Origin of the sequence: Coleofasciculus sp. FACHB-1120 (assembly GCF_014698845.1) — a bacterium.
In the GTDB taxonomy this organism is placed as follows: Bacteria; Cyanobacteriota; Cyanobacteriia; order Cyanobacteriales; family FACHB-T130; genus FACHB-T130.
Map to the genome: position 1 here is coordinate 1 of NZ_JACJTV010000024.1, position 57,671 is coordinate 57,671.

Annotated in this window: 47 protein-coding genes and 1 pseudogene (1 of these 48 running past the window's edge); 23 read left to right on the forward strand and 25 right to left on the reverse strand. The window is 45.6% G+C overall.

The features are described 5' to 3' along the window. Nucleotides 1–588 precede the first annotated feature (588 nt). From cas8a1 (H6H02_RS27260) to H6H02_RS19000, 5 genes and pseudogenes are all read right to left on the reverse strand, one after another. Nucleotides 589–1,263 (reverse strand): CRISPR-associated protein Cas8a1/Csx13, encoded by a 675-nt coding sequence (gene cas8a1 / locus H6H02_RS27260; RefSeq protein WP_242040784.1) that lies wholly within the window; start codon nucleotides 1,261–1,263, stop codon nucleotides 589–591. Continuing rightward, nucleotides 1,237–1,704: pseudogene (gene cas8a1, locus H6H02_RS27265) on the reverse strand (type I-MYXAN CRISPR-associated Cas8a1/Cmx1); the annotation flags it as partial. The gene cas8a1 (H6H02_RS27260) and the pseudogene cas8a1 (H6H02_RS27265), both read right to left, overlap by 27 nt. Before the next feature lie 32 nt (nucleotides 1,705–1,736). Then, the gene (cas8a1, locus tag H6H02_RS26755; protein WP_199329346.1) at nucleotides 1,737–2,165 is read right to left on the reverse strand and encodes a type I-MYXAN CRISPR-associated Cas8a1/Cmx1; all 429 of its coding nucleotides are present in this window, start codon (nucleotides 2,163–2,165) and stop codon (nucleotides 1,737–1,739) included. Between the two features lie 2 nt (nucleotides 2,166–2,167). After that, the gene (gene cas6, locus H6H02_RS18995; protein WP_190820608.1) at nucleotides 2,168–2,830 is read right to left on the reverse strand and encodes a type I-MYXAN CRISPR-associated protein Cas6/Cmx6; all 663 of its coding nucleotides are present in this window, start codon (nucleotides 2,828–2,830) and stop codon (nucleotides 2,168–2,170) included. 1,117 nt (nucleotides 2,831–3,947) lie between these two features. Continuing rightward, complete coding sequence (locus H6H02_RS19000; protein WP_190820610.1) at nucleotides 3,948–5,099, reverse strand: PDDEXK nuclease domain-containing protein; 1,152 nt, start codon at nucleotides 5,097–5,099, stop codon at nucleotides 3,948–3,950. A gap of 251 nt (nucleotides 5,100–5,350) precedes the next feature. Here H6H02_RS19000 and H6H02_RS19005 point away from each other — a divergent pair, with 251 nt between their 5' ends. From H6H02_RS19005 to H6H02_RS19020, 4 genes are all read left to right on the forward strand, one after another. Beyond that, complete coding sequence (locus H6H02_RS19005) at nucleotides 5,351–6,670, forward strand: Fis family transcriptional regulator (protein ID WP_190820612.1); 1,320 nt, start codon at nucleotides 5,351–5,353, stop codon at nucleotides 6,668–6,670. Beyond that, nucleotides 6,663–10,166, forward strand: coding sequence for a hypothetical protein (locus tag H6H02_RS19010; protein WP_190820614.1), 3,504 nt, complete (start codon nucleotides 6,663–6,665; stop codon nucleotides 10,164–10,166). The genes H6H02_RS19005 and H6H02_RS19010 overlap by 8 nt, the downstream gene beginning before the upstream one ends. Then, entirely contained in the window at nucleotides 10,156–12,801 is a 2,646-nt protein-coding gene (locus tag H6H02_RS19015) for a DUF3962 domain-containing protein (protein WP_190820616.1), read from the forward strand. Before H6H02_RS19010 ends, H6H02_RS19015 begins: the two co-directional genes overlap by 11 nt. Before the next feature lie 80 nt (nucleotides 12,802–12,881). Then, nucleotides 12,882–13,094 carry a DUF6602 domain-containing protein gene (locus H6H02_RS19020; protein WP_190820618.1) on the forward strand — a complete coding sequence of 71 codons (213 nt, stop codon included), beginning with the start codon at nucleotides 12,882–12,884 and terminating at the stop codon, nucleotides 13,092–13,094. A gap of 357 nt (nucleotides 13,095–13,451) precedes the next feature. Here H6H02_RS19020 and H6H02_RS19025 read toward each other — a convergent pair whose 3' ends face one another. Continuing rightward, on the reverse strand, nucleotides 13,452–13,592 hold the full coding sequence (locus H6H02_RS19025; protein ID WP_190820620.1) for a hypothetical protein: 141 nt from the start codon (nucleotides 13,590–13,592) through the stop codon (nucleotides 13,452–13,454). A gap of 178 nt (nucleotides 13,593–13,770) precedes the next feature. Here H6H02_RS19025 and H6H02_RS19030 point away from each other — a divergent pair, with 178 nt between their 5' ends. The 4 genes from H6H02_RS19030 to H6H02_RS19045 all read left to right on the forward strand — a co-directional run bounded on the left by H6H02_RS19030 (nucleotide 13,771) and on the right by H6H02_RS19045 (nucleotide 19,249). Next, nucleotides 13,771–16,692 carry a tetratricopeptide repeat protein gene (locus tag H6H02_RS19030; RefSeq protein ID WP_190820622.1) on the forward strand — a complete coding sequence of 974 codons (2,922 nt, stop codon included), beginning with the start codon at nucleotides 13,771–13,773 and terminating at the stop codon, nucleotides 16,690–16,692. 175 nt (nucleotides 16,693–16,867) lie between these two features. Continuing rightward, on the forward strand, nucleotides 16,868–17,137 hold the full coding sequence (locus H6H02_RS19035; protein WP_190820624.1) for a hypothetical protein: 270 nt from the start codon (nucleotides 16,868–16,870) through the stop codon (nucleotides 17,135–17,137). After that, nucleotides 17,062–18,213, forward strand: coding sequence for a glycine cleavage system aminomethyltransferase GcvT (gene gcvT, locus H6H02_RS19040; protein ID WP_190820626.1), 1,152 nt, complete (start codon nucleotides 17,062–17,064; stop codon nucleotides 18,211–18,213). The genes H6H02_RS19035 and gcvT overlap by 76 nt, the downstream gene beginning before the upstream one ends. A gap of 4 nt (nucleotides 18,214–18,217) precedes the next feature. Beyond that, nucleotides 18,218–19,249, forward strand: coding sequence for a M28 family peptidase (locus tag H6H02_RS19045; protein ID WP_190820629.1), 1,032 nt, complete (start codon nucleotides 18,218–18,220; stop codon nucleotides 19,247–19,249). A gap of 81 nt (nucleotides 19,250–19,330) precedes the next feature. On the opposite strand, the gene H6H02_RS19050 is transcribed toward H6H02_RS19045, so the two are convergent. After that, nucleotides 19,331–20,173 carry an alpha/beta hydrolase gene (locus H6H02_RS19050; RefSeq protein WP_190820631.1) on the reverse strand — a complete coding sequence of 281 codons (843 nt, stop codon included), beginning with the start codon at nucleotides 20,171–20,173 and terminating at the stop codon, nucleotides 19,331–19,333. Between the two features lie 84 nt (nucleotides 20,174–20,257). Between H6H02_RS19050 and gcvH the strand changes: the two genes are divergently transcribed. Together gcvH and gcvP are read left to right on the forward strand one after the other, a co-directional pair. Further along, nucleotides 20,258–20,647: a glycine cleavage system protein GcvH gene (gene gcvH, locus H6H02_RS19055; protein ID WP_190820633.1), complete on the forward strand. Its 390-nt coding sequence runs from the start codon at nucleotides 20,258–20,260 to the stop codon at nucleotides 20,645–20,647. Between the two features lie 248 nt (nucleotides 20,648–20,895). After that, on the forward strand, nucleotides 20,896–23,868 hold the full coding sequence (gene gcvP / locus H6H02_RS19060) for an aminomethyl-transferring glycine dehydrogenase (protein WP_190820635.1): 2,973 nt from the start codon (nucleotides 20,896–20,898) through the stop codon (nucleotides 23,866–23,868). Between the two features lie 82 nt (nucleotides 23,869–23,950). Here the strand turns inward: gcvP and H6H02_RS19065 are convergent, their stop codons facing one another. Both H6H02_RS19065 and H6H02_RS19070 read right to left on the reverse strand, forming a co-directional pair. Continuing rightward, nucleotides 23,951–26,308: a tetratricopeptide repeat protein gene (locus tag H6H02_RS19065; protein WP_190820637.1), complete on the reverse strand. Its 2,358-nt coding sequence runs from the start codon at nucleotides 26,306–26,308 to the stop codon at nucleotides 23,951–23,953. Between the two features lie 63 nt (nucleotides 26,309–26,371). Continuing rightward, nucleotides 26,372–26,776 (reverse strand): hypothetical protein, encoded by a 405-nt coding sequence (locus tag H6H02_RS19070; protein WP_199329347.1) that lies wholly within the window; start codon nucleotides 26,774–26,776, stop codon nucleotides 26,372–26,374. A 164-nt stretch (nucleotides 26,777–26,940) separates the two neighbouring features. Between H6H02_RS19070 and H6H02_RS19075 the strand changes: the two genes are divergently transcribed. Together H6H02_RS19075 and H6H02_RS19080 are read left to right on the forward strand one after the other, a co-directional pair. Next, nucleotides 26,941–27,453 (forward strand): DUF1648 domain-containing protein, encoded by a 513-nt coding sequence (locus tag H6H02_RS19075; protein WP_190820639.1) that lies wholly within the window; start codon nucleotides 26,941–26,943, stop codon nucleotides 27,451–27,453. A 355-nt stretch (nucleotides 27,454–27,808) separates the two neighbouring features. Next, nucleotides 27,809–29,773: a hypothetical protein gene (locus tag H6H02_RS19080; protein ID WP_190820641.1), complete on the forward strand. Its 1,965-nt coding sequence runs from the start codon at nucleotides 27,809–27,811 to the stop codon at nucleotides 29,771–29,773. Nucleotides 29,774–29,863: 90 nt separating this feature from the next. Here H6H02_RS19080 and H6H02_RS19085 read toward each other — a convergent pair whose 3' ends face one another. Both H6H02_RS19085 and H6H02_RS19090 read right to left on the reverse strand, forming a co-directional pair. Next, complete coding sequence (locus H6H02_RS19085; RefSeq protein ID WP_190820643.1) at nucleotides 29,864–30,682, reverse strand: DUF3598 family protein; 819 nt, start codon at nucleotides 30,680–30,682, stop codon at nucleotides 29,864–29,866. 33 nt (nucleotides 30,683–30,715) lie between these two features. Continuing rightward, nucleotides 30,716–31,618: a permease-like cell division protein FtsX gene (locus H6H02_RS19090; protein WP_190820645.1), complete on the reverse strand. Its 903-nt coding sequence runs from the start codon at nucleotides 31,616–31,618 to the stop codon at nucleotides 30,716–30,718. 179 nt (nucleotides 31,619–31,797) lie between these two features. Here H6H02_RS19090 and H6H02_RS19095 point away from each other — a divergent pair, with 179 nt between their 5' ends. From H6H02_RS19095 to H6H02_RS19110, 4 genes are all read left to right on the forward strand, one after another. Continuing rightward, entirely contained in the window at nucleotides 31,798–32,673 is an 876-nt protein-coding gene (locus H6H02_RS19095; protein WP_190820647.1) for a GNAT family N-acetyltransferase, read from the forward strand. Nucleotides 32,674–32,798: 125 nt separating this feature from the next. After that, nucleotides 32,799–33,362 (forward strand): peptide deformylase, encoded by a 564-nt coding sequence (gene def, locus H6H02_RS19100; RefSeq protein ID WP_190410870.1) that lies wholly within the window; start codon nucleotides 32,799–32,801, stop codon nucleotides 33,360–33,362. 17 nt (nucleotides 33,363–33,379) lie between these two features. Continuing rightward, nucleotides 33,380–33,574 carry a hypothetical protein gene (locus tag H6H02_RS19105; RefSeq protein WP_190410931.1) on the forward strand — a complete coding sequence of 65 codons (195 nt, stop codon included), beginning with the start codon at nucleotides 33,380–33,382 and terminating at the stop codon, nucleotides 33,572–33,574. Between the two features lie 215 nt (nucleotides 33,575–33,789). After that, nucleotides 33,790–35,148: a PrsW family glutamic-type intramembrane protease gene (locus tag H6H02_RS19110; protein ID WP_190820649.1), complete on the forward strand. Its 1,359-nt coding sequence runs from the start codon at nucleotides 33,790–33,792 to the stop codon at nucleotides 35,146–35,148. Between the two features lie 57 nt (nucleotides 35,149–35,205). Here H6H02_RS19110 and H6H02_RS19115 read toward each other — a convergent pair whose 3' ends face one another. The 6 genes from H6H02_RS19115 to H6H02_RS19140 form a co-directional block, all read right to left on the reverse strand. Further along, a complete protein-coding gene (locus tag H6H02_RS19115) occupies nucleotides 35,206–36,264 on the reverse strand; it encodes an alpha/beta fold hydrolase (RefSeq protein WP_190820777.1) in 1,059 nt (352 codons plus the stop codon). A 191-nt stretch (nucleotides 36,265–36,455) separates the two neighbouring features. Beyond that, nucleotides 36,456–37,061 (reverse strand): exopolysaccharide biosynthesis protein, encoded by a 606-nt coding sequence (locus H6H02_RS19120; protein WP_190820651.1) that lies wholly within the window; start codon nucleotides 37,059–37,061, stop codon nucleotides 36,456–36,458. 928 nt (nucleotides 37,062–37,989) lie between these two features. Next, nucleotides 37,990–38,619 carry a hypothetical protein gene (locus H6H02_RS19125; protein WP_190820653.1) on the reverse strand — a complete coding sequence of 210 codons (630 nt, stop codon included), beginning with the start codon at nucleotides 38,617–38,619 and terminating at the stop codon, nucleotides 37,990–37,992. A 97-nt stretch (nucleotides 38,620–38,716) separates the two neighbouring features. Next, nucleotides 38,717–40,339 (reverse strand): CHAT domain-containing protein, encoded by a 1,623-nt coding sequence (locus tag H6H02_RS19130; protein ID WP_190820655.1) that lies wholly within the window; start codon nucleotides 40,337–40,339, stop codon nucleotides 38,717–38,719. A 354-nt stretch (nucleotides 40,340–40,693) separates the two neighbouring features. Then, nucleotides 40,694–43,066 (reverse strand): protein phosphatase 2C domain-containing protein, encoded by a 2,373-nt coding sequence (locus tag H6H02_RS19135; RefSeq protein WP_190820657.1) that lies wholly within the window; start codon nucleotides 43,064–43,066, stop codon nucleotides 40,694–40,696. A 153-nt stretch (nucleotides 43,067–43,219) separates the two neighbouring features. Further along, nucleotides 43,220–43,459, reverse strand: coding sequence for a DUF6737 family protein (locus H6H02_RS19140; RefSeq protein ID WP_190820660.1), 240 nt, complete (start codon nucleotides 43,457–43,459; stop codon nucleotides 43,220–43,222). A gap of 245 nt (nucleotides 43,460–43,704) precedes the next feature. Between H6H02_RS19140 and H6H02_RS19145 the strand changes: the two genes are divergently transcribed. Beyond that, nucleotides 43,705–44,163 carry a hypothetical protein gene (locus H6H02_RS19145; protein WP_190820662.1) on the forward strand — a complete coding sequence of 153 codons (459 nt, stop codon included), beginning with the start codon at nucleotides 43,705–43,707 and terminating at the stop codon, nucleotides 44,161–44,163. 85 nt (nucleotides 44,164–44,248) lie between these two features. Further along, nucleotides 44,249–44,521, forward strand: coding sequence for a hypothetical protein (locus H6H02_RS19150; protein WP_190820664.1), 273 nt, complete (start codon nucleotides 44,249–44,251; stop codon nucleotides 44,519–44,521). 73 nt (nucleotides 44,522–44,594) lie between these two features. Here H6H02_RS19150 and H6H02_RS19155 read toward each other — a convergent pair whose 3' ends face one another. Together H6H02_RS19155 and H6H02_RS19160 are read right to left on the reverse strand one after the other, a co-directional pair. Further along, the gene (locus H6H02_RS19155; protein ID WP_190820666.1) at nucleotides 44,595–44,939 is read right to left on the reverse strand and encodes an NAD(P)H-quinone oxidoreductase subunit M; all 345 of its coding nucleotides are present in this window, start codon (nucleotides 44,937–44,939) and stop codon (nucleotides 44,595–44,597) included. 159 nt (nucleotides 44,940–45,098) lie between these two features. Further along, nucleotides 45,099–45,644 carry a 3-isopropylmalate dehydratase gene (locus H6H02_RS19160; RefSeq protein WP_190820668.1) on the reverse strand — a complete coding sequence of 182 codons (546 nt, stop codon included), beginning with the start codon at nucleotides 45,642–45,644 and terminating at the stop codon, nucleotides 45,099–45,101. Between the two features lie 400 nt (nucleotides 45,645–46,044). On the opposite strand from H6H02_RS19160, the gene H6H02_RS19165 reads away from it, so the two are divergent. The 4 genes from H6H02_RS19165 (at nucleotide 46,045) to H6H02_RS19180 (ending at nucleotide 52,057) form a co-directional block, all read left to right on the forward strand. Then, nucleotides 46,045–46,941, forward strand: a complete 897-nt coding sequence (locus tag H6H02_RS19165) for a hypothetical protein (RefSeq protein WP_190820670.1) — start codon at nucleotides 46,045–46,047, stop codon at nucleotides 46,939–46,941. A gap of 484 nt (nucleotides 46,942–47,425) precedes the next feature. Continuing rightward, nucleotides 47,426–47,677: a hypothetical protein gene (locus H6H02_RS19170; RefSeq protein WP_190820672.1), complete on the forward strand. Its 252-nt coding sequence runs from the start codon at nucleotides 47,426–47,428 to the stop codon at nucleotides 47,675–47,677. A gap of 228 nt (nucleotides 47,678–47,905) precedes the next feature. Next, nucleotides 47,906–50,152 (forward strand): GAF domain-containing protein, encoded by a 2,247-nt coding sequence (locus H6H02_RS19175; protein ID WP_190820680.1) that lies wholly within the window; start codon nucleotides 47,906–47,908, stop codon nucleotides 50,150–50,152. Between the two features lie 222 nt (nucleotides 50,153–50,374). Continuing rightward, nucleotides 50,375–52,057 carry an AarF/ABC1/UbiB kinase family protein gene (locus H6H02_RS19180; protein WP_190820682.1) on the forward strand — a complete coding sequence of 561 codons (1,683 nt, stop codon included), beginning with the start codon at nucleotides 50,375–50,377 and terminating at the stop codon, nucleotides 52,055–52,057. 261 nt (nucleotides 52,058–52,318) lie between these two features. Here H6H02_RS19180 and H6H02_RS19185 read toward each other — a convergent pair whose 3' ends face one another. Genes H6H02_RS19185 through H6H02_RS19210 form a run of 6 tightly spaced genes read right to left on the reverse strand, consistent with a single transcriptional unit; the run spans nucleotide 52,319 to nucleotide 57,040 of the window. Next, nucleotides 52,319–53,233: a hypothetical protein gene (locus H6H02_RS19185; protein ID WP_190820684.1), complete on the reverse strand. Its 915-nt coding sequence runs from the start codon at nucleotides 53,231–53,233 to the stop codon at nucleotides 52,319–52,321. Between the two features lie 2 nt (nucleotides 53,234–53,235). Next, complete coding sequence (locus H6H02_RS19190; protein ID WP_190820686.1) at nucleotides 53,236–53,493, reverse strand: hypothetical protein; 258 nt, start codon at nucleotides 53,491–53,493, stop codon at nucleotides 53,236–53,238. A 2-nt stretch (nucleotides 53,494–53,495) separates the two neighbouring features. Continuing rightward, nucleotides 53,496–55,220, reverse strand: coding sequence for a hypothetical protein (locus H6H02_RS19195; RefSeq protein WP_190820689.1), 1,725 nt, complete (start codon nucleotides 55,218–55,220; stop codon nucleotides 53,496–53,498). Continuing rightward, on the reverse strand, nucleotides 55,220–55,468 hold the full coding sequence (locus tag H6H02_RS19200) for a hypothetical protein (RefSeq protein ID WP_190820691.1): 249 nt from the start codon (nucleotides 55,466–55,468) through the stop codon (nucleotides 55,220–55,222). Before H6H02_RS19200 ends, H6H02_RS19195 begins: the two co-directional genes overlap by 1 nt. Next, entirely contained in the window at nucleotides 55,465–56,535 is a 1,071-nt protein-coding gene (locus H6H02_RS19205) for a hypothetical protein (protein ID WP_190820693.1), read from the reverse strand. Before H6H02_RS19205 ends, H6H02_RS19200 begins: the two co-directional genes overlap by 4 nt. Before the next feature lies 1 nt (nucleotide 56,536). Then, the gene (locus H6H02_RS19210) at nucleotides 56,537–57,040 is read right to left on the reverse strand and encodes a hypothetical protein (RefSeq protein ID WP_190820695.1); all 504 of its coding nucleotides are present in this window, start codon (nucleotides 57,038–57,040) and stop codon (nucleotides 56,537–56,539) included. 12 nt (nucleotides 57,041–57,052) lie between these two features. Between H6H02_RS19210 and H6H02_RS19215 the strand changes: the two genes are divergently transcribed. Continuing rightward, nucleotides 57,053–57,671: the 5' portion of a hypothetical protein gene (locus H6H02_RS19215; protein ID WP_190820697.1), read on the forward strand. The gene runs 59 nt beyond the window's last position; 619 of the gene's 678 nt are visible here — the first part of the coding sequence; the start codon lies at nucleotides 57,053–57,055; its stop codon lies off the right edge, out of view.

A 57,671-nucleotide genomic window follows, 5' to 3' on the forward strand; every position in this document is an offset into this window, starting at 1 on the left:
TTGATCCAAATTTGGGCATGAGCGCGCAACTTTGCACTCAACTTATACCGCGACAAGGGTTTTCAGAATATTGCTCAAGCCCAACGACGTGCTGGCTTTAGTCTTAACACGCTCAAAGACTTATTCAGAATGAAATAACCCTGTAACTTGACTGCACCATCATAAGGCGTTAACGAAACAGCCATATTCATCCCTAAAGCACCCATTCGCTGATTAGGACCGCTGACTTTTTTTTGTTTCTTTTTTCTTTTTGTTGTTGAAGTATCCTCCTCTGTTTCAGCAGACTCTAATAAAGCAAACCCAAAAACATCATTATCATAAAATTGGTTTGGATCAAAATCTTCACTTTTTAATCGATTAATATTCTCGTCCTCATCCCAAACCCGATTAACTAAATAACCTTGCTTTTGAAGATAAAAACGTAACGCCCAACGAATCGCCCTTGAACCTACAAAAGAATGAATATTACCATTCCAATAGCCTTTTTACAAAGTAGTCTTATTTCCTCGTCCAATGTCATGACTTAAGGATGCTAAACCATAACGAGTCAGGACCGTTCCGTAAAGGTAATAATTGGGGACATTATTGTTATTCTTCTTCTGACTCATCATTCATTTCTCCTAGTTTTTGATTGTTTGGGAATGAACTATCATCCCCATTTGCGGGGTTATCTTTAGGTTTATAACTGGCAGTCGCTAACAATGACCAAATTTTTAGTTTTTGCAAAGGTAATTTTTTAATTAGTAGTAAAATCTCTTCTTGATGCTCATTAAAATACTTATTTAATCCTCCTCTTACTAAAAAATCGGGCAAATATTCCTGAAACGACAATTCATCATAACAATAGTTTATCTCTGCCCTTAATCGTTCAACTTTCTTCTTAATTGGAGACTCTTTTCCTTCCTCTGTTTTGGCATAAATTTTAGCAAAATTGCCCTTCATAGCTTGCTGAAATACCTTAACAAAAATAAGATACTGCTTGTCTTCTTCACTCTTTTCTGCCATTATTGTGAATCCTTCTCGATTGAAAAATAACTGGTTAAATAAATATCCTTTTGAATCCTCTATCACCAATTTTTCCCAAAAATTAGACCACCAATGGATTCCTTTTACTAAATTATCAGCAATTAGGGAGCGAATCGAATTCACCTTAATAAAAATTTGCTTAGGTTTAATCTTCTGATAATTAGGGTGAAAGTATTTTTGTAAGTGTTGATAAGTGATTAAAGTATTCCGATCAATTTTAATTTCTTCTATACTCATTAATGTCCTTTGACGAGAAGTTTGATTCATTTTTTCATATAACCAAACTTGACAAGCTTGATAGTAGTCTCCTTCAGGCTGAATATCGTCTAAGCTGTAATAAAGTAATCCTGCTTCACCAAGGCTACTAACATGAAGCTGTTTAGCTTCTAATTGCTGTAATCGCCATCTTCTTTGAGAAGCATCTTCAAAATCCTTGATTTCTGGGATCACCACTAGGTAGCGATGGGGTTTCTTTTCCTTCAAGTCTTCTGATGGAATATGAAGTAAGCAATAATGGCAAACTACTGGTACAAATAATAATGCTAAGGCGTATTCAGGTTTCTCTTCCAGTTTTGTAGTATTCTGCGTCCTAGCATGGCGAACAATTCCCCCTAAATACAACCAACTGGTTATTTGAACATAATCATGTCTAAGTTGTTGGGTATGTGCTTCACATAACTTCTCTGCAAAAGTTTGATGTGCGTACCAATTTAGGGATTTGTATTGATACTCAACTTTTTTTCTTCAACCTTTAGTTCAGTGTTAACTATCTCTCCCGCTTGATAAAACTGATTATGACACAGAAAAACAGCGCATATTCCCTCATGAATATGGATTTTCTGCCTTAAATATATTCCATCATTGTCTAATCCTGTTAAATTAATTAAACCTGTATCATCTAATTGAAAAGACTCCTTAATTAACCAAGATAGGGCGATAAAATCACTTCCTTGCCAGAATAATTCAATCGTATCAGCAGTCAAAAACCATGATATGCGCCCTCCACGTTGATGAGATGAGGGATATTGCTTTTCTAATCGCTTTAAAGTCATGTAAAGTCCCGTCATTCCAGCGCAGTGAATTATTGTCGTATCCGCAGCTTCGAGAGATAGGGAAATTTTGGGTTGGGTAGTAACCACGATCAGGTTTCCTCTTCTTCCTTGCTGCGAGTCGCTGGAACAAATATTCCACACATCATCTTTCGTTTCCCGCCAATGCCCTGTTCTTGCAACGTTAAGGAATCTTCTGGATTGAGTTCGCTGATTTTTACGCCAAATCCTCTAACTTTAAACTGTTTCCCTTCTTTATTGATGGTTAATTGCCTTCGTTGAGGTGTTCCATCTTGTCGGGTAAGAAGTTCAATTTTCCCTTGTATTTCTAAATTATCCAGTTGCCGTTGAACAGCTTCAATAAAGTTAGTAGGGTCTTGAAACCCTTTAATTATCACTAATCTGGAATAAACGCTTTCTGAAGAAGTTAACAGTTTGTAGTCGGGAATATTTAGTTGATAAGAATGTTGACCTAGTTGAAAAGCTTGACCAGCTAAATAAGGATAAATCAAAGGAATTTGTTGATGATGAATCCGAATTTTTAGACGAGATTGAGCAGTGAGTTCAAGGAAATTTTTGCTCGTCGGTATTCCGGCAATTGGATGAATTCCAATAGAGTCTAGTTCATGAAGGGGAGGACAAATACGGGACAAAGCAGAATAGATAGGATAACCATTATCAAGAGGGATAGGTGAGCCTCTTAGTTTAAACGTTAGGTCTACATATTCCTCACTTTGAATTAATATGGCTGCCATAGATGGAAATTTTGAGACAAATTTAAAGATTTTAGAGGTTATTTAATACATCAACATCCTCTTGTGCAAAATTGCCCTCATTGCCATCGCAAACTACTTTGGCTAGACTGGCAATCTAATTAAGGCTATTGTTCGCAATGTTCTCACTGGTTAGGAGGAGCTTCTAATACTCCAGTAGTTACTCAGAACATCTTGAGAGCCGAAAGTCTCTATCCCATACCAGCATGAACCGCTTCTGCTCCATTTTAAAAAATCCAGCGCTTTCCTGCTTTCTATGCTTGATTGGACTCACGGCAAGCTTATCCTTCTAATTTGGACTGACGGCAGGCTTATGCTTCCAAGTCGTCAATTTCATCCAGAATTAGCTGACGCAAGAATGAGGGTTATAGTGTCGTTGACGGCAAAATTATGGTTCCAGTAGCGACAAAGTTATGGGTAAAGTCACAGAGAACTCAAGCTACAGCCAGATTGCCGCTTTTATTGGGGACAACTCTCGTCGATCTGAGCAGCATGATCTGTTACGAGCTGGGTTGAGATAACTTCGAGGGGTTGTCGATGCAGTTATAGTTTCCCGTCCCGGAAGTATGACGACGTAGTCTTCCCTTTATGTTGCCTGAGTTCGCGATAAGCTGAAACCCTTATTCTGCCGTTGCCTATTCTGGCACTCCGGCAACGTATTTAGGATGTTTTAGCCGTTTTAGAAGGCTCCAGTGGTCTTAACCTGAACTGACATTAGAAATAGGTTTTTCTGTTCGATAAGAAGTACTAAGAGAATGTCAAGACTTATAGGGAAAACTGATAGATATATTTTGTACTTTTGGCAAGGAAATGGTCGAGATTTGAACTTTCGGCAGGTACATACCTGAATTGAGCAGAAAACGAGTGCCATCGCCTAACGAGAGAATAAGCATTTCAGCTTGGACTTTGGCAAAGGGATGCCTTATTCAGTGGCAGAAGCTTGGCTGAATTCACACGATTTGTACCTTATAGCAATCATTTGTCGGAACGGCAGGATGGTGTCTTAATTCCAAAGCGGCAAAGAGTTGCCATAATATTAGTCGCTTCAGGTTCAGAACGGCAGTTAAAACAATGATTCTAAGGAACAGGGCAGGATTCTTCATGGCTTTGGCCCACTGTCTGTGTTTGTTGAACCCTCTAGTTGTATAGATATCCGCTCACGGCCAGTTTGAACTGCTTGATGCAATTTGGCTTCTAGAATAGGTTGAGGCGGTAATTCCGTTAAGTACTCAGCAACACGAATCTCGCCTTGATCCATCTGCAACAACTCAATCTGTTCTTGGTCTTTCTCACTGCATAGAATGAGACCAATCGGTGACTCTTCCCATGTTTTACGTTCGTATTTGTCTAGCCACCGCAGATAAAGCTCCATTTGCCCCTTGTAGGCTGCGCTGAAGCGACCGAGTTTAAGTTCAACTGCCACCAATCGACGCAAGCTACGGTGGAAAAAAAGCAGATCCAGGTAAAAATCTTCTTTGCCGATAGTCAAACGTTTCTGACGGGCAACAAAGGTAAAGTCAGTTCCTAACTCTAACAAAAACTGCTCTATCTCGCGCAAAATAGCGGTTTCCAGATCTCTTTCACTATAGGTATCGGCAAGTCCCAGGAAATTGAGTAGGTAAGGATCTCGAAAGACTATATCTGGAGTCATTTGATCCTCAGATCGAAGTGCCTCTAACTCTTGTCGAGCCAGTTCTTCTGGCTTGCGAGAAATCGCCGTGCGTTCGTAAAGCATCCCACGGATTTTAGCTCGCAAGATTCGCACACTCCACCGTTCAATACGGCACATCTCGGCATAAAAGTCGCGCTTCAGAGCCTCCTCAAGAACAATGAGTTCAATAAAATGGCTCCAACTCAACTGTTGTGACAGATCTGTGACAGTTTTGAGATTTGGAAAGCGCTCAACGAACTGAATCATGCGAAAGATGGCATCACGGGTAAACCCTCTTCCATATTCAGCCGTTAATTGTCGCGACAGTGTCACGACAATCTGCTTGCCATATTCGGCGCGTTCTTGTCCCAAGATTTCTTTGCGGATGCGCTCACCTACATGCCAATTAAGAATGACCAGCTCAGAGTTGACTACCCGTGCTACCCGTTGTTGTGCCTGATTAATAAGCGCACGAATATCCTCTAGCAGTTGGTTAGCGACGGTTGATTGCTTTTGAGTTAAACCCTCAGCATCACTCGCTTCTCTGGATACTTCTTCGTTTGTATGGTCGGAGTTTCCATCTGAAGCATTTGTTTCCATAAGTTGGCTTGCTCTAGCACTGGGGTGAAATAGCTGGCGAATATTGCTCCGAATTATACTTGATTTGATGCTAGTGACAAGCAGTTTTATTTTATTTGCGCCGACAATCCAGATTTCAGCATATTTTAGGCTTTAATATTGGAAACTTTTGGAAACTTTTTGAAAACATTTTTGAAAAAAGAAACTTTTTATTGACAGCTAATGATACCGATGCAACACTAAGGCAACTTCTCCACTAAAGGAGGTGGATCGTGAGCGTTACAAAGCATCGGCAGAGAATTTTGAAAGTGCTTCAAGAATGGTTTAAAGACCATGAGCAAGGACCCACACTTGAGGAGTTGTGTCAGTTATTAGAAATGCATCCACGTCAGAAAGCGACGGTTCAACGATGGTTGCAGACAATGCGAGGCATTGATGTAGAGTGGGATGCTCATGCTCATCGTAGCTTGCGTTTACTGACTCTTGAGCCGCAGGAGATTGAAGTCCAGCTACCTGTAACAGAAACCTTGCGGTATTTGGCAACAGGACTAGCAGAGTGGGAGAAGCGATCGCCAGAACTACGATCGCAAATTCCAGAAGCACTTCGCATGGGTATGTCTTACATGTATCTCACGGCTCTGTTAAGAGGAGAAAAGGCACCAGGAGATATACCTGAGTTATTCAAGAATGCTGAGGAAACATCTCTGTTGGACTGGTTGCCTGGTGCTGAAGAAATTAAGTATCTGCCACCTGACGTGACACTCATAGAGGGTGGACTGATTTCTGATTTCACTGAGGGTTGGCAGGTTGAAGGCAAGGGGGTGACGGAACAAGTTCAAGAATCCGTCATGCAAGATGTTTTGAAGCACTGCCGAACATTGCAGCTAGAAGAAGCTTATCGAGCATTTAGACAAGCGATCGTCCTGAAGCCAACCCTACCATATGAAGAATTTCGACGAATGTTAACGGCACCGCTATTTCATCCACTGCGAAATTATTTGAGACAAGCTTACATGGAACTGAAGAAGTTTGCGGAATACGACGTTTACTACCCTTGTCCCCGCTGTCGCTATCCACAAAGACAGCGTTCTGACGGAAGCTACGGCTGTCGCAATGTCTTCTGCCAAACATTGTGTACAAGAGCAAACCCATCTCTACTGCCACTTCCCCCTATTCCTAAATCAGAAGCTCATGAGTGGATGGTTGTCACACCTGGAATGCACAAATATGTTACTTTACCAGGCTTATGGGAAGTATCGCTGTACGAATCCCTGACTCGGCTGGGTATACGAGTCACACTATATCCACAAATTGATGAATATGACCTCCTGGTGGAGCTACCTGGAAACGTTCGTTGGATGATTGATGTCAAGGATTGGGCATACTTGCGACTCGATCGTCTCAAGCAAGTGCATTTCTGCCGAGATGCTGATGAAACCTTCATTGTGTTTCCAGATGCGCGAAAAGAGCATTTGCGGATCGAAGTGGTACGTGATGAATATGAAGCTGAATTAGGCGGTGTGCGCTTGCAGCTCATTAGTGAAATTCTTGAGAGAGCTGAAGCGATCGTAGGAGGCAAAACTCATGCGTAATCTCAGCAGTTGGTGTTATGAAATTACCAAAGAACTGCGCAATTCAAAGGTCCTGGAAGAATGGGTTGGAGCAATTTCAAATCCAAAAGCTCGAAAACGAGAACTCAGCCGATTAGCTCATCTCATTGTGCAAATAGAACTCGGATTCACTCTGCTTGAGCAGGTCGCACCTGGGGAATCAGCCGCTTCAGTATCTGCAATATTGTCAGGGTATCGATATCCCATTCCGCAGTTTAAGGAAGATACCAAGTGGCGATTAATCCAAACTGCTCGATTTTATTTAGTTCATGTTAGAGGGAAACAATGGGAACGAGCCGTTAAAGAATACATTGCTCTTTCTCAAGTGCTGAGAGTGTATAACCTTGATTCGGTGGAGTCTGTCCCTCGACTTATTGGCAGCAGCATAGCCCAAGCTCGATCGCAGACCTATCGGCGTACACTCGATCACCCACCTAAGCATAAGCATCAGAAGATTCAGTTTGCCAAAGCGGGTCGATGGTTCTGTAAGGTTTCCAGGGCAGGTAACAATCCAGTAGAGATTCCAATCGATATTCCACCAACCGTTGCAGCGATCGCCAACTCTGATCAAAAATCCTTACTCGTTCAATTTCGAGAAGAAGAAGCTCATAATCCGGCTGTAACAATTACCTTCGAGGCGTTGCTTCAGACTGCCCAGGAGATGGATGCTAAATATCCGAAAGGGAACTGGCATAAGCGATTGCATAAGATTGAGCTACAGCTCTACAACGCGGAGAGCAATGATTTTTCACCTAGTCATGTATTGAGATTAGAACAACTCGTTCACATTGTTGGATTATTGAATGTTGGCAAATCTACACTTCTGGAAATTCTGACATATCATCTGGCAAAACAGGGCTATCGTTGCGCCTTGATCGTTCATGATGTGGTAACATCTGTTCGCCTTGCTTCTTTGTTCCGTCATGAGTTAGAAATTGAAGCTGCTCCAGTGCTAGGAAGCAGCGATCGCGCCGATCACCTCGAAAAGGTTCACGAAACGGTATTTCTTGAACAAGGTAAGGATATTGCTGAAGGCGGAATTCATCCTGCATTACGCTGGTTTAGTCCGGTCTGCCCTTTGCTAGCGATCGTTCAATCTGATGAAAAGTGGGAATATGGGCAGGAACCTTGCCATCGGCTTTATCAACCTCAGATGCAGCAGATTGATAGAGATCAACAAGATGACGATGATGACTGGGAAGAGCAGAAGTATCGAACCTGTCCGTTGTACTATCAGTGTCCACGACATCAGTTAGAAAAAGACCTCGCAGTCGCAAGAATCTGGGTATTAACGCCTGCAAGTTTCATACATACTCGCGTTCCAAAGCAAGTTGCTCAAGAGAATATGACCTTTGCTGAGGCAATCTACCGGGAGTGCCATTTCCTGTTTGTGGATGAAGCCGATCGCGTCCAGCTTCAATTTGATGAAGCGTTTGCTCCCAGTGAAGTATTAGTGGATGCAACTCGTGAAGCTTATCTTAATAAAGTTGGAAATTGTACTGGCAGTATTTATCAGTCTGCTCGTAGTGAAATGGCAGCCGATCGTTTAGTCGCCTGGTTAAGTGCCCAGTACCTGGTTCAAAATGCAACGAACCGGATCTATCATCAACTGCTCAATAAAGCAGATTTAGTTGAGTGGTTGGGGTCTGCTCCTTTTACAGGTCGTTCTTTGTTTGCCAGGATTATTCGAGAAGTAACAGAACCCGAGGAAAGTCAACCCAAACAGCGCCGTAAACAAACTCGCCAGCAACGGATTGAAGCACTGCGCCAAAATACGGCATCTCCATCTGCTAAACGAAAGAAACTCCAAAAATTACGTCTAAGTCTACTTAATAAGGGCAAATTAGACGATTTCTTGAACGATCCAACCAACCTTGACTATGAGCTATCTGCCTTAGCCTTTCAATTACTCAAGCCAGGAGATGACAAAGAATCGTTCGCGAAAGTCAAAACATGGTGCTGTAGATGGTTAAAGGATCACATTGAAGATTTCCGTCAGAAGATTGATTTAGAGGAGTTAGCGCGTAATCTCTACTTTGCCATTTTAGTTGCAGTCCTAGATAGCCAACTGACTTATTTAGTTGACAACATGCTATCAATTCGTGCTGTACTGGATCTTCAAGATCTAAATCAAAAATTACTCAGGCGACCTCCGTTTGATTACTTACCTGTCGTGCCAGAGTCGCCTGTGGGAAATATTTTAGGCTTCTGTTACAGGAATGATCATCGGGATTTGCGGGGAGGTAAGCTCGACTACTTCCGCTATGTTGGAGTCGGGAGAGCTTTACTGCTTCACTTTCCTAAACTGTTTGCGATCGATGGCAGAGAAGGACCACACACGATTCTAATTTCCGGAACAAGCTACGCACCTGGACTGCTTAAAAATCAGGACTCTTTATACTACACGCCACCAAGCTATCACATTGATGTTCAGCCGACAGTGTTGCTGTCTGCCACTACTACTAGATGTTCCAGCGTCAGTGAGTCAGGAATTAGCGAAAGTCGTTTTGTCTTTAGCCCGCTTTCAGGGTTTGGAGGAATACCCATTTCTATATCTGGCAATCACTACACGATTCGTAGACAGAATATGCGTGATTTAATTCAAACACTGTGTTCCCCAGAAGCAGGTGGATTGAAATTAGATGATGTTTTCCGATCGATTCGCAAACGTACAGAAGACAATCCAGAACAATGGATCGATCGAGAACGGTTCTTGATGGTGACAGGAGGTTATGAAGAAGCAGAGGAATCTTGTTCTACTATGGGTCCACTTTGTCCAGATAAACATTTAGAACCCTTACGACGCGACCACTCACCTCCTAATCTTCGCGGTATTCGTCGTAGCAAAATTCAGGGACTTAGAGATACCTCAGTACAAGGCATTTTTGCTCCCCTACTCGCGTTAGAGAGAGGGTATAACATTCTCAACCGATATGATAAAGCCGCCTTTGGAGCTGTCCTATTTCTCAATCGCCCGATGCCTGTACCGGATGATTGGCAAACTGTTGTTCAACAACTGAACGCTTGGGCACTGAAACATGAAGCCGATCCTAAATTGCTAGAGGGTGAGAGTGAACCAATCACTGTGATTAAAGCTAGCGAGTTTTTTTACCGTCACGCAACTAATAAATTACGGGAACTGAGCAACAGAGCCTATTCCTTCCACACCTTAACTGAGGAGGAACGGGATATGCTGTGCTGGAATCAACTGGTCAAAATTTGGCAGATTATTGGACGATTAGTTCGTGGAAATGTCCCAGCAGAAGTGTATTTCCTGGATGCTAAGTTTGCACCATTTTCTGCTGAAGATCTGAAGGATAAAACAAACACCTCCCTGCTAGTTGCCATCATCAAAACGCTTGAACTGCATCTCGAAAATAGTGATTTAGAGCCCTGGAGACTTACTTTAGCCCGATCGCTCTACGGCGATTTTCTAAAAGCACTCAAGAACACGGACGGTTTGAAATATGAGAATTAACTACATTCTTCCTGGTGCATGGGAACTAACAGAAGAAGCACAAACTCCAATCTACGCAATTAATGTGCCCACGGCATGGCGGCAGGTTGCAAAAGCGTTAACAGCTCGACGTAGTAGAGGAAGCTATCGAAGTATTCCAGTGCGATCGCTCGACACGCTGATCAGCGCAACTTTTCCACAAATTATCTATACAAACCGTAGGAGTTGGAGCGGAGACCCCGTTCCCTGGATTTATGCAACCGATCGAGCCAATATTGAAGAGTTGCCTTTTCTGGTTCAGGGGTGGTTTCGAGAGGAATTTGGCGCAACTGAGGAAGTAGAAGCCGCGATTTCAAATTTAAGACATCAAGATTGGCAGTGGTTCTCTCAAGTATATTCTCCGTCAGATGAAGAGATTCGTTGGCAGGGGATTCCAGACTATCTGGCACGGCAATTGCAGGGAGCAACGATCGCCTTTGGACTTAACCGCCAGTATCCATTGCAATTCTATCGAGTGAATCGGTTTGAAGATGGGGCAGAACTGATGTCTTTTCCCCCCACAGACATCCCGGTCGGTAAAGGAAAAGTTTCGGTTTCGTTTGTAATTCTTCTGAAATTGCATACAGTTCCTTGGCGTAAGGAACCTCTGATCTACCATGCCCTCTCCCTACGTCGATGGGTTACATCTTCCCTAATTAAAAACGAGAATGGAGAATTTCGTTATCGAGGCGTAACTGCCTACATTGGCGATACCCGCCGCTGGTTAGATGGTGCAGAACAGCCCTTTTCATTTATAACCCTTCGCATGAAGCGGGGAGAGGAAGAACCCTACTGGCATCCTCACACCATAACAGAGCTATTGAGAGATGCAGGTGAGATTCCAGAGCCAAAAGAATTAGCATCGAATCCTGTGTACAACTGGCATCAATTTAATCGAAGTAATCGTACGGTTCAAGCAGCAATTCCTGTAGGCGATCGTCTGCGGAGGCATCCTTGTTTACCGGGGGTTAGCCCGTTGGATTTGGCAAGGCTAGATCAGGAGATCGCAGCTTGTCTTCCAGTGGAGCGAGTTGGTGAGGGAGTCAGAGTTCAACAGGCAAATAGTCGGCGATTGACTCAGGTTTCCAACAAAAGATTGATGCTGCATCCCGAAATTGCAAGTCCTGCTGCATCTAAAGTTTTGCGATCGCAACCTACAGTATTGATACTTTGGGAAACAGAGGCAATCAGAGATGCACTCATTGCAGAATTATGCCGTTTACTCACCTTAGCACCAACCTCTGAATCAAATATTTATGCAGGTGAGTATGGCTCTTTGCAAATCCTTACACAAGATGTCGGCATTTTAGGAAATCTGCTTGATGTTGGAAGTTTCTCAGTTCCAGCGAGAAATCGTCAACAACGACGCGTCCAATGCTTGGAGGAGCGAATTCAACTGATTGCAAATTCTGTACCACGAGTGGAGGGACTGAAAGGAGCATTAGTTGAAATAATAGAGCCACCCAACATACCGGAAGCAGATCCAAAACTTGCATGGCGTGTGGGTTTAGCTCAAGCTGGCTATGTCAATCAGCACTTGCACGCTCTGAAGGAAGTTGATGAGGAAGATACAAGCCGCAAAGCTGCACAAACGAGGACATCAAACAAAGAACGAGTCAAACGTGCTGTTACTGACTTATTGAGGCAGTGGGGAGTTTTATCTAATTCGTTAATCCAGCCAGAGGTTGACTATGTTGAGCCACACACCTGGCTAACCTGTCTCAGTATTTTACGACGAACTCGTCGCACAAATGTTCAAGGTATACCCCATACTGCTGCCATCATGGTGCGTGTCAACCCAGTGAGTGGAGAAGTTCAAGCAACAACGCCGCAGTTATGGAGGAGTCAACGCTGGGCTTCCTATCCTGATGTCTTACAGCATCTAACGGCTGAACGATGGGAGCCCAATTCATGGTTTGATGAGTCTAACGACGAATCTAGCGAAGAGAGAACTTTACTCACACAGTTTGTGGCTCAGTGTTTGCAGGATTGTTTGAATACTCCTATTGCTGATGTGAACAATCCTTATGTGCTTTTTATGGCAGAGGCACATAATACTCGAAGCAAACTGAGCTGGCTCCACAATCGAGAGTTGTTAGACCTAGCACCAGGTAATTTGCCGAATGAATTGAAACGACACATTCAGAACCAAGAGAAGCGCGATCGCTTATGGATTGTCCGGTTGCGAACCACCGATGACATGGAAGTACCAGTATATATTTCTAAAAACAGCGAAGGAAGCCGCACTAAGGGAGTGTTTGAATGGCAGAATGTATGCGACCAATCAAAGCGGCAAGTCTACCTCAGCATTAGCCAACTACCCAGCAGTGCTAAATTTGTCCTACGGAGATCGCAATCTCGTTTAGATTCAGCGAAAAGTCCGGCTGGACAAGTAAAACCATTAGAGATAGCTCCGATTTATCATCCAGGCATTCCAGCAGAACAACTTGTCCAATTTGTTCATTCTCTCAGGAAGCGATGGCTTTACTTTGCCGATACCGTTGCCTTACCGTTTCCCCTTCCTTTTGCAACGAAAGCAAAAGAGTATGCAGTCAGTGTTAGAGATAATGCAGAAACGTTAGAAGCAATTGAGGAAGTGCAGCTAGAGGACGAGTAGTAACGTCGCTTTTATGAACCATTCACTTTGTTGAGAAGCATCTTATATCAAACAATAAGAACCATGAATTCCTACTCTTTATGGAATTCCTGAAGAGGGACATTGCTCAAGAGTATGACCGAATCCAGACTCGTGTACGTGAAGATCCAGGTACAGCAGGCGATCAAGCTGGCGAAAACTGGCCTAGCCTGCTTAAAAATTGGCTTCCCGCAAATTATCCCATAGTAACTAAAGGACGCATTATTAGCTGTGAGGGCAAAGTTAGCCCCCCAGTGGATATTCTTGTAATTTAACCGTCTTATCCGATCGCATTACGTGACAAAAAATTGTACTTTGCTGGGGGAGTTGTCGCTGCATTTGAGTGTAAGCTAACCCTGCGAAAAGGAAATATCAAGAAGGCTATCAAAAATACTGCTCTTATTAAAGACTTGATTCCAGAACGAAACAGTAATCCATATGATGAACTACACCAACCTATCATCTTTGGCATACTTGCTCACTCCCATGAATGGGAGTCTCTTCATAGAATCGATCGTCAGGTAGAAAAGTCCTGAGTTTAGCGATCGCGCGTTTTTAATGAACCGCAAAGACGCAAAGGACGCGAAGGAAGAGAGGGAAGAAGGCGATCGCGTACACCACAAAACTTATTTTTATTCGTCGTCTTCTTCCATCAGTTGCCAGATTAGGAAGCAGACATCAAGGACAATACCTAATGGGTTGTTGATTAGTCCGATTGCTGTTGCAATCACAAACATAACAATATTGCGGCGTTGCTTTAGGGAAAGTTTCATCTTGATTCAACCTGTATTTATTGGGGTTGAATGCAAGGTATTTTTGGGGCTGTAGCTGAAAGCAAAGCAGACTGGGCAACTGCTGAAAGCTAGTTATAATAAGCGATAAGCACTTTGGGGTAGGTGGAAAGTTTAGGGTTATCCCCAAACTTTGTGGCAAAATCTTTGGACTTAATCTATGGCGCGACGTTCTCTGGGTGATGATGTTAAGGCGCGGGTGAAGCGTCTGTTTGAGGCGTTGCTAGCTTATGTTAATGATGAATTTGAGGATGGCGACAAACTCGGAATTGATTACAACTGGCAAGGCGAGACGCAGTTGGTAATTAGGACAAAGCGGCGATATCTGGAAGAACTGACCGCAAAAGACAAATACAAAGGTAAGTTAACCCCAGCGCAAGTTAGGGAAGCCCTAAATCGGCTAGAAGATTATTTAGAAGTTTTAGAAGATAACCGTACCTCAACCAAAGGTTCGGAAGATTGGCACTTTACGTTGAAGCTGTGGCACAAAGATAAAGAGGCGAATCTGAGGCAATTTGATATTGAGTGGGAAAAGAAAAGACCGCCAAAATCTCAAGCTATTGCTAAGAAGATTAAGCTGCAAACTGATATCCTATCCGCTACGTCTACTGCCCTTAACAAGCTGGAAGGGAAATCGAAATCTGTTGCGAACAATATTCCTCCCAGCGGTGCTAAAGAATTTGTCGGACGCACAGCAGAATTGTTAGAAATTCACCAGTTATTGCAGGAAAATAAGCAAGTCGCCATCGCTGCTGTGGCTGGGATGGGTGGCGTGGGTAAAACAGAACTCGCTACTCAGTATGCAAGACAGTATTTACCAAGTTACGCGGGTGGCGTTTGCTGGCTATCTGCACAGAGAAATACGGGAACTGGCATTATTAGATTTTTCCAATTGAAATTTGAGATCGACCCGCCGCCAGATTGGGAATTAACAGATAAATTGGAGTTTTGTTGGGAGAAATGGATTCCCGGCAATGTTTTAATTGTGTTAGATGATGTCACCGACTACACACAACAAGTCAAGCCTTACTTACCGCGACCGGAATTATCTCGATTTAAGGTATTGCTGACGACGAGATTTCAGTTTGGGTCATCTTTGCCGCAGTTACGGCTAGATGTGCTGAAACCTTTGGCGGCGATGAAGTTATTAGAATCAATAATTGGCAGGGAACGGCTAAAACGCGAAGCTTGGGTGGCGAGAAGACTTTGTAAATGGTTGGGATATTTGCCGTTAGGGTTAGAGTTAGTCGGGAGATATCTGGATCAACAGCCGAATTTGTCGCTGGAGAAACTACTGGCGCGATTGGAAAGAAAGCGACTGGAACACGAAGCGATCCAGAAAGCTGACCCGTTAATGCGGTATGAATTGGGGGTGGCGGCATTTGACTTGAGTTGGGAACAGTTGGATGAGAATGCGAAATCTAAAGGTTGTTGGTTGAGTTTGTATGGTTTGGCTCCAATTCGTTTAGGTTTAGAGATTATCGAGGATGATGAAGAATTAGAAATTTGGGAAAAAGCGCTAAGCGATTTAATCAGTTTGCACTTGTTACAACACTTGGGGGAAGAAACTTATCGTTTGCATCCGTTGATGCGACAATTTTTCCAACAGAAGTTAAATAAGTCAGCCGAAGCGGAGGAATTGAAACGCCAATTTGCGGCGCTGATGGTAGCAGTGGCAAGGGAAATTCCTCAGCAGCCTACTTGCGAAGATATTATCAATTTCAGTCCGGTAATTCCCCATATAGAAGAAGCGGCTAACTATCTGATTGAATATATTAACGATGAGGATTTAATTTGGTCTTTCACAGGCTTAGGTAGGTTTTATAATGGTCAAGGATTTTATCAGCAGGCAGAACCTTGGTTAAAACAGTGTGTAGAAGTAGTTAAAAGTCGCCTCGGTGCAGAATATCCCGATGTCGCCGCCAGTCTCAACAGCTTAGCTGGTCTCTACTATAGTCAAGGACGCTACAGCGAAGCGGAACCATTGTTTCTGCAAGCACTTGACATCGCTCAAAAAAGTTTGACTGCCGACCATCCCCAAATTGCCATCGGTCTCAACAACTTAGCTGGTCTCTACTATAGTCAAGGACGCTACAGCGAAGCGGAACCATTGTTTCTGCAAGCACTTGACATTGCTCAAAAAAGTCTTCCCCTCAACCATCCCCAAATTGCCACCCATCTCAACAGCTTAGCTGGTCTCTACCGAAGTCAAGGACGCTACAGCGAAGCGGAACCATTGTTTCTGCAAGCACTTGACATCGCTCAAAAAAGTCTTCACCCCGATTATCCCAGTATTGTCATCCATCTCAACAGCTTAGCTTTACTCTACTCTGATCAAGGACGCTACAGCGAAGCGGAACCATTGCTTCTGCAATCACTTGACATCGATAAAAAAAGTCTTCCCCCCGACCATCCCCAAATTGCCACCGATCTCAACAACTTATCTGGTCTCTACTATAGTCAAGGACGCTACAGCGAAGCGGAACCATTGCTTCTGCAAGCACTTGACATCGCTCAAAAAAGTCTTCCCACCAACCATCCCCAAATTGCTACCGACCTCAACAACTTAGCGGGACTCTACTATAGTCAAGGACGCTACAGCAAAGCGGAACCATTGTTTCTGCAAGCACTTGACATCGATAAAAAAAGTCTTCCCCCCGACCATCCTCAAATTGCCATCCATCTCAACAACTTAGCCAGTCTCTACAAATCTCAAAGACGCTACGGCGAAGCGGAACCATTGTTTCTGCAAGCACTTGACATCGATAAAAAAAGTCTTCTCCCCGACCATCCCCAAATTGCTACCGACCTCCACAACTTAGCTGGTCTCTACTATAGTCAAGGATGCTACGGCGAAGCGGAACCATTGTTGCTGCAAGCGATTGAAATTTGTCACCGTAGCTTAGGAGATAATCATCCGAATACGGTGAAATTTAAAGGAAATTTTGCAATTTTTTTAGAGGCAAGAAATGTGGAGAATCGGTTTAATATAGAGGCGTTGCGGGAGCATCCTTTGGGTGAGCAAATATTGGCACAATTGATAGCAATGATGGAAGAATCTGAGGATAATTCGCCAGGATGAGAGCGATCGCCTCTGGGACATCCTGGGAATCAAATATACCCTGGCGAATGTAATTCGCGGCTACACAAGCAAAGTCCGCCTGCGCGGACTAATAAATTTTATTTAACCCGCGAAGGCGGGTTTCGTCTGTGTAGCTGCGATTTCCAATCGCAGCTACAAAAATTAGAGGGACTGAGTGAAAGCGCGAACTGACAAGTCAGCGCTTCGCTATCGCATCACCACATCAAGAGAGTGCGAACTGACAAGTCAGCGCTTCGCTATCGCATCACCACATCAAGAGAGTGCGATCGCTACCTGCCGTTTTATACTGCTCAAGCAAGAAGCATCCCGTAGGATAAAAGATATCCACCTGCGACGGAATGACTATCTGTGGCTAAGTCAGATGAATTGCATCCAGAGACGGCGATCGCGCTTGCCCGTACTCCCCTATATGAACTTGCCCTAGAACAAAAAGCCCGATTGACTGCCTTTTCCGGCTGGGAAATGCCCGTACAATACACCGGAATCGGACAAGAACACCTGGCAGTACGCACCACCGCGGGAATGTTCGACATCTCCCACATGGGGAAATTTACCTTCAAAGGGAAACAGCTGATTTCGTACTTACAGCCTCTCGTTCCCTCAGATTTGAGCCGCCTGAAAGCTGGTGAATCTCAGTACACCGTCCTGCTGAATTCTCACGGCGGCATTTTGGACGACATTATCTTCTATTATCAGGGCGAAGATGCAGACGGCCAGCAGCGAGGAGCGATGATTGTCAACGCCGCCACTCGATCCAGAGACAAAGCATGGCTGTTTGCCCAACTGGAATCTTCTCAAATTGATTTCGAGGATCTTTCCCTAGCAAAAGTTTTGATTGCCGTTCAGGGACCACAAGCGCTGGCATATCTTCAAGAATTTGTCAAGGAAGACCTGACGCCCATTAAGGCATTTGGACATTTAGAAGCAACCGTCTTGAATGAGCCAGCTTTCATCGCCCGGACTGGGTACACCGGAGAGGATGGATTTGAAGTCATGGTAGACCCAGAAGTGGGGGTAGACTTGTGGCGCAGTCTCTTCACTGCTGGCGTCGTACCCTGCGGACTTGGTGCCAGAGACACCCTGCGCCTGGAAGCAGCAATGGGCCTCTACGGGCAAGATATGGACGAAAGCACAACCCCTTTAGAAGCTGGATTGGGTTGGCTGGTTCATCTGGATACGAAAGGCGATTTTATCGGGCGTCCAGTCTTAGAAAAACAGAAGGCAAACGGCGTAGAACGACGCTTGGTAGGGCTGCAAATGCAGGGGCGTTTTATTGCGCGTCATGGCTACCCGGTGCTATCCAAAGGTGAAGCTGTCGGCGTCGTCACTAGCGGCACCTTAGCACCAACGGTAGGGCAACCCATCGCCCTCGCCTATCTCCCTCCGAATCTGGCTCAGATAGGTCAGGAATTGGAGGTAGAAATCCGGGGCAAAGCTTATCCAGCCGTTGTGGTTAAAAAACCTTTTTATCGCTCCCCCAGTCGTCTTCCTAGCAAGTAAATGTATGGCGCGAGGTGGATGGATAAAGAGGTTGGTGAATCGGGCAGCATTAATCGGACTCGCCATCATTGGCATTCTCCTGGGCGTAGCCGCTTGGGCGTTGTTTACATCGATTTGGATGCCCGGAGTCAGTTACCAAGCTGCATTGCCGCCGCTGACTCCCCAGGAGGAAACGCTGCGAGATGCCCTCCGGCAAGATGTGGAAAAGATTGCCGGTGAACTGGGAGAACATAACTTCTCGAACTATAAGAATCTAGCGGCGGCGGCTGATTTCTTGGAAGTATCTTTGAGCAATGCTGGCTACAAAGTTCAACGCCAAGGATACAAAATTGCTGAGAACACTTATTACAACCTAGAAGCCGAGATTGCTGGGACAAATCGAGCCGACGAGATTGTGGTGATAGGGGGTCACTATGACTCTGTATTTGGGAGTCCCGGTGCCAATGATAACGGCACGGGTGCCGCAGCCGTCCTAGAGTTGGCGCGTGCCTTTGCTGGAAAAAAGACTTCCCGAACTCTGCGCTTCGTTGAGTTTGTGAATGAGGAACCGCCATTTTTCCAGACGCCGGAAATGGGAAGCGTCGTTTATGCCAAACGTTGCCGCAACGCGGGTGACAATATTGTTGCCATGCTCAGTTTGGAAACAATCGGCTACTACTCCGACCAGCCAGGAACCCAGAAATACCCATTTCCCTTAAGCCTTTTCTATCCCTCGCAGGGTAACTTTATTGCCTTTGTGAGCAACCCAACCTCTGCTGATTTGGTGAGGAAAGCGATCGCCTCTTTCCGTCGTCATGCGAAGTTCCCCTCCGAAGGTGCCGCCCTCCCAGAAAGGATTCCCGGCGTCGGCTGGTCGGATCAATGGTCTTTCTGGCAGCAAGGTTATCCCGGTATCATCGTCACAGACACCGCGCCTGCCCGTTACCCCAACTATCACACTTTAGAAGATACTCCCGATAAAATTGATTACGACCGCTTGGCGCGGGTGGTGGCTGGATTAGAGGGTGTTGTTGCCGACTTGGCAGGGAGTCAGTAATTCAGGTTATCTGCACGACTTCAAGCATCAAGCGATCGCGTTTTCAGTCAAGCCTGCGAGGAGTGTGCCTATCCTCAAGCCTCAGCCTCTGGGCAGATTGCGCTGAAACCGATCCACCAACTGGGCAAACTCCCGCACAGCTTTCTCAGACTGTTGTGCTGCCACCCAGCTAAAGTCATTGTGACCGGCTTCATCCACCCACAAAAAGCGCTTCGGTTCGTTAGCAGCTGCAAAAAGTTGCTCCCCGTGCCAAAAGGGAATCACTTCATCCCGCTTCCCGTGCATGACCAAGACTGGGCAACGCACCTTTTTAATCTTGTCGAGATTGCGGAACCGATCAAACGGCACAATCGGGATGCGCGTCAGCACTCGAAACGCTGTAATAAACCCACTTTCCACAATTAAACCTGCAAGCGGTTGACGAGAAGCCAAATCCACCGTTGGCCCACTTCCCACCGAACGCCCATAAGCAATAATTCGGTTCGGGGGCACACCTAGCTGCTGAGTCAGATAAGTATAAGCCGCATCGATATCCCGATAAGAATTGCGCTCGGTAGGCGTTCCTTGACTGGTTCCATAACCGCGATAATCATACGAAAAGACGGCAAAGCCCATGTCCCGCAAACCTTGACGCACCGACAAGACATCAAATAAGTCTTCAGCGTTACCGTGACTATATAAAATTGTGTAAGTGGCATTGGGATTAGGCAGATAAGCTGCCGAGATTTGCACGCCATCCGTTGTGGTTAGCTTGAGAATCTCGCTACTGTCCCGATAGCTGGACGGCTGGGGCACAAAAATCATCCTATCGGAAAAGAAATAGGCGTAGAAGCAAAGAAAAGCGTAGATGAAAATGGCAGAGCGCATAAGTCTTTTAACAGAAAATTCACCGAAAAGCAGGCGTTTAAGCTTTTTCTTATCCATAATGTTTCTGATATTACGGTTTGAAGCTGTAAACTTAATGGCTGGTTAAAGCTATTTGAGCGCGTATTTGAGGAAGGAAGTGCAATGGCTCTGGAATATCCTGAAGACCTAAAATATCTGGATTCTCACGAGTATGTGCGACTGGAGGGTGAGATTGCCACAATTGGCATCAGCGCCTTTGCAATCGATCAGCTGGGCGATATTGTATTTCTGGATTTGCCAGAAGTTGGTGACGCCCTCTCAAAGGGAGAGAGTTTTGGGACAATTGAATCGGTGAAAGCGGTTGAAGATATGTATGCCCCGGTCAGCGGGACTGTTATAGAACGCAATACTGCCATCGTGGAAGCTCCGGAACACGTATCTGAAGATCCCTACGGCGAAGGATGGTTTCTAAAAGTTCGGATTAACGACCCGGATGAGCTGGATGAGGCGTTATCGGCGGATGAGTATCGTTCGCAGGTGGAAGGAGAGTAAATCGGGAACGCACTGAAAGCTTGAACCCTAGATCCCCCTAACCGCCCTTTTCCAGGGGGAGCCAGAAAAGTCCCGCTTTTTATCGGGGGATTTAGGGGATCTGTGCGTTAGTCTAATAAATCATTCCTTCCAAAATCTAAAATCTAAAATTGCGGTAACTTCGAGACGCGGCAAATCGGTGTTTTTACAGCGCCTGACCCCGAAAAATTGTTGCAAAATATGAAATAGTCGCGTCTGGAGAGCAACCTGTGGTAATTTCTATCCCTCATACCGAGTCTAGCCGTCAGCATCTGCTAGAAGAAATGGGAGAGCCGATTTCTTTTGTACAGAGGCATATCGGCCCTAGCCCGGATGAAGTCCAGCAAATGCTTGAGGTATTGGGGATATCGACCCTAGATGCCTTAATCGACCAAACGATTCCGCAGGCAATCCGGCGATCGCGTTCTCTGAATGGGGCAACTGGGAAAACAGATTCGCTCCAGCTTCCCCCAGCCCAGAGTGAGTACGCAGCGCTGAGTCGATTGAAAGCGATCGCTTCCAAAAATCAGGTGTTTCGCTCATTGATTGGCATGGGGTATTCCGACTGCATTACCCCGCCAGTCATTCAACGGAATATTTTAGAAAACCCCGGCTGGTACACCGCCTACACCCCTTATCAGCCAGAAATTGCCCAAGGGCGACTAGAGGCGCTGCTGAATTTTCAGACAATGATTATTGACTTGACAGGTCTGGAAATTGCCAATGCTTCCTTACTCGATGAAGCAACCGCCGCCGCAGAAGCGATGACGATGAGTTATAGTCTCTGCAAAACCAAGGCAAATGCCTTTTTTGTCTCCAGCGCCTGCCATCCCCAAACGATTGAAGTATTGCAAACACGGGCAAGACCACTGGGCATTAAGGTTATTGTCGCCGCTCATCAGAACTTTGATTTTGAGCAAGCAATCTTTGGGGCAATCCTGCAATATCCCGCCACGGATGGCACGATTTACGATTATCGGGGTTTTGTAGAAAAAGCTCATGCAGCGGGTGCTTTAGTCACTGTGGCAGCAGATCCCTTGAGCCTAACGCTGCTGACACCACCGGGAGAATTTGGGGCAGATATTGCGGTAGGAAGCACTCAGCGGTTTGGAATTCCCCTCGGATATGGGGGGCCTCATGCAGCCTACTTTGCCACCAAAGAAGAGTATAAGCGCCAGGTGCCGGGGCGAATTGTCGGAGTCTCCAAGGATGCCAACGGCAAGCCAGCACTGCGTTTAGCTTTGCAAACCCGCGAACAGCATATCCGCCGCGACAAAGCGACCAGTAATATCTGTACTGCTCAAGTTCTCCTGGCGGTAATGGCGAGTATGTATGCCGTTTACCACGGGTCAGCGGGACTGAAAAAAATTGCCCAGAATATCCATAAACTGACGGGCATTCTAGCGTCAGGATTGAAGCGGCTGGGGTACGGCATCGGTGCAGAGCAATTTTTTGATACGTTGCGGGTAGATTTGGGCGATAATGCTACGCATCGCTTACGCGATCGCACTCTCGAAGACATTCTCGCAGATGCCCAAGCTCGTCAGATTAACTTGCGGATTCTAGATGCAAATACTGTCGGAATCAGCTTGGACGAAACCACAACCGTACAGGACTTACAAGACCTATTTGAAATTTTCGCCGGGACACATGAGTTGCCCTTTACGGTGGAAGAGTTGGGTAAGGGCGTAACCCCGTCCCTAAAAGAGGAACCCTTTGCCCGCAAAAGCAGCTATTTAACTCATCCCGTCTTTAACCGCTATCACTCGGAAACTGAGTTATTGCGCTACTTGTACCGTCTACAGGCAAAAGACTTGTCGCTGACAACTTCCATGATTCCCTTGGGTTCATGCACGATGAAGCTGAATGCGACGGCGGAAATGATCCCGGTAACGTGGGCGGAATTTGGCAAAATTCATCCTTTTGCGCCCCATTCGCAAACGCGGGGTTATCAAATTCTGTTCCAGCAGCTTGAGGCGTGGTTAGCAGAAATCACCGGCTTTGCGGGCATTTCTCTGCAACCAAATGCCGGATCTCAAGGCGAATATGCGGGACTGCTAGTGATTCGTCAGTATCACGAAAGTCGCGGGGAAGAACATCGGAATGTCTGTCTGATTCCCCAATCTGCCCACGGGACAAATCCTGCCAGTGCGGTAATGTGTGGGATGAAAGTAGTCGCGATCGCTTGCGACGAGCGAGGCAATATTGATGTAGACGATCTCAAAGCCAAAGCCGAGAAACATCGCAATGAACTCGCCGCCTTGATGGTGACATATCCCTCGACTCACGGCGTCTTTGAGGAACCGATTAAAGAAATCTGCAACATCGTCCACGCTAACGGCGGACAAGTTTACATGGACGGGGCGAATATGAACGCCCAAGTCGGCTTGTGCCGTCCCGGAGACTTTGGGGCAGATGTTTGTCACTTAAACTTGCACAAAACCTTCTGTATCCCCCACGGCGGCGGTGGGCCAGGAATGGGGCCAATTGGGGTAATGCCGCATCTCGTGCCATTTTTACCGGGGCACTCGGTTGTCCCAACTGGCGGCGAACAAGGCATCGGTGCCGTTGCAGCCGCCCCTTGGGGGAGTGCCAGCATCCTCCCCATTTCGTGGATGTACATCGCCATGATGGGGTCGGCAGGCTTAACAGAAGCGACAAAAGTAGCGATTCTCAATGCCAACTACATTGCTCGTCGCTTAGAAGCTTTCTATCCTGTTTTGTACAAAGGGCAGAATGGTTTGGTGGCGCACGAGTGTATTTTAGATTTGCGATCGCTTAAAAAGTCTGCGGGTATCGAAGTGGATGACATCGCCAAGCGTTTAATGGACTACGGTTTCCACGCCCCGACTGTATCTTGGCCTGTAGCGGGTACGGTGATGGTAGAACCCACAGAAAGCGAATCGAAGGAAGAACTGGATCGTTTCTGCGATGCGATGATCTCAATTCGTCAGGAAATTGTCGAAATTGAATCGGGTAAGATGGACGCTCAAGATAATGTCTTGAAGAACGCACCCCACACCGCAGAAGCTTTAATGACTTCCGAGTGGAATCATCCCTATTCTCGCGAACAAGCGGCTTATCCTGCACCGTGGACGAGAGAACACAAATTTTGGCCTACTGTCGGACGCATCGATAATGCTTTTGGCGATCGCAATTTTGTTTGCGCTTGTCTCCCGATGGAAGCTTATTCACAAGGCTAGTATTCTTTGAAAGAAAGGGCGATCGCACTTGTTGATTTGTGATGAGTGCGATCGCATCTTTTTTTAACCGCAAAGAAATCTCTCACCTACGTCGCTGATTCTGACATACTACTTGCCATAGCCATTGTACCCAGCGCCGCACAAAGCCAATTATTGCCTGTATCCAATCCTGTCTAAATATAGATTTATTTAGCTTTCTAAGCCCCCGTCTCATCGTAACTTCTGGAACTACAGGAATTGGTTCGCGTTTAGCCCTAATCTCTGGCGCTCTAATTTGTGTAGTTGGAGTTACCTTCCCTACGGTTTGAATAGCGGTATCACAATTTTTAACTTTTGCAATGAGTCCCATTCCCTGATATAAGTAACGGGCATTTTTATAAGCTTGAATAGCTTCCCACTTGCCCTGTTCTGCTAAAGCTTTTCCTAAATTAAACCAGGTATCAGCTTCCCCATTGCGATAGCCAATCTCCCGGAGTATTGTCAGGGAATGCTGGTAGTATTCAATTGCTAGTGGGTATTGCCCCAGAGAATTGTAAGCATTACCCAAATTTATGAGAGAAATCGCTTCCCCATTGCGATCGCCAATCTCCCGAAATATTGCTAGGGAATGCTGGTAGTATTCAATTGCTGGTTGGTATTGCCCCAGAGAATTGTAAGCATTGCTCAAATTACCGAGAGACCTAGCTTCCCCATTGCGATCGCCAATCTCCCGAAATATTGCTAGGGACTGCTGATAGTATCCAATTGCTAGTGGGTTTTGTCCCAGAGAATCGTAAGCAATGCCCAAATTTATGAGAGAAATCGCTTCCCCATTGCAATCGCCAATCTCTCGAAATATTGGTAGGGACTGCTGAAAGTAATCAATTGCTGGTTGATATTGTCCCAGAGAATTGTAAGCATTGCCCAAATTACCGAGAGACCTAGCTTCCCCATTGCGATCGCCAATCTCCCGAAATATTGCTAGGGACTGCTGATGGTAATCAATTGCTGGTTGATATTGTCCCAGAGAATTGTAAGCATTGCCCAAATTACTGAGAGACCTAGCTTCCCCATTGCGATCGCTAATCTGCCGTGTTATTGCCAGGGACTGCTGATGGTAATCAATTGCTGGTTGGTATTGTCCCAGGGAATTGTGAGCAATGCCCAAGCTATTTAGAGAAGCTGCGAATTCCCAACTCTCGGAGTTATTTTGCTGCCATGCTTCAACTAACTGCCCGTACAGTTCCACTAGGACAGTGTTGTAACCTCGTAAAGCTAGAAAATCTTCACACAGGCGAATAGTGTTGAAGGCGTCGTTATACTCTCCCAACTGATAGCAGTGATAGAAAACTTCTAGATATTCTGCTACATCACTTATTGTCCGCCAGGGTTCTGGTTTGGTATTTTCTTTGTAGTATACGATCGCCTTTTGGTGCGCCTCGGTTAGATCGCCCGCCTTTTGCTTGACATACGCCAAAACGAACGGGTGAAACTGAAACCATCGCCCCCCGTTGTTGTCCTTTTCCTCCTGCAAAAGAGAACGCTTAGCCAACTGCCTTAAATCCTGCTCCGATACATTCTCTCCCGGCAACTGGGCATCTGCCATCGCCGCATTGAAAGCAATCCGATAAACACTCAAATTTAGTAGCAGTCTTTGCAACTTGTCACTGAGTCGGTTAAAGCTAGCATCTAACACCAGGCGCATCCAGATATCAATTTTGCGTCGGTGCAACCCTTTAAGCTTCTCGTCAGTCACTAGCTGGGCTACGTCAGCCAAACCATACCTCTGCAAGTGACTAATTTGCGGATCTGACTCCTCTTCTGCCCGCAAAAAACCTACAACCAGCGTCAGCAGCAGGGGATGCCCTTCTGCCTTTTTCGCAAAATCTAGCAATTCTGTCTCAGTCCCCAGAATCCCCAAAGCCCCTAACAAATTAGCCCCCTCTGCTGGTGACAATCCCGGCAAAGGAAGCCATTGCAACTTAATTTCAGGCAAATCCGGGTGTTCCCGCGTCGTTACCAGAATGACACTCTTACCGCCACATCCCAACCAACCGTGAAAAAACTCTTCGTAGATAGCATCCAACCGCTGCCCATCTTGTTGCAGCAAACTTTCCAGGTTGTCTACGACAAGTAAATACCGCCCCTCCCGCAGATGGTTCACCAACGCATCCACCAGCGACAATTCTGGAATTGCCTCCACAGTTGGCGCGGAAAGTCCCAATCGCAGCAAAATTCGTCGCGCCAACTCGGTAAAAGTCACGCGGCGACTGACATCTACCCAGAATTTTTTATCAAACTCAGCGCTATCTTCTTCGTAGATTTTGGCAGCCAGAGTAGATTTACCAAAGCCACCTAAACCCGTAATGCCAATCAGCCGGATATTTCCATCCGCCATCCATCCCTGGATTTTCTGCCGTTCCTCCGTGCGCCCTTGCCAACAATCCAAGCTGGGGCGCATTTCATCGACGTTAGCTGAGTTTTGAACTGGTTGAGGTTTAGTTCCTTGATTGTCTACCAGCAGTCAGTGGTTGTTGATGGTGTCACCAAACTGCACGCTTTCAGAATTAACTGTTTCTACTTGATAGCCCTTGGCATTATCCCGGTTAATCTGAGTCCTGCTATTGTCCTGAGTGTTGCTGATGTGAATTTCTTTAGCCATAATCTGAATCTCTTCGGCAAATGCTGGCTCTTTATCCATGCAAGCCTGCAAATATTCAGCAATCTGCACTAATTCTGACTTTGAGCCTTGCTCAACGGCTTTCATAGCTCTTTCTGCTTCTGGATTCCCTCGTAATTTATTCCAAATTTTCTGGCGTAGAGGATTTACCTTTTCAATGGCAATTTCCATCAACTTACCAGCGCTACCTTCTATCATTCCGCCAAAGGCAATTTCTATAATCTTTGCTGCTGTAAATCCAAGTACCATCTGTCACTGATTCGCTATGCTTGCCATTTGGTTGTAGCCCATCAACCCTCTATCTGCCAATGTTAAGATTGATGGCTTTACTAACTTTTCTCTAACTACGGCAATTGACTTTAGAGATAAAATGTGTATTAAATATATGCCGTTCTTGCCTAGCAATTCACCCTATGACGAGGAATCCATCAAATCAACGACCGATTTTGACAATAGCGCGATCGCCGCTAAGTTGGATATTAGAAATAGTGGCAGTTGCAGGTATTTTTTGCATCATTGTAATCACTCTGCAATCTTGGGCAAATCTACCCAATACTATTCCCATCCATTTTGAGATGGGAGGGAAACCAGATGCTATGGGTAGCAAAAAATTAATCTGGCTTTTCCCCAGCTTATCTATTTTAGTTTATGTAGCGTTTACAGTGCTGCGTCAGTTTCCCCATACTTTTAACTATATTTGGGGAATTACAGAGCAAAATGTCGCTAAACAATATCAGCTAGCCGTTAATTTATTAGACTGGAATAAGGCAGAAATTATGTGGATATTTGCATTTATAGAATGGCAAATTATCCAGGTGAGTTTGGGACACTCTGCTGAATTGAGCGTCGATTTCTTTTCTGTAGTAATGCCATTGTTTATTATCACAAATGGGCTGTATTTTTGGCAAGCATATCAGGCTCGTTAGTTAAGTTTATATACTAGGCGATTATAAATCGCAGCTACACAGGCAAAGTCCGCCGTCGCGGACTGATAAATTGAAACCCGCGCAGGTGGGTTTTGTATGTATAGCCGCGAATTCTATTCGCCAGGGCATTTATCAAACCTTACCCCGCAATTCTGCTAATTCTTCCCGAACAGATAAAGGCGAATATCCTAATGTTAATGCTTCTAGTAGCCGATTTTGCTCATCTTCGCTAAGGCGTTGAGCTTGACTTAGGACTTCCTCATAGCTAGGCAGCGATCGCCTCCATCTTTTCCAAAATGCGATTGCGTCTCTTTCTCATGCCAAAATCAGAGCATCTGAATTATCTATGTTGCGAATGAAGCGTCTTACAATTTTTCGTCATACAGCGACAGCATCCGTACTGTCAGCAGTATTGGCTTGCAGTACCAAAACCACTTCCTTTTCTAGAGCAAATACACCGAGTCCTATTGCATCTCCATCCATTACCAAAGATGCAAATGGTTTAGTTCAGATTCAGCCGCTACCCGTCGATGCGAAGCTTCAGAACCAGTGGACACCTGAACTGGAAAAAGAGTTTCAGCAAAGAGCAAATGAGGTTATTCGCTACTACACGGGTAAAAAATACAACAACAACAGTGGAGAAAACGAAAAGCAAACTTATCCTCTTGCCATGTTTGACTTTTTAGCTGGCAACCGAGAGAAAGCGATCGCTTTTTTGGAAAAGGAAGACAAACAAGCCCCAGATAATGCCCACACGGACGGGATTGACTATTACTATTCTTTTACCCTTAAAGGTCAAATTAGAAAATATTTTTTCTTTAGCAAATTTCTAGATTCTGCCTACAAACAACGGATGTTTAATGGGGCGAAAAAATGGACAAAGCAAGATCCCAATGGTCGTCCCCACCCGATTTACGGGAGAGGTCGTGGCGGTGATGGTTGGGGGCCAGATGTGCGTGGTAGCTGGGTGGATGGGCGCAATACCGATAATCTTAGAGCGATGCGCGAGATATCGGTTTATCTAATGGCAGAGGAAACAGGTAATGAAGATGTGCGCCAGTTATACAAAAAGAAAATTCAGCGATATGTCTGGGCACTTTATCACATCGGGATGGGCGAGTGGGATTCAGAAAATTACCACGGTCATACCCTAGCTGCGTACCTTAACCTCTATGATTTTGCGAAAGATCCGGAAGTAAAACAACTCGGTAAAGCTGCTCTTGATTGGCTTTGTGCTGCGGGGGCAGTGAAGTATTATCATGGCGGTTTTGGAGGGCCAACGAAGCGAGATTATAACAAAAGTAACGTTGTTTATGGTTCGTCTGCCGCTCGTTTACTGTGGCTATATTTTGGGGATAATTCCCTGCCTAACCCTAAACCAGAACATGATTCAATTCACATCATTACTAGCGCATATCGTCCTCCTCTAGCAGTTGTGGCATTAGCACGTAAGCAGTTTAAGAAGCCGGTTGAACTACTCGCTACAAAACCAATTTATGAAAATTGGAAGCCTGGAGGAGAAGACCGACCGGGTTATTGGGAAACTACATTTTTCGGCAACACTTATCAGATGGGTAGCGTAGCGGGTGAGTTTAGCGATGGTGATGTTGGCACTTTCAAGTTGATGGCTGAAAATTCTCAGCGAGGGGTTGATTATTTTGTCGTTAACACGGGCGACGATAGAATGAAATCAGGAAAAAACCCAGGCGATCAAATAGGACAGTTCCGCAATTTGGCGCTTTGGCTACGACCTGCTTCTGATAAATATTTTTTCTTGCAGCTACCTAAAACAGCGAAAGTAGAAATAGAAGATAAGCTTTGGTTTATTAAACTAGAAAAAACTTGGCTCGCGATTCATCCAATTAATCTTAGTTCTACTACTGAAGTAACGATTCAAGATAAGAAAGCGGCGCAGCTTTATCAAGATGAAAGGACATTAAGAGTCAGCACAACAGGTAATCAATATGCTGGCTTTGCTCTAGAAGTAGGGGAAGCAAAAACGACGGGTAGCTATGAGAACTTTAAAAAAAGCGTAAAGAGTAAGTCTCAATTAGATTTAAGCTTAATAGCAACAGGGACTGTGCAACTTAGAGGAACAACTAGCGATACTCTCAAAATTACACATAATGCTAAGAACGAGCTACCGATTCTTGTCCGGAACGGCGTGCAACATAATTGGGTTGAAAATTTTGAACTCTACAAGTCGCCTGGAGGGGATAGCCCTATTTCGCTTGGCTGGAAAACAGGAACACTTCGTGTTGAAGCGGGTGGTTCAGTGTTTGAAGAGGCGGTTTCAAAGGATGGGAAGGTAAGGTTTTAATTATTTATTTAACGCAAAGGTACGCGAAGGTACGGGCAAAGGTTCGCAAAGTTAAAAGTCTTTTGCGGTTTTATATGTTAAGGGTGTTTGTTACACTTTACGCTCTGTAACTAGGGTAAGACTAATCCATTCCCCTTTATCGCTATAGCGGCGAATCATTCGCTGGCGCAGATCGGGCTGCAATAACCAACCTACTTCTAGAACAAAAGATTGGCCCGTTTTTACTTGCAGCGGACAATTGGAAGAAGCACCATCCGGTAAGAACAACACTTGAACGGGTAAGGAACCTTGCTCAAAGCAGAGAATGTTACCATTCATTCTTGCAGTTGAGCTAAAAGTACGATCGCCAAAGCTCAATTGCTGAATTACGTTTCCACTCTCTTCATAATCAACTTTGAGCTTGGTGGAATAAGTATCGGGTGAGCGATAATCTGGATAGATTGTTACTGCTTCTCCCTGCCATTCTCCTATCAATTGGTCTAGGGTTAGATGTGGGCGTTCCGGAACGTCTGAACCAGCTAGCTTTTCTCGAATTAAGGTAATTTTATCTAATTGTCCATTTTGATTAAATATCTGTACCAAACGCAGACGCCGATGCCCATCAATTAAGCCAAGTTCAGCTCCAAATTCGGAAAAAGGAGCTAGTTGAATTGAACCTTGGGAAAATGCTCCATTTTCAAAAAATAGAACGCTTTTTCCTAAAGAACTATATTCGAGAACTTTCTCGTCTGGGGGTTGGCCGGCTGGTAAGCGGCGGATGATTTGGCGAATCGTTTGGTTATTGTCTAGGCCTTCTAGGGAAACAACGGTAGGAGTATCTTCCAGTAATTCTCCAGTGGGTGAGAGGCGGGTAAAGGAACCTTGCCATTCCCCTAAATTTTGCAGCAAACGTTCCCATTGCGATGCCATAAAAATTCTGAGTTTTGAGTAGTTAACTGCCAACTATCGCAAAGCAAACCGGCGGACAGCAAACAAACTCCCCATCAAGCCGACTGAACCGCCTAAACAAAGCAAAATTAGCGGCAACAATAAAACTTGTAGAGGACTTAATTGTAGTCCGTTTACGAGAAATTGAATAAAATCGGGCTGGGCTGATAAGAAGTTGCTTAAAGTACGCTGAATCGTGCTAATGAGAACCCAAGCGATCGCTGCCCCAACTAAACCAAAGCTAATGCCTTGTAATATAAACGGTAGATAAATCCAAGCTGTCGTTGCTCCCACCAGTTGCATAATCTCGATCTCGCGCCGTCGTGCCATCACAATCAGGCGAATCGTTGTGGTAATTACTGCAACTGCGGTCATCGTTAGGACAGTAGTGATCGTGAGACTTACGTAGCTCAAACCTTTATTGAGCTGAGCCAGCCGTTGTACCGCCTCATCTACATACTGCACGTCATCCACCCCTGGAACTTTCCCCAGTTTTTGAGCTAAAAGGGGCACTGCCTCGGAAGTCCGCGCCTTCACTTTCAACTCATCCACCAGAGGATTCCCTTCGAGTTGCTGGGTGGCACCATCAATCTCTGACATTCCCAGTTCTTTTACCAAGGATTCCCAAGCTTGCTCTTTGGAAATGGTTTTTACATCCACCACTTCTGGCATTTTTCCCACGATTGGGGCAACAAGTTCCACCCGCGCTCCGGGATCTAAATATACCGATACTTCCACCTGGCTCCCAAATTGAGTCAGCAGGCGTTCTAGCTGCCAGGATGCCTGTAAACTCATGCCGAATAGGAACAGCAAAACGGTAACGGTGCTGATTGCCGCCCAATTCATCCACCCTCCACGCCGCAATCCTAGGAAAGTTTCGCGCAGCAGGTAGTCCAGTTTACTCAGGAATTTAAACACGAATTTCCTCCTCAACCACAGCCATTATCAGAGAGTTTATAGCATGGGCGTTCCATTCTTTGAAAAGTGGATTTTAGGGCTGCATTAGATTCTACTCTCCCGAACCGCTACCACTTGCCTTGAAAGCCTAAGTTGTTGTAGTATTTGTAGTATAAAACCTTAATAATTATGCTTAAGTTATGAATCAGTATCGCTTTAAGCGGTCATTCTCTAGTGACTCCAGTTTAAGTAATAAGTTGTTTGACTTAGTTGAAATCGTATTTCCTGGAATAGGGAAGTTAACAGAATGTGGAAGAAAATTAGGCGCATCCTGGGAAGATGCTTCGACTCCGTTTATTCGCTTTCATGACGGCATAGCTATTACCCATGTAGGAGTGTTAGAAATTCCTATGCAAATTATGGGACAAATGGTGACGGTGGGGGGAGTACATGGAGTATGCACGAGGACGGAATTTCGCAGGCGCGGCTACTACCGCGAAGTGATGGAGGAGGCGCTAGAATATTGCGATAAACGCTACGAGACGCTGGTATTGACAACACCAAACCCAGAGTTTTATACGCCTTTCGGTTTTCGTAAATTAGAAGAATACGTGTTTAAAGTTAGATGGGATTCTCGGAGTAGCAGGGATGGTTTTAGAATACTGAATTTTGATAATGACAAAGATTTGAAATTGTTACACAGACTATTAGAAACTCGGACACCTGTTTCTAATATTGTTGGAGTGGTGAAAGAGAAAGCCGTATTTTGCTTCAATGAAGGAAGTCTCCCTATATACTATGCGGAAGATTTGGGTTTAATCGCTTGCATGGAGATAAAAGATACCCAACTCCACCTTTTTGATATCGTGGCAACGCAGATATGCCCATTGAAAGAAATCATCGACAGAATACCCCAAACCATTGAAGAGGTAACGATATACTTTAGCCCTGAACTTTTGGATGCAGGAGATATCAAGGCATTTCCCCACGAATTTGATGAGACGGTGCTGATGGTGAGGGGGACATTCGCAGCAGAGGGAGAAAAATTTATGCTACCGCGTTCGGCACGTTGTTGATGAAAGTAGGTGTTGGCGACGAGAGTAAGGGAGTTAAGTAGTAAGGGAGCCAACAACTGAGAACTGTTAAGATAAAAAAACTCCACCCATTGAACATATAAGCTGTATCTGCGAGCCAGAATGCTATGACGACTGAAGTTGCCGTCGAAAAGAAAAAGTTAGAAAAACCGCCATTAGAAATTCACTATATGGGTGATCGCGTCCTGCGTCAGCCAGCTAAACGTATTGCCAAGGTAGACCAGGAAATCCGGCAGCTGATTCGGGAGATGCTGCAAACCATGTACAGCGCAGATGGCATCGGTTTGGCAGCCCCCCAAGTGGCAGTGCAAAAACAGCTGATTGTCATTGACACCGAACCGGATAACGCCGCTAATCAGCCTTTAGTGTTGATTAACCCGACTATCAAGAAATTCGGGCGCGACTTGTGTATGTTTCAAGAAGGCTGTCTTTCTATTCCTGGCGTTTATATCGACGTGAAGCGCCCGGAAATGGTGGAAGTGGCTTTTAAAGACGAACAGGGACGCCCCCGCACCATGAAGGCGACTGGGCTACTCTCCCGCGCCATTCAGCACGAGATGGATCACCTCAATGGGGTGCTGTTTGTGGATCGTGTGGAAAATGCGATCGCTTTGAATGAGGAGCTGAAAAAGCATGGCTTCTCGGCTCAAGCTGTTAAGCCAGTAGCTTAAGGATATCACCGCCCATGATGACCCCGAAAAGTGGTGTATTTTTGCTCGGTTCTTGCGTAGCAGCGATCGCTGCCGTTGGCTCCATTTTTGAACTCGCTTCTGGAAACCCCGACTTGGGCAACTTGCCTACAGGGATCATCCTGGCTGCCAGTATTCCTCTCGTAGGATTTCTGTTCTATGCCGCAGTTCGGGAAGCCAACTCTCACCAATAAATAGCATTGAATCAGGGTGATAGAAATCAACAAAAATCACCTACCAAAGCTTGAGACCCGATTTCTTGAAGAAATCGGGTTTCTTCTGATAGGGTTTTTTGTGATGAGGTGCTGAGTTGTTAGCTTTTAGCCGGACAGAGGGGGTCAATCCCAGCCTCTACAACTCCCCACTAATTGCTAAGCTATCGCTAATCGCTTTCTCGCAATCTACTAAAATGACAGGCCAGAGCTACACAAGTGGGTTTCTCCGGCTGCTTTCTACTGGTGCTGCTGGTACACCACTGCCCCCATACTTGCTTCCGCTCGATCGGGAGGTCGTGATTGGGCGCGAACCCAGTTGTCAAATTGTGTTGGATTCTAACCAACATGGTGTTGTATCCAGGCGTCATGCGGCAATCCGTCCCCTGACTCAGTCGGGAGTAGCACCCAATTGGCAAATTTGCGATCTTGATAGTGCCAATGGTACCTACGTGAACGGGAGACGCTTACAGGGATGTCAAATGTTGCACGCAGGCGATCGCATTGAGTTGGGGCAAAACGGCACAGAATTTATTTTTGAGTTCCAAGTCCCCTCGATTAAAACTCAATTGTCGTCTCAGCCGTTTGCACCTGTGCAGCCATCCCAGCCAGAAGGAGTAACATTTACCCAGTTATTTCCGATCTTTTCTACCGGACGAGATTTAACGAAAAAAGCTTATCTAGTACCGGGGATGGTCACAGTCGGATTTGTGGTACTGATGTTTGCCGCTGTCGGCGAGTCGGTAGTATTCAATCTGTTGCTGGCAGCTTATCTCGCTTGGGCAGCTTATTACTTTGTCTACCAACTTTGCGGCAAGCATAAGCCTTGGTGGGTACTCCTGGGTTCAGCCGTCACAACCGCGTTGATTTTGGTGAGTCCAGTCTTACTAGCTTTTATCTATGTTTTTCGTGGTATTTTGCCCGGAGACGTAGAAGCGGTACTCCGCGGTTCGGAACAGGTTAGTTTGATCGACTTTCCCAGTTTGCTAATCCGAATGTTTTTCGGGGCAGGATTAATGGAGGAGTTGCTCAAGGCGTTGCCGGTGCTGGGATTGTATTTTATTGGGCGGGGATTTCGCTCTCCCTTGCGCGATCGCATTGGCGTCTGGGAACCCTTAGATGGAATCCTGCTGGGAACCGCCTCAGCAGTTGGCTTCACGCTTTTAGAAACCCTGGGTCAATACATACCCCAGATTATCCAAAATGTGACGCTGCAAGCTGGAGAAGGCGCTGGGGAATTGGTGGGATTGCAACTCTTGATTCCCCGAATTTTAGGATCGGTGGCAGGGCACATGGCTTACAGCGGCTATCTAGGTTATTTCATTGGGCTGAGTGCCCTGAAGCCCAAGAAGCGCTGGACAATTTTGCTGATTGGTTATTTGACAGCATCAGGACTCCATGCGTTGTGGAACGCTACAGGCGCTGTCAGCGGCTTGTTGTTGGCGGTGGTGGGAATCATTTCCTATGCCTTTTTGACCGCCGCAATTCTCAAAGCGCGGGCTTTATCTCCAACGCGAAATTCAAATTTTGCCACCCGTTTTACTGCCCCGCCATAGTTAGTAGTGCAATTAAAAATTAAGAATGTAAAATGGCAACTCTTACATTTTGCATTTTTAGTTTTTAATTTCCTTGCACCATTCTAAAATTCGATTCCACGCCCACCAAGGATCGGGATCTCCTGCTTGACGCTGACATTCTCGACTGCTGATGTAGCCAACATGACCACCATATTGTGTCAGCACTAAACTAATGTCAGGATTGCGATCACTAGCCGCTTGCAACTCAGGCACAATTGAAGGGTCAAACATCGGATCGTCAGCGGCGTACAGAATCAGAGTCGGTTTTTTAAAGTGAGGCAACAGGTGTAAGGCACTGCTGGCGTCATAATACGCTTCGACGGATGGAAAGCCCAATCGCCCGATTACCAGCTCATTGTCAAAGCCCCAAATGCTGTTAGCCTGCTCAATCGCTGCGGGATCGATTGCTTCAGGATGAGCATGATAAACGCGCCATGCCAGTCTTTTTAATTCTCGCGCGATCGCTTGTTCTAAATACTTACCTAACGGATGTTTCACCAAATAAGATAGGGAACGGTTGGAATCCAGGCTGGGACAAATCACCGCAGCCCCCCCAATTTCCCTTTCTTGCAACCCTAGTTCCTGGCTTCTCCCAGTTAACAACTGCTGTGACGCTTTCACCGCCCATAGGGCTAGTTGCCCTCCTAACGAGTACCCCGTGAACCAAAACGGTGCAGGACAACCCATCGCCTTAGCTTGGGCAGCAATGTAGACAAAATCTTCTCCCTCGTACAAGCCATCAGAAGTCAAGGTAGGAGACAACTGAGCGGTTTTTCCGTGGGCACGCCAATCAAATAGCACCACTGCATAACCTTGTGCAAATGCTTTGCGACCCAACAGTCTCAGAAACCATTGATTCTCCAAATCGCCAGTAATGCCATAAGTACCCACAATCGTACTGTGAGGGCGATCGGGGATGGCAACCCAACCATAAATTGGCACTTCTCCAGCACCTGTAAAAGTTGTCTCCTGATAACTTGGCTCCGGATCTACAGATGTCTTCTCCCATTCACGCCCCGCCCGCAAAGCGGTATATAAGGTCATTGCCAGACCATTTCTCAACAACCTAGGCGGCGTATAGGACAAATTCGGCATCAACAAGCGCATCTGTGGAGTTCTGAGAATTATCTGAGCATTAACTTAATACAGCTTAACAAAGTAACGCCGCGTGCCTAAATCCTATTGAAATATTGAAAAACAATCATGGTAAAGGTATCGAGATATACGTCTCTACCCTTCTATCTCGTAACCCTAAAAAACGAGAAATTGCTAAATTATAGAATTCACTAAAACAAGTTTTGCAGAAACGAACTCAACGCTTGCCAGAAGGTGCCAGCCGCCACTGCAAACAATAAAGTAATTGCAGCAGTTAGTCCATAGCTGAAACACATCAATAACCCATCAGCTTCTAACATAGCGATGACGAGTAGCAAAATCCCAATGGTTGGAATCGGATTCGTAAAAGGGATGGGTAACATCAGCAACACAGACAGCCATGCAATACAAAGCCCGTTTAATTGCCAAATTTGAGGATTTTCTGCGAGCCAGCGTAACCGAGGACGAGTTACTTTCTCCAGAAACCCCGTGACTTTTTGCAGGTTTTTTAAAAGTTGCTGGGCAAACCAGCGGGGAAATTGGAACTTACGAATTCTTTTAGGTAGCCAAGGAAAACGCTGCCCTAAAGCCATTTGCAACGCTAATATCAAGCTGCCGCTACCCAAAATCACTGTAAATCCGGGTGGCATCGGAAACAGAAACGGCAAAACCAGTAACGCGATAACTAAACTGAAGCCCCGTTCAGAAGTTTCTGCCAGAACATCCGCTAGAGTTAACGGTTGATTCGCTAACTTTTCTAGAAGAGATTTGATATTTTGAGAGAATCTGAGGTGCATGGGGTGTTGAATTCTCGGCTTCTAGATTAACTTGTTTTCAATAAATAAACATCTTTATTTAATTTTAATGTAGAGTCGGTTTGATTTTTAAAACGACATTTAAAGATTGGCTAGAGAAAAAAATGTAGTGGTGTAAAGCAAAGCAACCCCTGCTTCTACAGACAGAACCATTAAATAAATGCCATTCAATATGGATTTTATCGAGGAGGCTCTCATTGCTGGCTGTAGCACAAGATGTTTACACAATTGCGATCCCTACTTTATTTTAGCTAGCCATTCTGTCCGATGAGAATACCTTAGGAGATACTAAATCTTGCAGTTGGTTACTCACTTAGGAACAACAACTAGCGATGCACCCGCCGCAAAGAGTGCTGTTAACCTCCCGAAGACGGAGGTGTTTTAGAAGGGGTGAGCAAATTGGGCAAAAGCCTGACTTCGCCAAGCGTCCATTACTCTAACCAAAAAAGCCACAGATTGAGAATACCTCCGAGGCTAGCTGGGTATCCTTTCCAGGGATTCCGTAATGGGGAAATTATTGTACCTGCCCAAGACGCTCCTGAACCAGTGGAAGCGATCGCCTATCGGGGTCAGAAAAATATAATGATGTTTTGTAACAAAAATTCTACTTCTTGCATAAAAACCGGAATTAGACCGATATCTATACAGAGGGGACGGGTCTACCGACAAGCAGACCCTTGTTAACACCCCTCAAATCCTCTCCCACGTCGTCCATAGGAGCCTCTAGAATGACTGATTAAATGAACTGTTGGCTAAATTAAGTCGAACTCGATCGGCACTACAAGGCAGCCAGGACATAGAAGTACACTTTCTAATTCCTTGTCTGAGGCTCTATCGGGTTATTACTGAAGCACCAATCAAAACGAAAATTACGCCTGATACTACTCAGAGAATAAAGCCGGTAAAGTGTCTACTCAGGGGACTGATTTTGTGCTGAAGGATCAAGGTCGTTGAGTTGTCTAAGTGCATACCGGGCAACTGCTAAACTCAACCGTGCCCGTTCGCTCTCCGATAACTCATCCCAATCACCTGGGCGGGCAATGTCAGCCTCTGAGCCTCGCATGGCGGAAGCCAAAGGACGTGCCCACACTTGCAACACATCTTCTCCCCACTCCGGCAGCAGCTCTTGAACGCACTGTACCATCTGATCCGCAATGGACAAAGGGCTTGATACAACCTGTTGGGCTTTGTGAGCGATCGCATCCAGCCAAGCTTGGGGAACGCGGGCGGCGAACCGTTCGCTCAAACTAGATGTAATTGTAATCTCTACAGCTTTCGGCACAACTGCCACATTCGCATTCGCCCAACATTGGTCAAACTTTGCGTAGAGCGCTTGCGACCCTCTGCTGATTTCTTCATCTAACCATCCCTCAAGCTCAAACCCTTGTTCCAGCTCTGTCCAATAAGCTTCCGCATTTGGATCGGCAGGATTCCAGGGATAGGGAGCTTCATCAGGCTGAAGGAGTGTTTCTAGTAGCTCTGCTTGCACTTGAGAAAGAGAATTTTCATAACATTCTGAATTGATTGATTTCCTTACCATCACGATGCTCCTGTGTCTTTATATACCGTTCTTTGCAGGGGTAGATACAGCGGCACTTTAGCGAGTTCCGTAAATATTATTTAGCAGTCCATATTCTTTAGAGCGATCGCTTTAAGTGTGCCCTAGACATCGCTCTATCTTGATTAATGAACTCCCAAGTCTCACTCTGCATACTCCCAAACTTTATCTGATCTCCCGATTGCAAAGGTACTTCCCGATGATAGACTTCCTGCCAACCATTATTAGGTCTTAAAATGTACGTGCCGTACCGAGATATATCTTTTAGCAAATAAGTAAGTTGACCGTCCGGGAGAGCATCACAAAGAATTTCAGCGTGTTCTCGAGAAACTTCCTGTTTTCTGATCACCAAGTCATTGCCATCCGGATTACGACCCACTCGCAAAATCGTGCCCCTAATTAGGGAAACTTCGCCAGTTCCTATCGAACGGAGATAGGCAGAAGATAAAGGCAGTGCAGTCACTGTCTCCGGTTCAATCAGCTTCCCCTCAAAATCCGGGTGCATATAGAGAATCGGCAAAGTCCAGGCTGGTTGGTTGAACTTGTAAAGCGTCAACAACTTTTGCCTTGCCACCGCCACCGCCTCATCAATGGGCATTCGTGCTGTTAGAGCTTGTGCAAAAGCCTGAATAAACGACAGAGCCTCCTCATCGGCAATCGAGTCGCGCATTCCCAAAACTGCTGGAACACCGTGATGGATTAATACCTCTGCCAAACTGCTGCGGGGCAAACTTTGTTGGTTGTGCCGTTCTGGTTGAGCGCCCCAACAGGCATTAAACACTGCCAGCGTCACCTGGCGGCGAACCAAAACCTGGGCTAACTCTGTACCATTGATCCTGGCATCAGGTCGCAAAAACAGTAATCCACCATCCGCTGCCGGGACGCCATGACCGGCATAAAACAAGATGTTGTAATTTTCAGTTTCCAGGCGTGAAATCAATTCTGCTTTTGTAGGTTGTAAAAGCGTATCTACATTGCACAGAACTGTCGCACCCGTGTTTTCGCCCTCTGCGTATAAGCTTGGTCGTCCGCAGCGTTCCAAAATATTAGCCAGCGCCTCTGCTTCTTGTTCCAGCTGTAAGTTGGGAGCAATTTCGCTTTTAGTATCATGTCCAAGTACCAACAGAATGTTTAAATCTGGTTTTAAGCGCTGGCGTGGCAGCGGATCAACTGCATAGCTAGTCCGACTAAACAAAAGTTGTTGTGATAGGGAAATCGCCTGTTTCCCTGGTTCGGGCTGCATAATTTCCCAAGGCACAGGAATTAATTCTGGGTCTAAAATTTCTAACCGCAGTCGCAGACGCTTTTCCCGCCCAATTGCAATTCCCTGGCTTTGAGCGAAACTATTTTGAATTTCCCCATTAAATAACCACTTCCAGAGGCTGATTCCTAAGTCTTGCATCAGACGAGCCGTATACGGAAGTGTCTGACCGTTGGCATTCAGAGGATCGGGTGAAGCTGTCGAGGGGAGCGGGATTGCCTGATGCACCAACGGGACATCAGGTAGTCCCCGTGGGGAAAACACTTCCTGCCATGCTAGCCACTTTTGGGTCAACATTTCAGGCCAAGTACAGTCATGCAGGACGTGACCACCCGGACAGGGTGCCGTCCTCACCAAAATGGCAAAATGTTCTGCCCCAAGGGTAGTTTTAGAGAGCCGATCGATGGCTAAACTGAGGCAGGGATTCTCAGACTGGTACATTCTAAAGACATTAACCTTAAACCAAGCACTATACGAGGTTTTTTATCAGTCTACCCGAACAGCAGGAGAATACTCACCGAATATTCTTCACTCACTCTTGTCGCTTCAAATCAGGTTATTGAAGAGATGTTTTAGGTTGAGCGATTCACTATCAATCGTTTTTGGGTAGTGAATCGTGAGTAATAGGTCACAATCCCCTAAGAGTCGTTGCCAGCAGCAAAAAACAACTGAGCTAGAGACGCGATAAATTGCACCTTTATCAATTGGCTAATCCCTCCCAACTAGGGACTATCCGAGAACACCGAACCCTGACAAAAACCTAAGCCCTAATAATTAAAGGCTAGCAACTAATTGTTATTTAGAGGGCGACGGTGTGACGGTAGGTGTTGGAGAAGCAGCTCCAATCGCACATTCGCCCAAATTAGCCGATGTTGGCGTAAAATTTGTGTTCGTTACAGGTAAAATGTCAGATTCCCGAATCCAACCAATTTCTCCTTGTTTGACTGCACGGTAGGTCACTTCGGGGCTTGCTTTTGGTGTTGGGGTGCTGGAATCAACTGTTCCAGGGGGAAACTGCGGATTAGACGTACCGAGCGTTGAGCAAACTTTCACCTGTAGCCAGCTATCAAGGTCTTGATTTCGTTGAATAGAGCTAACTTGCAAAATACTCCCCTCTGCAACTAACCCAACCACAGATTGGTTTTGGGGTGCCAAGATACCGCGTCTTAGCAAAACAGGAACGTTGTTGCCTTGAGCGTTCTTGGTTGTGGAACGGGTAATTTGGAGCAGCAAGCCAGCCTCTAAAGAGGGCACAGAGATGGAAGGAGTTACAACAGGTTCTGGTTCTGCCGATGAAGAGGAGCTGGCTGCCGGTAGTTCAGGGCTGGGCCTAGAGCGGGGTGTCAACCCAATTAGAGGATCGATCCAGTTTTGAACTTCTGGAAGAAACCAATAAGCGATCGCTCCGCTAACACCTGTCAACAGAAGCAGCGTTAGGAGAAGCGGCAAAGGACTCCTCGCAGGACGCTCTTGGGAGATGATCTTGGTTTTGATTCTAGACGCAGAGGGAGATTGGGAGCGCACCGGAGCCGTTGGAGCGGGAACTGGCGCTATGGGTGGGATGGCTCCCATCTGTAGCCCTGTAACCTGTTGCCCAGTTTGTGGGGATGCCATTTGGCAGTAAACCAGGGCTAGCGTAATGTTGTCGTGTCCGTTTTTGGTATTCCCAATCTCCATCAGCCGCGTTCCGACTGTTGTCAAATCAGTCTGACCTTCTAGAATCGGCAGAATCTCGGTTTCCCAGTATTGTTCTACGCGATCATTGTCACTCAGACCATCCGAACAGAGAAGAAAAACACCGTCTTCATCTAGGACAAACCGCTGTACGGAGGGATGCAGGGTTGCTGATGAACTCATGCCCAACGCCTGAACGAGGGAGCCAGCGCCAGATTGTTCCACGGCATCCCGGTAGAGAGCGTATCCCAGCCGCACCTCCCGCGAAGCAATATCATCATCCACGGTGATCTGCCGACAACCCGTGCGAGTAATCCAGTAAGCTCGACTATCTCCTACATGGGTGATGTACATTTCATGAGCCTGACCTAATGCCATCACCAACGTGGTGCCCATACGTTGCCGGTCAAGCCGCTGTTCCGTGTCGTTGCGCTGGCTGATGACATCATTAGCAGCACAAGCAAAGGTTTCCAATTCCAGGGTAAGATCGGTCGGATTTAAAGGATTACCTGAGTTTGCCAGCAGTCTCTGTACTCGTTCTTGGATGGTTGCAATTGCTAGATAGGAGGCGACCTCGCCGCCTTCATGTCCTCCAATCCCGTCGCAAACTATCGCCAAGGGCGAGGAGGGAGCAGTACTGCTTGGGCTGGGGGGATAGCAGGCATCTTCATTTTGCCGACGAGTTGGTCCGGTCTCGCTACGAGTGACAATTTGATAGGTACAAGATTGCGATCGCCCGACGGTTGTCATTGCCTCATCCAACAGCGTCACCAGCTGCTCTGCTGTCTGTACGGCTCCTTGGTTGAGCTGCTGACAAACTTGTTCCAAAAATTTCCCAATGGTTGGGTGTGAAGAGGCGACCCATTTAGACCAAAGTTGCCCTAGGTTTTGCAGGGTTACTGGAGAACTTTGATCTGCCTGCAATATCAATAACCGAAGGATGGAACCTTCTACTCGCAGCAGCGCGGGTGTCAACAAACTCGACCCTACATGATTGATTTGCAAGGGTTCCCATAAATTCGCCATCTGCCATAGCCAAGTCAGCTGGCGCATTGCCGAGGCATTTTTCCAAACGCTGGTTAATTCGGGCATGAGGGTGCCTTCTCCATTCCCGCAGCTGTAAATCGGTACTTGCTCTAACAGCCAAGTTTCGATTTTGCGCTGTCCTTCTGTTGGCGTTAGCAGCCCGTACAGTTGAGGAACGTGCAGCTGATAAGGAGACAGCTTGAGATACGGCATGAGGCTGTTGGGGATCTCCACTTGGATTTCTGGAGAGAAAGCCGGTTTGGTATCTAATATGATGCGATCGCTTTTAAGCAAATATCGCTCAGCAATCAGATCCCCAGCATTATAAGCTTCTGTCCCTTCACCGACTGCCCACAAGTACCGTTTGAGCAGCGGCGTGCGGCACTTCTGACAAAAGTTATGGCTCTGGGGATTCGGAGCCTGACAATTGAGATTCGAGCAGTAAAGCGTTGCCGCAGAATTGTTCATGAAGGTTATGCGCTCCCATCAGCCTATTGTGATTTGACTTGCTGTTACCAGAAGCTACTGAGAAATGTAGCTCTTTCTCAATTCGCCAAATCTGAGCGTTAATCTGGATTGTAGCCTCTAGCACTCAAGAGATTTGCGATCTGTCAATGAAACTCATTCTTCACTTACAGAATTTTCGGTTTGTTGATAATGATCCCGCATGAGTCGAGGCCAGAGTAGCAAAAAGTACGACATCCAGACAAGAACGGGAATCGAGACGCCAGCCGTTATCCAGATTGTTTTGGTTAGTGTCCAAGATGCACTGATGACAGTAATACTCGTCAGCAAAATAGACCAGGGCTGACACCACCAAGGTTTGTAGGTCCAAGGGCTTTCGGGGTCTTTTTTATACACTAGAGATAAAAAATAATCAAGTTTCTATTTCCAGAGTTTAACGGTTAAGGGTCTTATTCTGCTTAGGAAATTGACACTTCGCGTTAAATTTGAATCAGACTAGGCGATGCTTCTTTCAAACGTTGGGTCAAATCACTCCGCCTACCAAACTTCAAGCGGGGCTGTTCAACCCTTCCTTCAACTCCTCATAAGCGAGCGGCGAAAGTCTCCCCTTCCTGGGGTAGAGAAGGGAGCGGGAAGGTTCAATGGGTTGTCCTGCTTTGATCTGCATGGTGACTTTTGTTGGTTCTCAGGTTTCGCCAATCAAGGATTGTTGTTCCAGTTTGCTATCTGTACTGCCACCTTCACCAATTGCCATGCCCAAGCCCGAAGCTTATAGTGCCGCAGATCCAACATTTGCCGACCTTAACTCACCTGCTAGTGCCGAAATTAAGCAACTAATTGACTCCTTAGAGGAGTCTCACCGCCTACGTTCCAAGATGGTCAATCTGGAAACTTGGGCGCTGGCTGAAACGATGGATCATTTTCTTCCAGGGTTCTGGAACCGCTTTTTAGAAAATCGCCGCACTGCTCTTAAGCAATTTTTGGAGCAGAAACGAGCAGCTAAGTCGCAAGTTGCGACAAATGCTCAGCCTCCGGGAGGTAGCGTTGGCAACCCAATTGGGCACAATCCATCGTCTGTGCAAGAACAGACAGAGAGTTGACTTACACCCACAGAAAGAGGCGATCGCGCACCCATTTCTCTAATCTAATATTAGTAACATTAAGATTCAAATCTTTAGGAGTTATATGGAAAACCCACCCAAAGATACAACAAATAGAACCACCAATCCGGGCGATAGAATTTCCGATAAACCTGAAAGCGTTGAAGAAAAAGCTGATCAAATTGCGGTAGATGCGCCAGATATTACAGGCGATCATATCGTTGTTCCTACTTACTTTGAAGTAGATGAACCGGACGGAGAAAAGAAGGCGCTACACCATGTCAAAGATGCCGAAGAAATCTCTGATGTGATCCGCCAAGCTCGCGTCGATGAAAATGGAAATCGGATTTGGCGGTAAATTATCTCTAGTGATTAGTTGTTAGAAAGTTTTTTGCTGGTTAAACAAAACTTTTCTAACAACTAAAACTTAACTACTCTGCCGATTGAGTGCTAACCTGAGGCAAGCCCATGCTGTAGTTGAGAACTCGGCTGCTCAGGTTGTAACTAATTTGCCCCTGCTGTAGCAGACTTCTCAAAAAATGTTCCAAGTCTGAACCGATACGGCGCAGATTATATTCTGTTAAATCTGCACCGTTATAGGATTCAACCATTTCGTCAAACTTGCCATAAACTTGTTGCAGAGCGTCTTCGTTCCAGTTAAATTCATTATCTGGATCTATATCCAGGGTTAATACAGTGTCACTCTCGACAAGTTCGTTGTTCTTAACCTCGGCAGTATAGATGCGGATGTGGCGAGTCGTACACTTTAGCAGCATAGTAGTCAATAGTTTTTGGCTTACAGACATTAATAACTATTTTAAATAATTGTAAAGCGATCGCGCTTAGGTTCAAAAGTTTTTAAATTCATTTAGCTTTACAATGTTTGAGTGTTGAATGATTCAACTCAAAGTCCAACACTCAAAATCTAGTGATCGCTACCTAGTGGGAATCATTCCCGTTTGCCGAGCATAAGCAAAAATTCCTCCTGCATCAATCACGGGTCCGACGTCGCCCAAAGGCTGGAGAGAATAAGTTTTACCCAAGGTATGGTTAATCAGCTGATTTTGTTCAAAATCAATTGAAACTTCCTGCCCCGTTTCAAATTGATCGCACAACCGCTCAACTGATTCCCAAGGGTAAAGTTCCCCAGTCGCAGCACAATTGCGGAAAAAGATCCGAGCATAAGACTGAGCCACTACCGCTTTAACGCCACTAGCACCCAAAGCAATCGGGGCGTGTTCCCGTGAAGAACCGCAGCCAAAGTTTTCCCCAGCAATAATGATAGGATACTGGGTCTTGATTTCTCCAGAAGCCACAAACTTTCCATAACGATCCGGCAATCCAATCAAGGCATAACTGCCCAATTTCTCGTACTCGTCAGGCTTGGAAGGAACCAGAGTCAGGTATTCAGCCGGGATAATTTGATCGGTATCGATGTTGTCATCCAAAACAAAAATTGCGCCGCGAATCAATGCGCCCATGATTCAGTTCCCGGTTTTTCCAATCTTCTGTTTAGCTATTTCACTTTATCATTCAAGAGCGCGACTCGCTGCGCCGCGATAGATAGTATCTAACAATGGGAGGTTCTGGCGTGCCTCAGAATTGCCGGAACAAAGCTTCGTTAGCGAACATCCCGCCCAATGTAGAGCCGCTGAATGTAGTAGAAGTAAGAAAAACTAATTATTCTGGTCGAGTGGACATCCTACTGCCACAAGGCTCTTGGCAGTCGTCTGCGCTGCCTCATGAAATGTAAAAGCGAAAAAAGAGCGATCGCAGTTGCCGGTCAATTATACTACTCTGACAGAGTCTCTCAAATAAAAAGACTGATACTCTTAAAGAAAAAAGTCAGGCTGAACTACCGGCATCATTTACTCAAACAAAATGGTTGATCCGATGGATGATATCGCCAAACAAGCTCGCCAGGGGAGCGTGGCGGCGATTATTCAAATACTCAATGACAAGCTGGCACAGGCTGGTGTCAGAACCAGAGCTATTTTTGCCGATGGCGTCTTACAGCTTTTGTGTGAGGCAGCTACGCCAGATCAACTCGAACAATCTACCCTGGTACAGCGAATTCGGCAGATTCTAGAATCAATTTCACCGCGCAGTATTCGTCGCGTCAACATCAACAGTCGGATTGTCCGAGAGCAGCAATTACTCTGGCTAGAAGAAATTCATCGAGATCCGGAGAGTCAGTTACTTTGGGCTGAAGAAATTACCCTTGCTAAGCCGAATCTTCTAAGACGTTTCGGAGAAGATTTAAAGGATCGGAAACCTGCAAAAAAAAGTCAACCATCTTTTCCTCAACCTGGCTCCCGATCCGTTCGAGAAAAACGCCAGTTCTGGCGTGGGATTGTGGGTGGTGCTAGCTTGTCGTTACTTTTACTGCTGGTAGGGTGGGCGCTTTATGATTGGCTAGGACCATTTACGATTACTCGGACGCCAGCTTCTGCCCCCAGCTCTACTCCACAGGCGACGACAGCGCCAACAACCTCTCCAACACCTGCGGCATCCAGCACCCAAACAACGACTGCATTACCTTCATCCGATCCTTTTGCGGATGCGGTGCGACTTGCAGAAAAAACGTCAATTGAGGGGAGAAATGCTCAGACTTCTGCTCAGTGGTTGGATTTGGCAGCTAAATGGCAACAAGCTTCCGATTTAATGGCTGCTGTACCCCCTACTGATAGTCGTTACGGAACTGCTCAGGATCGGGTGGAATCTTATCGGCAAAAGAGTGAAATTGCCCAGCAGGAGGCAAAAAAAAGGCGTTCTTAGAAGTCAAGCATTGCTGTTAGCTAAAAAACTCTTAAATTAGCTTTTTCAGAGAGAAATCCTTTTTCTTCAAACAATAGGTTTCTCCTGCCTCCAATCGTTTTCCGCCCAAATCCCCTACATTTAAGGTTTTTGGCAAAACTGCGCTGGCGCTACACCAATCTCTCCTGACTCCTCTTCTTTTAAAGAAATTGAAGTGCCTATAGAGGAAGAGGACACAAGAAGTTATGCCACTTTGATTTAACCCTAGCTTGCCGATTCAGGCTTTATTGATTTGGTCAAGCCAAAATTTGATTTCTCACATCTCAGCAAATATGTCAGTGATTAGAATCACAGTGACCTGAACTGGAAATCACAAGAATCAAGGTGTATAGATCATTAAGTCATTGCTGACAAGGTCACTTAGGCTGAAAGATAAGCGTCACCTGATAGCAACTGGATAAGTCGAATACTGACCTTGCGGAGCAAGTCGTCTAGGAGGTGCGCGATGATTCTAATTCGAGAAGTGGTTCAACAAGCTCTCTGTACTGGCTATTTGACAGTGGACGCAGAAGAGCAGCTCCGGAAGATGCTCCGAGGCAAATATGACTCAGAGGATCTGAGGGCGTTTATGATCCTACAAAAAGCTGCCATGTCTGGTCAGGTGAAGCAAGAGTCGCGCGTGCTGCTGGAAGAAAAAATGCTGGAGCAAGCTGAGGTGGTGGAACAGTTGCTCAGAGAGGTACTGGTTACTACTTAGGGAAATTAGAGATTGAGACTGGTAGAAATACAAAACATTTGGGAACCCTAGTTTTATAGAAGAGCGAGGGTAAAATCTGGTTGCCCCAGTCATGGCTGTCAGGAATTAACAGCGGATTGCTCCCAGCAAACTGCTGTTTTATTTCTAGCTTGCCAAAGCCTCTCCCTCTATCCAGCAGAGTGTCTTTTAAACCCTGCCTTGATATCCTCCTAATGAAGGTCGGCTAAGATGAATGATGCACAAGCGGATATGGATGCAGCCAGCGCGATCGCAAAGCGGATGTCCCCATTGGTCGCGAAGCGGCGCGTTAGCGTTAGTGAAGCGGCTCAGGAAGATCTGGCGGCTGTCAAAGAGCTGCAAACGGCTGCAACCTTGACAGTAGAGCCTCTCATTTCACCGATGCCCAACCCAGTTGAACCGGGTTTTATAGAGGAATACAAGGGCGCACTCATGCATTACCCCAGCGATCGCCGCATTCAGTTAGGGCAACAGATTACTCAAATCCTTCTAGCAAGCCCAGATCCGGAAGCGGTATTGCCCAAGATTGCGGAGGTGGTGGGAGGGAGTTTACAGGCAGATGCTTGTTTTATAAAAGCGATCGCAAGCCATCAGGCGACGCCACAGGATGCTTTTTGGTATGCAGAGGCACTGTCAAGGTCTAACGGAACATCCAACGCGGCGGATGCGGCAACCGCTGAGTCTAAGGGTATGCGTCCTCTGTCCTCGAAAGTATGGATGCAAGAGAATGCCGTACTAGAAGAGATCCTGAGCGCTCGCGAACCCGTAGCGATTTCGGATACTCAAGCAATTGAAACTGGACGTACCTGGGAAGATCCGGTACGTGCCGTGCTGGGAATTCAAACCCAATTTCAATCCTCAGCAAATGGGGTGATTGTCGTCGGACGATCGCAACCAGGCGATTGGACAGAGATTGAAAAAGAATTGCTGAAAGCTGTGTCAGACTCAGTTGCGATTGCAATTTCTCAAGTCCAACTCCAGCGACAGGTGCGTATCGCTGCCCAATACCAAATCCTGATCAACCAGCTGACGCTGGCAATTCGGGCTGGCAGAGACGTGAATCAGATTCTCCAACTCGCGCTTGCCGGTACAGCTCAAGCTTTCCAAGTTCACCGTGGCTTTATTCTACTGCTGAAATACGTCGCTCCCCCGTTGAAAAACCGTTCTTTAAAGCAGATTCCTAAAGCGAAAGTTACGGTAGTTTGCGAATGGCCTTCCCAAAGCAACAACGCCCAAAGTAACAACGAACAAGCAGAAGCGGTTGAAGAAACAAACGCTTCTGTTTCGCCTTCTTGGTTAAACCATTCCTTTGCGCTCTCGGAGTGTCACTGGTGCCAACAAGCCTTCATGCAGTCGCCTGAGCTATTGGCGATCGCGAATCAAGCGGATCTCGCCACCAGCAACCCAGCAGACACCTCTGCCAGTCAATCCTCCGACCTCTTTAACCCAGAAGCCATGCCTGCTCTGTTGATGGTTCCCCTGGAAAGTCAAGGCACCGTGTTGGGGTTCCTGGTGCTACAGAATTATCAGCCTCGTTCCTGGCAATCTGAGGAATTAGAGCTAGTAAAATTGGTCAGCGCTCAGGCGAGTACGGCAATCATTCAAACGCAATCATTACGCCAAGTGCAAGCTCTCGTGGAGGAGCGTACTGCCCAGTTGCAAGGCAGTATGGAAGTGCAGGCGAAGTTGTACGAAAAAACTCGCCAACAACTCGATCAGTTGCGGCAACTCAATCAAGTGAAGGATGAATTCATCGCTAATCTGAGCCATGAGTTAAAGACACCGCTCACCACGATGAAGCTAGCGATTTGTATGTTACGTCAAGCGGAACTGCCGCCAGAGCTTCGTGCTAAGTACCTGGAAATCCTGGACGAGAAGTGTACTCAAGAAATTAATTTGATCGAGGACTTACTCGCTCTTCAGAAACTGGAGTCGAAGAAATCTTCAATCGCTCTGCAAAAGATAGACCTCAAGCAGGTTATTCAAGAGTTGGTTGAGCCGTTTGAGCAGAAATGGGTGGATAAAGGATTAACGCTAGCAGTAGAGTTACCTAAGCGATCGCTAATGCTCCAGACTGACGCGGATAGCCTCAATCGCATACTGCAAGAACTTTTGACCAATGCTGGCAAATATTGTGAGCCAGATTCTACCGTTCATCTGCGTGCTACTCACGAGATTAATCCGCAAGGGAATCAGATTGTTCTTCGCTTGAGTAACAATGGGCCTGGCATCTCGCCAACAGAAATGGGGTATATCTTTGATAAATTCCGCCGGGGTGAAGGCATCACCCAACAAGCGATTCAAGGCACTGGGTTGGGCTTAGCTCTGGTAAAGTCTTTAGTACAGCACCTCAATGGCGCGATCGCTGTCTCCAGTTGTTCTGCTGAAGATACTCACGCTTGCGAAACCTGCTTTACGCTCACCTTGCCTCAATCTTTTGACAGCACCCAAGTCTAAAGCCAGAAACTAGACAACCAGACACCAAATCTGAGAATTTATAAGCTGTTGCACGTTTAACTTGCATATTCTGAAAATAGGGGAAAAGTGGTGAATTCCTCTCCTCTGTTCCTGGATTCAGTTCAAACTGGCTTGCTTGGAGATGTCATAGCTTATAAGTTCTTGTAAGAGCTTACCTGCCAAGCTCCCCAATTCTGACTCCTGACTTTATTAAGGGATGATATGCTCGCAAAAGCTCCACTGAAACGCCTACGTTGGCAACGAACGAAATATACTCCCCTTGCTCGTCAACTAGACATTTTTGGAGCGGCAGCAGAGTGGGTGTTTTATTTATGGTGGGATAGTATCTTTAGAAATACTTCCCCTTTACATAAAAAGCGTCGGGCACAGTGGTTAGTTGAAACTTTACTAGATTTAGGTCCAACTTTTATTAAGATTGGGCAAGCATTATCTACCCGCGCGGATTTGCTGCCTCTAGAATATGTAGAAGCGTTGGGACAACTACAGGATCGGGTTCCGGAATTTAATGCCGAGCAAGCAGTCGCGCTTATTGAATCTGAACTCGATAATTCAATTCATGCCCTGTATCGGGAGTTCGATCGTTTTCCGATTGCTGCGGCTAGCTTAGGACAAGTCCATAAAGCACGGCTGCATACGGGTGAAGATGTCGTTGTCAAAGTACAACGTCCGGGATTAGAAAGGTTATTTAAATTAGATTTTCAAGCTCTGGGTAGGCTTGTCCGTTTTTCGCGGCGCTATATGCCCTGGACAAGGAAATATGAATTAGAAGCGATTTATAGTGAATTTTTTAATCTTCTTTATCAAGAAATTGATTATATTCAAGAAGGCAAAAATGCTGAACGTTTTGCTGCCAATTTCCTTGGTTATCCTCGAATTCTGATTCCCAAAGTTTACTGGCGTTACACAACTACCAAAATTTTAACTGTAGAATATTTACCTGGAATCAAAGTAAGCGATCGCAAAACAATTGAAGCCTGTGGATTAGACCCGAAAAGAATCAACCAACTTGGCATTTGTTGCTATTTAAAACAACTCTTGCAAGATGGTTTTTTTCAGGCAGATCCTCATCCTGGAAATATGGCAGTCAGCCAGGATGGCAGCTTAATTTTTTATGACTTTGGGATGATGGCAGAACTCAAGTCCATTGCCAAAGACCAAATGATTAGAACCTTTTTTGCTGTCTTAAAAAAGGATACAGACGAAGTATTGGATACTTTAATTGATATGGGTTTAGTAGTGCCCGTCTCGGATATGACTCCGGTACGAAGATTATTAACTTTTATTTTAGATAAGTTCACTGAAAAACCGATTGATGTCAAAGCTTTTAGTGAAATGAGTACCGAAGTTTATGCCATGTTTGAGCAGCAACCCTTTCGCTTGCCTGCCCAGATGACGTTTATTTTAAAGGCATTAACCACACTCGATGGGATCGCTAGGACACTCGATCCTGAATATAATCCAGTAGCAGCGGCTCAACCTTTTATTAAAAGTATTACTGTCTCTCAAGCTAAGGGAAATCTAATCGGGGAACTTGCCCGACAAGCAAAAAATTTTATTGGTTATAAATTGCGACAGCCAAAAGCTTCGGAAATTTTAATCCGGCGCTTAGAAGAACGAATTGAACAGGGAGAGTTACAACTGCGGGTGCGAACCCTTGAAAGCGATCGCATCCTCAAACGGATTAATTTAGCCCTAAAAAGCCTAATTTATGCTTGCTTAACAGGTTTTACCCTCCTGTCGGCGGCAGTGCTGCTGGCGCTACCTTCCTATAGTAGTTGGGCGATCGCTATTTTTGGCTTATCAGGTCTATGGTTCTTGGTGTTGCTACGCTCTCTCTTCAATTTAGGCCTGAAAGAAAAAATAGACAAACTCGCTGAAAAATAGCTGTTAGCCATTCCTTCTTTTCTCATCGAGTTCTAGTAACGATGAGAATTTACTCCCTTAACTTAAAAAGGCAAAATGCAAGAAGAACTTCTTGCATTTTGCCTTTTGATACCCCCAGGGGAATTCGAATCACTCGCCTAATCTCCTGTAATTGCCTGCTGGTAAAGTGTCTACCTGAACAATACCAGCTCTTGCCTAAAATTTAGCCTAAATCTTTCATTAGATGTCTTGCTGATTTGGCAATTAGAGCAAGGGCACAGACTAAGGGTTTAAGTCGATCGCAATAGTCTGTTGCTTTCCGATGAGTTGCTCCTGCATGAGTTTCTGTGCTGCCATCTGTGAGTGAATCGAGGTGACGGTGATTGTCCCGGCATGAATGCACGCTTCCCCAAAATTCTCTAAAAATTCCTCGCTAAAGTTCTTTAACTTCGGATCTTTGATTTTCTCAACCCGCTCCTCGACTTGTCCCGAAAAAGAGAAGCTAGGCCGCCCCTCATCTCCCCATTTAGTAAAGTTCTCTCCTAGTGCCTCTTTGAGGATGTTGTAGACCGGGCTACCGGGACGCTTCGCCCACTTCCGCGTTCCCTGAAATGCTTTAATTGCTAGGGCATTGGTTAGCGTTGATAAAGCGCCTTGAGCAATAATCGCTAGTTGTTCGTAGATTTCCTCTTTGGCCTCTTCCGCTACGTTGGAAAGTACGACTTTGGCGACAGCGGGATTAAATGCAAAGGCCACCGTACCTGGTAAAGCCCCACAAATAAAGTAGCCCATCAACTGACCGACGAGCGCCCCGGTCATGCCGTACAGTGCTTCTAATTTAGTCTCAAGCTGCTTATCTAGTTCTGCGTCTGTAACGTTCCAATTAAACGTATAGACGTACTGGATTGCTTTTAAGCCTAAGCTCCAAAGGACGGGAAGCGCCACGAGGATGGCTATCATTGCAATTCCAGCGAGTAAACTTCCGAACGCCCCCCCCGCCGCCATAATTAAAACACCGACAACTCCGACAACAGCAACGCCAGCAGCTAATGTCCCCGCAATGATTGTGTCCCGCATGGAAGCCCGGACAATCGGATTTCCATCCTTGCTAACTTTCCCATTCCCGGCGAAAGTTTGTTTTAATGAATCGCTGGTGCGATTACTAAAATACTGGTCAACGGTAATAGATAAAGGCATAACTAAAGCTTTCTAATTTTGAATCTAGGTCTATTTTCCCCAGCTTTCCCTAACTTGCTTTTAAAATTTTCCTCTGCAAGCTTGAGTAGCATATCAAAGTCAGATGGTGGGAGTTTTCCTTTCTCTCCTTTTTTATCTAATAGCTTCCCTCTCGTTGGTTTATTTCCGCTGAATATTTCGGCGGCATCTCCAATTAAATTTGCATCTTGCTTTAATCGTTCCTTCGCCTTTTTCTCCTGAGCGCTTAAACTTCCTGCCATATTTACTGCCTCGTAAAAAAGTTTGCTGATATCATTCTCGCCGCTTGGAGAAGGTCTGTCACTATTTCACTGAATGAGTGCTTTCCTGTCCACTCCTCAGTCACAACCTTATGTTTTGAGGGTTGCAGTAGTCGAATTAAACTTGCTTCTTCTTCTTGGGTTAAGTCTTTTCCCGGTAGCTGAATTTGTATCGGGATTTCATGAGTCACATTTTTAGTGTCATAGTCCAGATACTCTTGTATATCTGCTGCGACTGCGTAAGCCTTCGCTGCATCGAGTTTAGTAGAAGATGCTTCTACTAATGTTTTGAGCTGCACATCAAACATTAAATTTAAACTTTTTAACATTTCCGTTTGCAGCACAATTGATTCTTTCATCGTCTCTGCGACGTTAGGAAGAACAATCTTTTTATACTGTTTTCCTTCCTTGCCGGGGTCAGTGTCTTCAACTTCGATTACTTGGTGCCAAGTGCCCATCGTGGCGGCTTGTTGCTCTGTCTGCCAAGCGACCAGCTCAGCTAATGAGGTTATTTTTCGTCGCTTATCCGGAATGATAAAATCAAAAACTTTTGCCCAAATCCCCGATTTTTCAGGTTTGATTACCGTGTCGGGGGCATCAATTGGGAACGAATCAATTCCTATCATTTCATTGGCTCGATTCACTTGTTCAGTTGCAATTTTTAGAGCTTCTGCAAGGTCTTTCGGGCGAAGTGTTTTAGATTGCTCTCCCTTTTTATCGGGATTAATATCAAATATTTTTATTGGCTGAGCTTCACCGATTCTTTGTAGTAATAGTCTAAGCAGGCGCTTGACTTCTTCTAAGTCACGGTCATTTTTATCTTGAGTTGGGCTGGGTGGGCAGCATCCCATACAGTTACATTTCCTTTTAGGTGGAGGTGGAGGCGGCGGCGGTGGTGAAGGAGGCTTATCACCACACGGACTACTGATATTGATTAAATAATTCCCATACTGCCCAAAAGCAGTATTATCTGTAGTTCCCTGATAGACCCATTGCGGTCCCTCTTGACAACCTGGATAATCTCCATTTGTGAAATAACACATATTCGCTTCGCCAACCATCCAAACGATGCCAATTTGACAGGTTGGAGAGCTTGGTAAGTCAACTGTGTTATCTGGTAAATCACCGCCCAGAACGTACAGACCGGGATAAACAGCCGGTGGTAATCGTTCTACATAGATTTCTAAATTTCTGCCACTAATACCATCATTGCCAAAATTCACAGCGTCCGTCGCCGTTTTAATCAATCCGGCTTTCTTAATTTGGGCCGCTTCCTCTGCCCTGGTTCCGCGTGGAATTGTCGTGTATCCATCTCCCGTGTATACAATTTCGTCGCCATTTGTCACCCAGGAATAATTCCCTCCATTTGGGCCACTGCATTGATTCGCTGTTGGCGGCGGCGGCGGCGGCACGTCTTCATCTGGCGGTTCATATTTGCTTGGAGGTTTTGGCGGTCGGCACTCTGGCTTAATTGCAATTACTTCCACTGTTGGCAGCTTCACAAATCCTAAAGTTGGCGTGAGTTTAATCCCCCTAGCACACTCATCAAAAACGATTTCCGGATCTAAAGCTACCGGCGTTTTAGAAAATGGCTGTCCTCCACAGTAGAGTGAGTCCGGATATCTCGCACAGTCACGCGGATCGGCCGGTTCATCCGGCGTCACATAAAACGGTGTGTTTGGGATTTGTCTTAAATGCTCGTATGCCATCAGTCCCTCACATACAGCGTGTCAATTTGGCGGCCTGGGGCTTCTTCACGGAGAGAGCGAATAATAAGCGATCGCTCCCAGCGCATCGTTCCCGTAACTGACCGAGCTGGATAGAAAAATACGCCTCTTGCTGGCGGCGGCGGTTTTAAGTGTCGTTGTTCAAAATTTGCGTGGTCTAGCTCTCCACATTTATATGGCGCGTACTCTTCCCGATAAATTCCTCTTTGAAACTGGTTAATATCAATCATTTATCTTTAACGATTCTTAAAGTTGTTGGCGTGGTAGCTCCTGCTAATTTTGTCGCTGTTGAGCCAGTGAAATTTGCGGTACAGCGAGACTTTATCGTATCTCCTACATTTAGTTGAACAGTAATCTGTCCACTAATAAAAACGCTTGCTGTTCCAGTTGAATGAATAGAACGTTGAAACGAGTAACTAGTTGAATTTAAAATTATTGCTATGCTGTGGTCGCCAGCGGTAACTGTTCCCGCCGTGGACATTAAGTGGCAATTAAAATTAATTGTATAAATCCCTGCCTCTGAACAGGTAAAAGTAGTCCCATCCCAAGTGCCAAAAAGGTCTAGGATTTCGCTAGTGTAATTTATCTCCGTAGCGACTCCATTAGATAGAGTTAAGTCACTAACACGTTGAGCAATAACAACGGGTACAGATAAACCTAATAAAGTTCTGATTTCAGCGGCGTTTGCTTTTTCAAGCAAACTTAAGCCAAAATCTTGTAAATCTAAACCGGCAATTTGTTCTAGGTTGTCCGAAGTATTCACAATCGTCACCTCTTTGACTACGTTCGCATATATCAGAACATCGTCAAGAGGTGCGATCCAACCGAATCCGACATCTTGAATTTGTACGCCAAGCTTTGCAACTTCCCCAGCTTCAATCGCTAAACCTTCCGTAAAGAAGGCCATCAGGTCTGCATCAACATAGGGCAAATCGCCCCGATTAACTAAACTAACAGTCCCCTTTCGGTTCCAGTTCAGCCCATCGGTCTGAACCATTAAGTTCAGATGCTTTCTTGGTGACTTCCACTCTAAGTTTCTTAAAGCTGTATTAATTTCTAAATTGGTTGATAACTCGTTAAATTCTGGAATCTCAACCTCTGCTGTTGAATTAATATCAATCGTTGCCTTAAACGATTTGATATAACGGTTAATCTCGACGTGATAACCGGCCTGTCTATAAGCAATTTCCTTGTTTGTCAATTCTGTACTGTATAGCTCGATGACATTTTGCAAGTCCTCCGCTTTTAGCTTCCGATTAATAACCGTTGTATTTTTGTAGGTAATCGTTTCAAACATATCAAGTTAATAGATAAGAAATTGCGGTGAATGTTGGCTTACCGTCTGAAGTTACACCCGGACTTATAGGGAGTTCAACGGAACCCGAAAAGACATTCGGGTTAATGTCAAAGTTTCCATTTATCCTATCTGCACCAGAGGGATTTTTTGTGGAATCCCTTTCAAGTTCCTGAGCGTATAAAACAACCTCTATCAAATAAGCTGCAAAGTTTCCACTTTTGAAAGTTCCATTACTTCCGGGGGTAAATGTCACGCCGGATAGATAATCGGGTGTTGTATAAACGGATTCGCCGTTTTCATTTGTAACTCTGTTTACTGGAATCGATAAATTGCATCTAAATAAGGTGTCTGTTAGCGTATATCCCTGGATATAATTCTTTTGTGGTGCTGGGTTTCTTGCTGGAGTCGATTCCTGCTGTTTTCCAAAAGCTATAATTTCTAGTAAATGCGCTTCGAGCATTGCGGATTTAATTGTCCCACCAGTACCGGGCGTGATAGCTGCCATAGGATAAGAATCATGAGTAGTGATGAGATTATTTTAAGTGGTTCCGAGGAAACTTTAAAGCCAGTTATTACACTTCTTATTGGAATAAATCAAATGCTACAAAAAAACGGGGGAAACGAATTTATTTCTACAGATAGCGCAGTTAAAAGAAGACATAAGCCTCAAATAAATTTGTTTTTTCAAGAAGAAGGAGTAAAAGATTCCTATCGTCGTTCAAAAGGTCATATAGGGTTCCGTATCATGAATAAAGAGAGCGAATCCATTACCAATCAAGAATTAAAAGCAGTCGCATCTATTATTAAAAGAAAGTTTGCTGGTGGAGGCGGATTTGTTTGGAATAAAGGAAAAATCATGTGTTCCTATAGTGATTGGGATTTAGGATATCAACTTCAGTTACTTTGCCAGTCCGAAGCCGAAGGAAAACGGGTAATCGAGCAAGTTTTAGATATTAGAGGTCATTCACCAGAATGGGAAAATATGACTATTAACAGGAATGCAGCCCCAGAAAAAGCCTTTCCTAACACAAAAAGAAAGAGAATTATTTTAGGAAAATCTGTCGATGCCCCTAATCGCAGACCTGTTGTAAAAGTTAAGTTCCAGTACGCGACGCTCACTTTACACGGTCTAGTTA

Excerpts from the sequence above, each read along its gene's own strand:
- H6H02_RS19045 (WP_190820629.1), top strand. The coding sequence starts at position 18,218 with ATGGCGCGAGGTGGATGGATAAAGAGGTTGGTGAATCGGGCAGCATTA.
- H6H02_RS19075 (WP_190820639.1), top strand. The coding sequence starts at position 26,941 with ATGACGAGGAATCCATCAAATCAACGACCGATTTTGACAATAGCGCGA.
- H6H02_RS19080 (WP_190820641.1), top strand. The coding sequence starts at position 27,809 with ATGAAGCGTCTTACAATTTTTCGTCATACAGCGACAGCATCCGTACTG.
- H6H02_RS19205 (WP_190820693.1), bottom strand. The coding sequence starts at position 56,535 with ATGTTTGAAACGATTACCTACAAAAATACAACGGTTATTAATCGGAAG.
- H6H02_RS19120 (WP_190820651.1), bottom strand. The coding sequence starts at position 37,061 with ATGCACCTCAGATTCTCTCAAAATATCAAATCTCTTCTAGAAAAGTTA.
- cas6 (WP_190820608.1), bottom strand. The coding sequence starts at position 2,830 with ATGGCAGCCATATTAATTCAAAGTGAGGAATATGTAGACCTAACGTTT.
- H6H02_RS19050 (WP_190820631.1), bottom strand. The coding sequence starts at position 20,173 with ATGGATAAGAAAAAGCTTAAACGCCTGCTTTTCGGTGAATTTTCTGTT.
- gcvH (WP_190820633.1), top strand. The coding sequence starts at position 20,258 with ATGGCTCTGGAATATCCTGAAGACCTAAAATATCTGGATTCTCACGAG.
- H6H02_RS19175 (WP_190820680.1), top strand. The coding sequence starts at position 47,906 with ATGAATGATGCACAAGCGGATATGGATGCAGCCAGCGCGATCGCAAAG.
- H6H02_RS19125 (WP_190820653.1), bottom strand. The coding sequence starts at position 38,619 with ATGGTAAGGAAATCAATCAATTCAGAATGTTATGAAAATTCTCTTTCT.
- H6H02_RS19185 (WP_190820684.1), bottom strand. The coding sequence starts at position 53,233 with ATGCCTTTATCTATTACCGTTGACCAGTATTTTAGTAATCGCACCAGC.
- H6H02_RS19160 (WP_190820668.1), bottom strand. The coding sequence starts at position 45,644 with ATGGGCGCATTGATTCGCGGCGCAATTTTTGTTTTGGATGACAACATC.
- H6H02_RS19115 (WP_190820777.1), bottom strand. The coding sequence starts at position 36,264 with ATGCCGAATTTGTCCTATACGCCGCCTAGGTTGTTGAGAAATGGTCTG.
- H6H02_RS19015 (WP_190820616.1), top strand. The coding sequence starts at position 10,156 with ATGAGAATTAACTACATTCTTCCTGGTGCATGGGAACTAACAGAAGAA.
- H6H02_RS19085 (WP_190820643.1), bottom strand. The coding sequence starts at position 30,682 with ATGGCATCGCAATGGGAACGTTTGCTGCAAAATTTAGGGGAATGGCAA.
- H6H02_RS19210 (WP_190820695.1), bottom strand. The coding sequence starts at position 57,040 with ATGGCAGCTATCACGCCCGGTACTGGTGGGACAATTAAATCCGCAATG.
- H6H02_RS19150 (WP_190820664.1), top strand. The coding sequence starts at position 44,249 with ATGGAAAACCCACCCAAAGATACAACAAATAGAACCACCAATCCGGGC.
- H6H02_RS19065 (WP_190820637.1), bottom strand. The coding sequence starts at position 26,308 with ATGCGCCCCAGCTTGGATTGTTGGCAAGGGCGCACGGAGGAACGGCAG.
- H6H02_RS19110 (WP_190820649.1), top strand. The coding sequence starts at position 33,790 with ATGACAGGCCAGAGCTACACAAGTGGGTTTCTCCGGCTGCTTTCTACT.
- H6H02_RS19190 (WP_190820686.1), bottom strand. The coding sequence starts at position 53,493 with ATGGCAGGAAGTTTAAGCGCTCAGGAGAAAAAGGCGAAGGAACGATTA.
- H6H02_RS19180 (WP_190820682.1), top strand. The coding sequence starts at position 50,375 with ATGCTCGCAAAAGCTCCACTGAAACGCCTACGTTGGCAACGAACGAAA.
- def (WP_190410870.1), top strand. The coding sequence starts at position 32,799 with ATGACGACTGAAGTTGCCGTCGAAAAGAAAAAGTTAGAAAAACCGCCA.
- H6H02_RS19200 (WP_190820691.1), bottom strand. The coding sequence starts at position 55,468 with ATGATTGATATTAACCAGTTTCAAAGAGGAATTTATCGGGAAGAGTAC.
- H6H02_RS19135 (WP_190820657.1), bottom strand. The coding sequence starts at position 43,066 with ATGAACAATTCTGCGGCAACGCTTTACTGCTCGAATCTCAATTGTCAG.
- H6H02_RS19025 (WP_190820620.1), bottom strand. The coding sequence starts at position 13,592 with ATGAAACTTTCCCTAAAGCAACGCCGCAATATTGTTATGTTTGTGATT.
- H6H02_RS19170 (WP_190820672.1), top strand. The coding sequence starts at position 47,426 with ATGATTCTAATTCGAGAAGTGGTTCAACAAGCTCTCTGTACTGGCTAT.
- H6H02_RS19020 (WP_190820618.1), top strand. The coding sequence starts at position 12,882 with ATGGAATTCCTGAAGAGGGACATTGCTCAAGAGTATGACCGAATCCAG.
- H6H02_RS19070 (WP_199329347.1), bottom strand. The coding sequence starts at position 26,776 with ATGGTACTTGGATTTACAGCAGCAAAGATTATAGAAATTGCCTTTGGC.
- H6H02_RS19165 (WP_190820670.1), top strand. The coding sequence starts at position 46,045 with ATGGTTGATCCGATGGATGATATCGCCAAACAAGCTCGCCAGGGGAGC.
- H6H02_RS19095 (WP_190820647.1), top strand. The coding sequence starts at position 31,798 with ATGAATCAGTATCGCTTTAAGCGGTCATTCTCTAGTGACTCCAGTTTA.
- H6H02_RS19155 (WP_190820666.1), bottom strand. The coding sequence starts at position 44,939 with ATGCTGCTAAAGTGTACGACTCGCCACATCCGCATCTATACTGCCGAG.
- H6H02_RS19000 (WP_190820610.1), bottom strand. The coding sequence starts at position 5,099 with ATGGAAACAAATGCTTCAGATGGAAACTCCGACCATACAAACGAAGAA.
- H6H02_RS19010 (WP_190820614.1), top strand. The coding sequence starts at position 6,663 with ATGCGTAATCTCAGCAGTTGGTGTTATGAAATTACCAAAGAACTGCGC.
- H6H02_RS19195 (WP_190820689.1), bottom strand. The coding sequence starts at position 55,220 with ATGGCATACGAGCATTTAAGACAAATCCCAAACACACCGTTTTATGTG.
- cas8a1 (WP_242040784.1), bottom strand. The coding sequence starts at position 1,263 with ATGAGTATAGAAGAAATTAAAATTGATCGGAATACTTTAATCACTTAT.
- H6H02_RS19105 (WP_190410931.1), top strand. The coding sequence starts at position 33,380 with ATGACCCCGAAAAGTGGTGTATTTTTGCTCGGTTCTTGCGTAGCAGCG.
- H6H02_RS19030 (WP_190820622.1), top strand. The coding sequence starts at position 13,771 with ATGGCGCGACGTTCTCTGGGTGATGATGTTAAGGCGCGGGTGAAGCGT.
- H6H02_RS19130 (WP_190820655.1), bottom strand. The coding sequence starts at position 40,339 with ATGTACCAGTCTGAGAATCCCTGCCTCAGTTTAGCCATCGATCGGCTC.
- H6H02_RS19145 (WP_190820662.1), top strand. The coding sequence starts at position 43,705 with ATGGGTTGTCCTGCTTTGATCTGCATGGTGACTTTTGTTGGTTCTCAG.